Here is a 57,671-nt window from a genome sequence, read left to right on the forward strand (position 1 = left end):
CCTTAAAATAAAAATCCACTTTGGGGTCTAGGGCGATGGGGCGCAACTTTAAGGCGATCTCTTCTAAGACTTCCGCGCTCTCGATCACGCATGGACCAGCGATCAAAACACTCTTTCGCAAATACAATCCTTGTTTGGAGTGTGTTATAATAGCGTTTTGTCTTAATATTTGGCTGAAGGGGCGTTATGCAATTGTGTTTGGCCTTGGATTTAGACTCCAAACAAGCGTGTTTAAACTTGCTTGAAAGCTTAAAGGGCTTGAAGTTGCTCGTTAAAGTGGGTTTGAGGGCGTTTGTGCGCCAAGGCCCTAGCTTTGTCCAAGAAATCCAAAACATGGGTTTTAGGGTTTTCTTAGATTTAAAATTGCACGACATTCCCAACACGATGGCGACCGCTGTTTTAGAGTGCGCCCATTTGGGCGTGGAGTTGCTGACCTTGCATGCTAGTAGCGGCGCACCCGCCCTTTTAGCGGTGATGGAGCAAATACAAGGCTTAAAACAGCGCCCCAAAATCTTAGGCGTTACCCTGCTTACAAGCCTAGATGAAGCCCAAAGCCAAAGCCTGTATAACGCTCCCTTGCAAAAACACGCTTTGCATTTAGCCAAGTTGTGCTTTAACAGCGGGCTAGATGGCGTGGTTTGCTCGGTTTTTGAAAGTCTAGCCATTAAACAAGCCACCAACTCCAGCTTTTTGACCCTCACCCCGGGCATACGCCCCAACTTGCAAGAGGCGCACGATCAAAAGCGCGTGGGCTCCCTGCAAGATGCTAAGAATGCAAAAGCGGATTTTATAGTGGTGGGCCGCCCCATTTACAACCACAAAGACCCTAGAGAAATGGCCATCCAAATTTTAGAAAGTCTAGAACATGCAAATTTTTAAAACCCCGGCGGATTTAAAAGCCCTGCCCGCGCAAAACATTGGTTTTGTCCCCACAATGGGGGCACTGCACGCCGGGCATTTAAGCCTCATCAAGCGGGCAAAGGCGGAAAATGATTTTATCCTCGTGTCTATCTTTGTCAATCCCACGCAATTTGGACCCCAAGAAGACTTTAACCAATACCCCCGCCCTTTAGAAGAAGATTTAAAGCTGTGCGCCAAGGCGGGCGTGCATGCCGTTTTCACCCCCCAAGTAGAAACCCTCTACCCCTTTAAAGAGGCCATCACCCTAACCCCGCCTAAGGATTTGCTAGGGTTTGAAGCCAATTTGCGCCCCGGACATTTTAGCGGGGTGTTGCAAGTGGTCTTAAAACTCTTTAACTTAGTGCGCCCAAAAAGGGCCTACTTCGGACAAAAGGACGCACAACAGCTCTTGATGATACAGCGCATGGCAGATGATTTATTCTTGCCCGTTGAGGTGGTCGCTTGCCCCACTTTGCGCGATTTTGACGGCTTGGCTTTAAGCTCGCGCAATGTCTATTTAAGCCCAAAGCAACGCCAACAAGCGTTGAAAATCCCACAAGCCCTACAAGCCATGCAAGAGGCTTACAAGGCGGGCACAAGAGAGAGCACCAAACTTCTAGCGCTGGGGCAAGAAATTTTAAAGGGGCTTGAAGTGCAATACTTAAGCCTTTGTAACCGCCAACTTGAGCCTTTAGAGCAAGTCGTGCCCGATCAGAGTCTGATCTTAGTGGCGGTGAAGGTGGGCATTACAAGGCTTTTAGACAATTTATGGCTTTAAGTTAGACAACGCCGGCGAGCTCTTGATGAGCGTTTAACATTGTGTGGGTATTAGAAGCGAGAGTGCCGTCAAACAGCCCAAACACTTTACAAAGCAAGCAGAGCAAACCAAGCTCAAAGACATGCAAGAAGTGTAGATGTGGCCTTTTATAAACCCCAAGACCCTGAAATTTTAGTGAAACACTACAAAGAGAGCAAGGCGTTTCAAGCTCGGTTTCGCTCGCTCCAGCAGTCTAAAGCAGTAACGCAAAATTGGGGGCTTGATGCTACAAGGGCTGTATATGGACAATGTGCAGCAACGCACGCACAGAATCGCCTTGGACATTAGACGCGATCTCAACCAACAATTTTACCTTTATGTCTTGATCGTCTTGAGCTTTTTGTTGGTGGTGGTGGTTGTGCCCCCATATTACCTATTCTATCGCAAGATCACAGGGGGCATTTGGACACTCAACAAGGGGCTTAAAGACTTTTTTTCTTCGCAAATCACAAAAACCAAAAGGCCCCAGAAGCGATCGATCTGCGCTCCAAAGACGAGCTGGGAGAGATGGCACGCGCACGGGAGATTTCGCAAAATATCTAAGCCCAAGCGATCAACCCCAAACTCCAGCACTTGGGGGCTAATTTCAACGACTTTTCCCATTTTTAAATTCCATTTTCCGCAACATTCCAACACCATTGAAATCTATTTGCGCAATGACTTTAGAGCCCATATGGACACCTTCCAGTTTTAGGGCGGTTTTTACAACTGGCCAATAACATCAACACTTGGCAAAAGAGCATCGTAGGCTCGCTTCAGCATTCCCTAGATGTCGCCCACGCCCTACATCAAGAGACCAACACCCTGTGAAGAAACCGCTTCTAGCCTGCAAGATGTCTCTAAACAGCGCAAATTGGCCTGTTGGCCCTAAACGCCGCCATTGAAGCGGCCAGAGCGGGTGAGCACGGACGGGGCTTTGCGGTCGTGGCCGATGAAGTGAGAAAATTGGCCGAGCGCACCCAAAAGTCTTTGAGCGAGATTGAAAGCAACATCAATGTGTTGCTCCAAAGCATTGCCGACAACTCAACAGCCATTAAAGCCCAAGCCTCTGCGGTGCTAGACATCAATAAAGCGATGGGGGAATTTGATGCAAGCTTGACACACAACTTGGCGCGCCTGCATAGGCGATTAAAACTTGAGATTGTGGGTTTTAAAAAAGCGATCGATCAAACCAAAACGTGTTTTAAAAATTTGCCCCCAAATAGAGCGCGCTTGAGAGCAAAAGCCCCTTTAAAGTTGGCTTTCTAACTGCACGATGCGATTCCAAGTGGTGATGATGGAATCGGGATTGAGCGAGAGCGAGCTGATGCCCTCTTGGACTAAAAACTCGGCCACCTCAATGTAATCGCTGGGGGCTTGCCCGCAAATCCCGCAATACTTGCCATGCCTTTTGCACGCCTCAATCGCCCGTCTAAACATTTCTAACATCGCCGGGTTGCGCTCATCAAAAACATGGCTGACCAACTGCCCATCCCTATCTACGCCCAAGGTGAGCTGGGTCAAATCATTAGAGCCAATAGAAAAGCCATCAAAAAGGTTTAAAAACTCATCGGCCAAGATCACATTGATGGGCAATTCACACATGACATACAGCTCGAGCCCGTTTTTTCCCGACTCGAGCCCGTTTTTGCGTAAAATCTCTAAGACCTTTTTGGCCTCTTCAATGGTGCGCAAAAAGGGGATCATGATTTTCATGTTGCTTAGACCCATCTGCTCTCTGACCATAGACAACGCCTCACACTCCCAGCTAAAAGCCTCTTTATACAAATCAGAGTAATACCGACTAGCCCCTCTAAAGCCGAGCATCGGGTTTTCCTCGTGTGGCTCATACGTGCTGCCGCCGAGCATCCTTGCATATTCGTTAGATTTAAAATCGCTCGTGCGCACAATCACGGGTTTGGGGTAAAAGGCGGCACAAATCATGCCCATCCCCTCGGCGATTTTTTTGACAAAAAAATCTTTGGGGCTTTCATAGCCCGCAATCAACGCTTCCACTCTGTCTTTGTTTTCTATGGGTTTGTTGTGTTGCATATCCACTAGGGCCAGCGGATGGACCTTGATTTGATTTAACATGATGAGCTCCATGCGCGCCAGCCCCACGCCATGATTAGGCAGTTGCGCGAACTTAAAGGCCTTTTCAGGGTTGCCTATGTTTAAATAAATCCTTGTCTTGGGCTCTTGCAAGTTGTCTAGCGCGATGCGCTCCACTTCAAAAGGGTGCGCCCCGGCATAAATGTAGCCCACTTCCCCCTCAGCGCAAGAGATGGTGATCTCCATGCCGGTGTAGAGCAACTCTGTGGCCCCTAGTGCGCCCACAATGGTGGGTACGCCAATTTCTCGTGCGACAATAGCGGCGTGGCAGGTGCGCCCCCCCCGATTAGTTACAACCGCGCTCGCTTTTTTCATGATGGGCTCCCAATCGGGATCGGTGTTGTCGGTTACGAGGATTTCGCCCTCTTTAAAGATGTTCATGTGATCCAAGCTGTTGATCACGCGCACTTTACCCACGCCAATTTTGCTGCCTATGGCGCGGCCTGTCAGCAAGACCTCCCGCCCTTCGGGGTGTTTAAAGCGGTGCTTTTCATACACCCGAGCACTCTGTTTGAGGCTTTGGCTTTGCACGGTTTCAGGGCGCGCCTGCACAACAAAAATCTCCCCACTATCCCCATCTTTAGCCCATTCGATGTCCATAGGGCGGTACTGCCCGGCCTCTTGGCTGTAATGCTCTTCAATCAGCACAGCGCAACGCGCAAGGCTTAGTAAATCGGTGTCGGTTAAAGAAAAGCTGTTTTGCTCTTTAGGGGTGGTGGGCACGCTCTTGGTGGGGCTTTCGCTCCCCCGACTGGCATACACGATTTTTTTTGTTTTATCGCCCAATTGGCGTTTAATGATGGGATATTTGCCCTGCAAAAGTGTGGGTTTGAAAACATAAAACTCGTCGGGATTAACCAGCCCCCCCACCACGCTTTCTCCCAAACCCCAGCTTGAAGTGATGAAAACCGCATCTTTAAAGCCCGTTTCAGTGTCGATGGAAAACATCACCCCTGCGCTGCCTTTATCGGCCCGCACCATTTTTTGCACCCCCACACTCAAAGCGACTTTTAAATGATCAAAGCCCCTAGAAGCCCTGTAACTGATCGCCCGATCGGTAAAGAGCGAAGCCAAACAAGCCTTGATGTAGTGGATGAGCTCGGTTTTGCCCTTGACATTTAAATAAGTGTCTTGTTGTCCGGCAAAGGAAGCATCGGGTAAATCCTCAGCCGTGGCTGAAGAGCGCACCGCCACATCGGCTTCGCGCATGTGGTATTCATCGCTCAGTATTTTATAGGCTTGTAGGATTTCATCGCGCAAATCGGCCGGAAAGGGCGTGCCAAAGATGAGTTCTCTAATCTGCTTGGAGCGCATTTTGAGTACATCTAATTCGGTGGCATCCACCCCCTCCAAGAGACTAATAATCTGTTCTTTAATGCCCCCCTGTTCTAAGAGATACCAATACGCTTCGCTGGTGATCGCAAAGCCATTGGGCACTTTAATCCCACTGGGTACAAGCTCTTGAAACATTTCCCCGATGCTGGCGTTCTTGCCCCCCACTAAAGACACATCTTTATTGTTTAACTCTTTGTAAAACCGAATGTAGCGCACACTTTCCCTTTGCTTCAATCTCAAAAAGGCTCTATTATAGCATGGACATGTTAAGGCTTTTAAAAAGGCCTATTTTTTGCTACAATGCCCCGTTATGAATACGCACAGAGCACACACGCACGCATGGCTTGCCCTTAGGGCATCTGCTGGGAGCGGAAAGACCTTTGCTCTCACCCTGCGCTACATTGCCCTGCTCTTTGAAGGGGCCAAGCCGGCACACATTTTAACCTTGACTTTCACCAAGAAAGCCGCCGCTGAAATGCGCGAGCGCATCCACAAAACCCTAGCTTGTATCAGTGTGGCTGCTCGAGACTACAAACAAGACCCCACTCACCAGCCCGACTCAAAAACCCAAGAGTTTTTAGATGTCCTACAAAAAGATTACAACCTGTCCCTAGAGCGCCTAGCGCTCTTAGACGCACCTGCCATTTACGCCCATTTTTTACAAGAAAACCCGCCCATCACCACCATCGATGCTTTTTTCCAAAAGGTGCTTAGAAAATTTAGCTACTTTGTGGGCGTGGGCGCGCAATTTAGCGTGGGCGAGTGTCCTTTAGACGAGCAAATCAACGCCTTTTTAAACCGCCTAAGCCCTGAAGACATGCACAGACTCAGGCGCTTTTGTTTTTTACTGCTCGCGCACAGTGGCAGTTTTAGCGCCGCGCACGCGCTTAAAAACTTTTTGGATCTGTATTACAGCGGGCTGTGTTTTAATTCCCCCAAACCCCCAAGCACAGACTTAAAGCAACTAGAGCAAGAGATTTTTGAGGAATACAGGGCTATAAAAATCCCCCGCCAAAGGGAGATCAGAACCTTTAAAGATGTTTTGGAAGTTTTAAAAAATGTGGGGGCACAAAAGGCCATCAGTGCAAACCCGGCCCTTAAAGCCAAAATTGTAGAGTACTTCAACGCGAAAGAAGCGGCTATTTTTAACGAATTTGCGTACTTTTTAAAGCTCTACCAAGAACGTAGCCACGACCCTAACCGACTCAATTTCCCCGCAATCACGCTTAAAGTGCATCACCTACTTAGGGAAAATGTCATCGACAAGGACTTTTTTTATTTCCGCCTAGATGGGCAAATCGAGCACATTTTGATCGATGAATTCCAAGACACCAACGATTTACAATTTGGCATTTTAGAGCCCTTGATTGAGGAGATCAAAGCGGGAGTGGGGCAGAAGTGGGGAGAGCGCAGTGTGTTTTTTGTGGGCGACTCTAAGCAGAGCATCTACGGCTTTAGAGGGAGCAAAAGCGCGCTGTTTGAGAGTGTTTGTGCCAAGATTTCTAGCCAATCTTTAGAACACAATTACCGCAGCATGGGGGTGGTGCTTGGCTTTGTGAATGCCACCTTTGCGCCCAAAATCGCTGGCTATGTGGTGCAAAAATTGCCCGAACAACGCCAAGATTTAGCCAACAAGGGTTATGTGTGCGTGCAGAGTGTGGGCGTGGGTGCATATAAAGACAGCGCGCAAAAGGAAGAAGCCCTTTTAAACGCCACCTTGCAAGCCGTCCAAAAGCTTTTAGACAGCGGGGTGTCCTCTCGAGACATCACCATTTTGTGCTTTAAGAATGACGATGTCAATGATTTAAAAGAGTTTTTAACCCCCCATTTAAAGGGCGAACAGATCGTGAGCGCCGCAGATTTAAGCTTGTTGGCGCAAAAAGAGGTCAAGGCCCTACGCCACGCCCTGCTCTACGCCCTAAGCCCGGCCGAGCAACAAAGCTACCATTTAGCCCATGTGGCTAAGTTGTGTGGCCTGCCTTTAAACAAGCCGCCCAAGTTGCCCCCTTTAAACCCCCACTTGAGCGCACACATTCTAAATCTCATGCAAATTTTAGAGCTTTATAGTCCGAGTGCGTGCCATTTTTTAGAACGATCGTTGGAGTTTAACAACCCCCAAGAGTTCTTAGATTTTTTAGAGCAAGAAAACCTTCAAATTGCCCAAAGCGAGACGGTGGGTCTAAAAATCATGACGATTCACAAATCTAAGGGCATGGAGTTTGGGCATGCCATTTTAATGGACCGCCTAAGCACCAAATCCCCTCCAAACACGCAAAAACTTCTGCAAAATGAGCAAGAGGTGTTTTACAAACAAAAAAATAGAGAATATTTTGATCAAGGCTATCAAGCTGCCCTAGAAGCGCATAAACAAGCCCAAGAGCAAGAACACACCAATGTCTTGTATGTGGCTTGTACCCGCGCTAAAGAGAGTCTCATCATTTTGCAAAAAGACACAGAGAGCGCGCTCGCCTCCTTTGAGTGTCAAGAGCTGGGGCGATTGCCTCAACGCGCGCCTAAAGAAGCTATGACGGCACTTGCCAACCAAAGCCCCGCTTTGCTTGGCAACCAAAAGGCCTTTGGCGCACAGATCGATAAAATCTCGGATTTCAACACAGAGGAGAAGGGCAACCGCCCCGCCCGCTTGTTTGGGAGTGCTTTACACAAGGCTTTGGAGTTGTTTTATGGCTACAAAGTGGATTTAGTGGCCATCAGAGATTATTTAAACCACCATTACAGCTTTGAAAATGTCTCAACCAAGGCCCTTTTAAAACGCCTAGAGATTTTAGAGCAAGAGTCGTCTTTTCAAAGCTTGCTAAGGGGGCGGATTGCTACGGAAGTGTCTTTTAAATCGAGTCACCAATTAAGCAAAGATTTTTTACGCATGGACATGGTCGTTTTTAACAACCAAGGTTTGACGATCCTAGATTACAAGAGCGGGCAGGGCAATGAAGCAGCCCACCGAGCCCAAGTGAGGGGGTATTTACAAAAGGTGCGCGCGCTCTATCCACAGCAAAACGCTCAAGCTTTTCTGATTTATACCCTCAAAACGCATGTTGAGGTGCAACCGATCAAAGGATAACCATGTCCGAATTTATTAAAAAGAACATTTTTGTAGATTTTGTCAAAAGCGAATCCTTTGGAGGGATTTTCTTATTTGTGAGCGCTGTGTGGGCGATGATTTACGCCAACTCGTTTCTAGCTCCCTACTACTTTGAGTTGTGGCACACAAGACTAGGGATTGTCTTTGGCAAAACTTTTATGGGCTTTTCGGTGCATCACTGGATCGATGATGTGTTGATGGCCTTTTTCTTTTTGCTCGTGGGCTTGGAGATCAAAAGGGAGGTGATGTATGGGGAGCTGTGCGGTTTTCAAAAAGCGGCTTTCCCTGTCATTGCGGCCTTGGGCGGAATGCTAGCCCCCGGGATCATTTACTATAGTTTAAATGCCGGTACCAACAGCGCACATGGCTTTGGAATCCCTATGGCGACAGACATTGCTTTTGCTTTGGGGGTGATTTTATTACTGGGTAAGCGCGTGCCGCCTGCGCTCAAAGTTTTTTTGGTAACTTTGGCCGTGGCCGATGATTTGGGCGCGATCGTGGTGATCGCCATTTTTTACACTTCAAATTTAAAATTGGTGTGGCTAGTAGGCTCGGGGCTGATCTTTTTGGCCTTGTTGGTGCTAAACCGCTTGGGCGTGAAAAGTTTGTGGCCCTATTTACTCTTAGGCGTGGGGTTGTGGTTTACCACGCTCAATAGCGGTATCCACGCCACCATCGCCGCCGTGGCTTTGGCTTTTACAATCCCCATTAAAATTTCCCAACCCTCTAAAGTTTTGCAAGCTTTCTTAAGGGCGCTGGAGCATTTTAAAGGCTGCTTTAAAAACCCTGCCACAAAACCTTTAGAACAAGACCAAAGGGACGCTCTTTACAACCTACAAAACGCCACCATGTCGCTGCAAAGCCCTTTAGAGCGCTTAGAGCACATTTTGCACCCCTATGGGGCTTACTTCATCATGCCCTTGTTTGCACTAGCCAATGCGGGGGTGCAAATTGGCAAGGATTTAGATTTTCATGTGGATGAGATTTTATGGGGCGTGATCTTGGGGCTTGTGGTGGGCAAGCCCATAGGGATTTTAGGCATCACATTTTTAAGCGAAAAATTACACATTGCCAAGCGCCCTGATGGGGTGAGCTGGGGGCAAATCCTAGGGGCGGGCATGCTCGCAGGCATTGGCTTTACCATGTCCATGTTCATCTCCAACATTGCCTTTAACAGCACGGACGCGATGGAAGTGTCTAAAATCGCCATTTTACTAGGTTCTATCACCTCTGGAATCATCGGCACTCTGTACTTATTGGCTTTAGGGGCATTCCAAAAAGCCAAAAATTAGGAAAAATCGTTATAATGACACGTTCAGCCACAGAAGGAAGCGTATGAATCAAACCAAGGATATTTTAACCTCTCTATTGCCCTTATTGGTGCTGTTTTTGATTTTCTATTTTCTCATCATCCGTCCCCAAAGGGTGCAAGCCAAAAAGCATAAGGAAATGATTGAAGGCCTGCAAAAAGGCGATAAAATCGTAACGCAGGGCGGACTCATCTGTGAAGTGGTGAAGCCTGAAAACACCTTTTTTAAAGTCAGACTGAACGACAGCACAGAGGTCAAACTTTCTAAAAGCCATGTCGCCTATAAATTAGATGAAGAAAACACCCAAAGCAAGGAAAGCTAGCCCGTGTCCCGGGTTTTAAACGCACGGCTTTTGGCGTTTATTTTTGCTCTGATCTTTGGCGTGGGTTTTTCTCTGCCTAGCTTTTTGCAAACCAAGGGGCCTAAGATCACGCTAGGGCTAGATTTAAGGGGCGGGCTTAGTTTGCTCCTGGGTGTGGGGGTGCAGGAGGCTTTAAAGACCAAATACGCCTCCATCGCCTCCTCACTCGATTACGCGTTTAAGCAACAAAATATTTTGGTGCAGGATTTGCGCTCCTCCTTGCAGGGTGTGGATTTCACGCTCTTAGACAAGGACGATGAAAAGAGTGTGCATAAAATTTTAGAGGATTTGCGTAAGGATGGGGTGGAGATTTTCACCACAGGCAATAATTACAACTTGCGCCTCTCTTTTAGAAAAGCCGAGGCTTACAAACAACAAACCGTGGTGCAAGTCATCAGCACCATTAAAAACCGCCTCGATCAATTTGGACTAGCCGAGCCCACGGTCTTACAGCAGGGCAAAGATGCGGTTTTAGTGCAATTGCCCGGGATCGACAGCATTGAAGAAGAGCAAAGGGCAAAAGATTTGATCACCAAATCCGCCCACTTGCAAATGATGGCGGTCGATGAAGAAAAGAATGAGTATTTATACAACTTGACGGATGAAGAGATCAAAAAGCTGGGCGACGTGGTCTTGCCCTATGCAGGCAAGGGTGGGGCAGCTTACGGGCGTTTGCTCTTAAAAGCAATTCCCATTTTAGATGGGGAAATGCTTACAGACGCGCAGGTGGTCTATGATAAAGACAACCGTCCTGTGGTGAGTTTCTCTTTAAATTCTCAGGGGGCTAAGATTTTTGGCGACTTCTCTGGGGCAAATGTCGGCAAGCGCATGGCGGTGGTGCTGGATCACAAGGTCTATTCCGCGCCTTACATTAGAGAGCGCATAGGGGGGGGTAGCGGACAAATCAGCGGGGATTTCACGGTCGCGCAGGCCAGCGATTTAGCCATTGCGCTAAGAAGCGGGGTTTTAAGCGCTCCGCTTGTGGTCTTAGAAAAACGCATCATCGGGCCTAGTTTGGGGGCCGATAGCATTAAAACCTCCATCGTGGCTTTGATCGGGGGCTTTATTTTAGTGATGGTCTTTATGATCGCCTACTACGCTCTCGCCGGGGTGATCGCCAGTGTGGCTTTGGTGGTGAATTTATTTTTAATCATCGCCGTGATGGCGATCTTTGGGGCAACCTTGACCTTGCCGGGCATGGCAGGCATTGTGCTCACCGTGGGAATGGCGGTGGATGCAAACATCATCATCAATGAGCGCATTAGAGAGGGCTTAAGGGCCAATGAGAGCATCGCGCAGGCCCTGTATTTGGGCTATGCCAACGCCTCGAGGGCGATCTTTGATTCGAATTTAACTTCTTTGATCGCCTCTTTATTGCTCTACGCCTATGGCACGGGCTCGATCAAGGGCTTTGCGCTCACCACAGGCATTGGCATTTTAGCCTCGATCTTAACCGCCATTGTCGGCACGCAAGGCTTTTACCAAGCCATTTTGCCCAAACTCGCGCGCAAAAAGAATTTGGCGTTGTGGTTTGGCGTGGCTAACCAAGTTTCTAAAAGGGGGGCTTAGTGGAGCTGTTTAAGCGGGTTAAAATTTTAAATTTTATGGAGTACTCCAAGTGGGGGCTTGGGGTTTCCTCATTGCTCATCCTTGCTTGTTTGGGTTTGATTTTTTTTAAGGGCTTTAATTTGGGCGTAGATTTTGCGGGCGGGAGCGTGGCCCAGGTGCGTTTCACCCAAAAAGCCCCCATCGCCAAAATCCGACAAGCTTTCACTGAGGCCCAATTTAGCGGCGTGCAGGTGAGCGCCTTTGGCTCAGAAAAAGAAGTGGTGATTAAAATCCCTGTGGGTAAAGCGCATAAGGATTTAAGCACGGAGATCGACACCATTTTAAAGCCTCTAGGCAAATTTGAAATCCGTAAGCTTGACAGCGTGGGGCCCAAAGTGGGCGATGAGCTCAAACAAAAGGGCATTTTGTCCCTCGTTTTGGCTATCCTTGCGATGATGCTGTATGTGAGTCTGCGCTATGAGTGGCGTTTTGCGCTGGCTAGTGTAATCGCGCTCTTGCACGACAGCCTCATCACCGCCACAAGTGTAATTGTCTTTAACATTGATTTAAACCTAGAGGTCATCGCCGCTATTTTAACCCTGATTGGCTACTCCATCAACGACACGATCATCATCTTTGATCGCATCCGCGAGGGGATGCTCACCAAGCGCACGAACGATTTAAATTTTGTCATCAACGAAGCGATCTCAAGCACGCTTACAAGGACTTTACTCACCTCTTTGACCGTGTTTTTCGTGCTCTTGGTGCTCTACATCTTTGGGTCTAAAATCTTGGTGGGCTTTTCTTTGCCCATGTTGATTGGTACCATTGTGGGGACTTATAGCTCGATTTTCATCGCCCCAAGGGTGGCGATTTTGCTAGGCTTTGATTTAGAGCGCTACCACGAAAACGAGTTAAAAAAGGCCAAAAAGAAACAAGAAAAGGAACGCTTGCGCCGTCTGTATGAGCATGGGCGGGTTTAGCCACAAAGGAGAGATATGGACTGGGGTCGGGTTGTTTTCACAATCTTTAGTTTGGTGAGTACCACCTCCATTGCGGGGTTTTTGTATGAGCCTAATGTGGTGATTCTCTTTGTAGCGATGGCCTTAAACCTCATTGTAACCACGCTCAAGATCGGGGTGCAAAAACAATTCGCCTCTGAGCTGATGGGTGGTTCTCTAGTGGCCCTCTTGCACCTCATGCCCGCCTTTGTCTTTTTGCAAATCCTCAATAATTTGATCTTTGCTTATACCCTAATGATCGGGGCATTGATCAGCAATGTCTTTTGTTTGGTGCTTTTGGTGATCGACAGCATTAAAAATACAGATGTGGAATACTGATGCAAACTTATAACCCTAAAGAAATCGAAACAAAATGGCAACAAGTTTGGGCGCAAACGAACGCCTTTGAGCCAAGCCAAGACTTTAGCAAACCCAAGAAATACATTTTAAGCATGCTGCCCTACCCTAGCGGAGAGGTGCATATGGGGCATGTGAGAAACTACGCTATCGGCGATGCTTTGGCGCGCTATGCCCGCCAAATGGGCTTTAATGTGCTCCACCCGATGGGCTTTGACGCTTTTGGCATGCCCGCAGAAAACGCCGCCATCAAGCACGGGGTGCATCCTAAAAAATGGACTTATGAAAACATGGCAAAAATGCGCCAAGAGTTTGAAGCTTTAGGCTTTTCTTTTTGCCAAGAGCGCGAATTTGCCACCTGTGCGCCCGATTACACCAAGATCGAACAGCAATTTTTTATCGAAATGTATCAAAAAGGTTTGGTGTATCAAAAAAAGGCGTGGTTAAACTGGTGCCCCCACGATAAAACCATTTTAGCCAATGAGCAGGTGATCGATGGGCGATGCTGGCGCTGTGATTGTTTGGTGGAGCAAAAGGAAATGCCCCAATATTACTTAAAAATCACCGCCTATGTGGAAGAGCTTTTAGCGGGGCTAAAAGCTCTAGAGGGGCACTGGCCTAATCAAGTCTTGCGCATGCAAGAAAATTGGATGGGTAAATCTAGCGGGATGGCTTTTAGTTTTAGCCTCGATGAGAAAAGCCAAGAGTTGTTAGGACACTCTCAAGGCCTAGAGGTTTTCACTACCCGCATAGACACCCTTTATGGCGTTACCTTCATTGCTCTAGCCCCCGGCCACCCCTTTGTGCAAACCTTGCTAGACAAGGGCGTTTTAGACCCCATGGCCACTAAGGAAATCATCGCCATCCAAAACACCAACATGCGCACGAGGGCGTTAGAAAAGAGGGGGGTGGCCCTGCCCTTAAAGGCCATCCACCCGCTCACAAAAGAGCCCATCCCCGTGTTCGTGGCTAATTTTGTGCTAGAAAATTATGGGAGCGGGGCTTTAATGGGCGTGCCCGGTTGCGACCCTAGGGATTACGAGTTTGCTACACTCTTAAACATCCGCGTTGTGCCCTTGATTGTGGGGCAAGAAGTGCCTTGCAACGATGAGGGGATTTTACAAAACAGCCACGATTACAATGGCCTAAGCACCACAGAGGCTAAAGAACAATTAAGCACGCTTTTTGAAGAGCAGGGCTTGGGGCAAAAGGTCATTAACTACCGCTTGCAAGATTGGGGCATTTCAAGGCAGCGCTACTGGGGGGCACTCATCCCTATGGTGCATTGTACTAATTGTGGGCTGGTGTGTGAGAAGTTAGAAAACCTGCCTATTTTGTTGCCTGAAAATGTGGTGATCGATGGCGAGGGCAACCCCTTAGACAAGCACCCTAACTTTAGAGATTGCACCTGTCCGCAATGTGGGGGCAAGGCGCAAAGAGAAACCGACACGATGGACACCTTTTTCCAATCAAGCTGGTATTTCTTGCGCTACACCACGCCCAAAAATTTATGGGACAAACAAGCCTTTGAGCCTAAGGAGCTTGCCTATTGGATGGCTGTGGATACCTATATTGGTGGGATTGAGCACGCCATTTTGCACCTGCTCTACGCGCGCTTTTTCACACGCGCACTTAGGGATTTGGGCTATGTCAAGCTAGACGAGCCCTTTTTAACTCTAATCACGCAGGGCATGGTGCTTAAAGACGGGGCAAAAATGAGCAAGTCTAAGGGCAATGTCGTGACTCCTAGAGAGATTTTAAACAAGCACGGGGCGGACATTGCAAGGCTCTACATCCACTTTGTCGCTCCCCCGCACAAAGAGCTGGATTGGAACGACCAAGCCCTAGAGGGAGCGGCGCGCTTTTTACGCCGTTTTTATGAAAAATCCTTTTTAGCACGGCCTTGCGACGATGCGCCAAAAATGGAGTTAAGCAGCTTAAGTGCAGAGGACAAGCAAGCCCGCCAAAAGGTGCATACCGCTTTGCAAAAATGCCACGACATTTTTAATCAGGCCGTGCCTAATTATCCCTTTAACACCCTCATCGCCGCGTGCATGGAGGCTCTAAACGCCCTAGAGAAAAGCACAAACAAAGAGGTTTGGACGGAGGGCTATTACATCTTAACCCACGCCCTAGAGCCCATCATCCCCCATGTGTGCTTTGAAATTGCGCAAAGGCTTTTTAACCTAAGCAACTTCAGGCCCCTAAAAGTGGATAGCAAAGCCCTAGAGCAAGATCACATCAACATCGCCATCACCATCAATGGCAAAAAACGCGGGCTAGTGAGCGTGCTTAAAGATACCCCTAAAGAGGAATTGCTAGAGGCCGCCCGTCAAGAGGTGGAAAAGTGGCTAGAGGGGCAAAAAGTGCTTAAAGAAGTGGTCGTACCAGCCAAGTTGGTGAATTTTGTGATTGCTTGATGTGGCGGGCGTGGTTTTTAGTTTTACTGCTTGGTGGTTGTGGGTATCAGCCCATCGCCAACTTTGCAGATAAAGTCTTGGGTAAGGGGGTGTTTGTGCGCCTCGTGGTGAATTTGCCCAATCCCAAAAACTCCGTAGCGTTTAAGGACTTATTAAACCGCGTGGTGGTCCAGCGTTTCCAAAACACGCTCACCACAGAGAAACAAGCCGACTCCATCATCACCATTGAAATGAAGAGAGTGATCGACACTTCCATTAGCCAAAACCAAGAGGGTTTTACAACCTTTTACCGCGTAACGGTGTATGTTACCTACACCTATGACAATAAAATGGGTGTCACCAAGACTTTTGAGGACAATGGCTACTTCAATTACGCTGTGTCTTTGCAAGACCCGCTCATCACCTACAACAACCGCGTGTATGCCATAGGCCAAGCGCTGGATCAGACCCTCACGCAATTTGTGTCCCAAATCGCCTATGAGGGCAAGGTGAATAAATGAATTTAAGCACATTTTTAGAGACAAAGGGCGTTGAGTACGCCCCCTTTGAGCCTGAGCGTTTTAAAAAAGCCTATCGGGATTTTTGTCGCCATTTTGCCGACACCACACCCAAAATCCAAATTATCGGCACCAATGGCAAGGGCAGCACGGGGCGTTTTTTAGCCCAAAGCTTGGAGGCGAGCGGGTTTAAGGTTTTACACTTTAGCTCCCCGCATTTATTAGATTTTGCCGAGCGCTTTTACACACAAGGACAAAATGTCTCTTACAACAAATTAGAGCAAGCGCACACCTACCTACAAAGCTTGCCTTTAGAACCCAATTTAAGTTATTTTGAGTACGCCACGCTCTTAGCGGTGGTGTTGGCTCAGGGTTGCGATTATATGATCGCCGAGGCGGGGCTGGGCGGAGAGTTTGACAGCACCACGAGCTTAAACAACCGCTGTGCGCTTGTTTTCACGCCCATTAGCGTGGATCACACCGACCGCTTAGGCGCAAATTTATTAGAAATTGCCACGACTAAATTAAAAGCAGGGCTCAACTTAGAACCCCACACACCCATCATTTTTGCCAAACAAGAGTTAGAAGTGCAAGAGCTTGCCAAAAAACTTTTGCCTAAACAAAATCTCATTTTCATTGAGAAGTCAAGCCAAGAGGCCCTAAGCGAGGGGCAAAAATGGGGCTACCCGCCCTTTTTGGTGCAAAATTTACAAACCGCTTTAAGCACCCTACACGCTTTAAATCTTGAGCCTAAAACCCTCAAACGCTTAAATTTAAGGGGGCGTTTTGAGACTTTTGCGCCCAATGTTTTGCTCGATGTGGCGCACAATGTGGGGGGGGCAAAAGCTTTAGCCAGTGCTCTAAAAGGGCAACAACTAGACTTGATTTACAACAGCTACGCTAGAAAAGACGCGCGCGGAGTTTTAGAGGAGTTAAAGCCCTGCGTGCGCTGTGTGTGGGTGTTGCCCATGCAAGACCCCCAAATTGTGCCCCAAGAAATTTTACAAAGCATTTTAGAACAGTTAAAGTTGCCTTTTGCCCCCTTTAAGGGCCAGCTAGAGCCCACAAAATCCTATTTAGTGGCCGGCTCTTTTAGTGTGGTGCGCAACTTTTTACTAGGGGGGGCTTTTGGCAGATAAATTCATGCTCACCATCATCGATGAAAACGGCTCAAAGCAATGGCGCGTACCTAAGAATGCCAAAAGGCACGCCTTAGTGGCGGGGTCTGTGGTACTTACGGGGCTTGTGGTGGGGGGCTTTGTGTTGAGTTATTTGATCCACCGGGTGAGTCGGCTCACTTTGGATAAAAACATCATCCAAGCCAATTACCAAAATCTCTACAATAAGAACAGCACGCTGGCCCAAGAGATCACCCAAAAAACCCAAGAAATTGCCCTTGTAACCCGTAAAATTAAGGACTTAGAGGGCATTTTAAAAGTAGAAAAAACCCAAGTCGATAAGACCTATGACAATGTGGATTTAAACGCTTTATCCAAGGCGAACAAAACCCTAGCTCTAGCTTTAATCCCCAATGGCGAGCCGGTGCAAAGTTACAGCGCTAAAGTGAAAGCCAACACTTTGCATAAAAAATCTTTGGGGCCTTACAATGCCTATAACTTCAGCGTGCAAAAGGACACCCCCGTTTATGCGACAGCTAGCGGGGTAGTGGATCTTTTATTGCAACGCAACCTAAAAGACTATGGCAAATTGATCCGTCTAGAACACGCCTTTGGGTTTAGCTCCATTTATGCCCGTTTAAGCAACATTGTCATCAAACCCCACGCCTTTGTGCAAAAGGGAGAGCTCTTGGGCTATAGCAGTGCGAGTTTGCACTATGAAATCCGCTTTTTGGGGAGAATCGTGGATATGCCCTTGTATATGGGCTGGAATTTGGCGCACTTTGACGCGGTCTTTGCAGACGATCAAGTCAATTGGAAAAACCTTTTTTACAGCATTGAGGACATGGTGCAGGTGCAGGGCTATCAAAAAGCCCAAAGCAAGGCCCTAGGAGAATCCAGTGTGGATCAATAAGCGGCTGATCCTGATCTTCACCTACAATGATGGCAGTAAAACCCTAAACATCCCCATCATTTACAAGCAGCTTGCCTATTATTTGCTGCTATTTGTGTTGGGGGTGTTGCTCTTTTTAGCCATCGCGCTTTACACCTTAGAGGGTGAAATCCATGCCACAAAAATCCAGACCACAAGTCTAAATCGCGAATACCAAAAGACTACCAAAGCCCACGCCCAACTAAGCCAACAATTGCAGGGCTATTTAGAAGAAATCATGCTCGCTGGCGATCGCATCAACGATTTAGAGGACTTTGTGGGCGTGGATAATAGCCAAGAAAACGAGGATGCCCCCCTAGCCCAACGCCTAGATGTGGCCAGCATCACAGGGGCGCAAAAAACCTTCATCATGCGCTTTATCCCCAATGACAACCCCTTAGAATCCTTTAAAAGGGTGTCAAGCACCTTCCAAAAACGCTTCCACCCCATTTTGCACCGCATGGCCAACCACACAGGCGTGGATTTAAGCACGCCCATCAACACCCCCGTTTATGCTACTGCCAATGGGGTGGTGGGTTTTACGGGGCGGGGGTGGAATGGGGGGTATGGAAGGCTTGTTAAGCTTTACCACCCTTTTGGTTTTAAGACCTACTACGCCCACTTAAAAAAAATCGTGGTGAAAAATGGGGAGTTTGTCAAAAAAGGCCAACTCATCGCTTACAGCGGGAGCTCTGGGATGAGCACAGGTCCACACTTGCACTATGAAGTGCGCTTCATGGACAAACCCATCAATCCCATGTTTTTCATTGAGTGGAACATGAAAGACTTCGATTTTATCTTTACACAAGAAAGGAACATTGCATGGCAATCTTTGCTAACGATCATAAACAACCTACTAACGGGTCAGCCACCATCATCGCCCAAGGCACAAAGTTTAAAGGCGAAATAAATCTCGATTGCCATTTACACATCGATGGCGAATTTGAGGGCACGATCCGCTCTAAAAGCACGGTGGTGATTGGCAAAAATGGCGTGGTGATGGGCGATATTTTTGCGGTCAAGCTCGTGGTGAGCGGCAAATTCAATGGCAACACAGAGGTCGATACCATCGAGATCATGCCTTTGGGGTATGTAGATGGCAAAATTGTGAGCTCTGAATTGGTGATTGAGCGCAAGGGAATTTTAACTGGTGAAAGCCACCCTAGAAGCGATGTGATCAAAAGCCTAGAAGAGAGCAAAGCCGCCAAGCCTTCATGATCCAAGCCAGCCTTTATAGTGCTTTGGGCGGCTTTAAATCCACAATTTTAGCCACCAAAGACAGCCAAGAAGCCCTAGAAGCTTTGCAAGTGTGGCGCTTTTTTAGCCCACACACCCCCGTCTTTGTCTTGCCGGAGCTACGTGCCCACTACCTAGACGACATGCGCGCCTTTAGCACCGAGCTTAAAGAGCTGTTAAGCACTTTGGGGCGTTTTTACACTTCTTTAAAGGGCGATCCCAACACCAAGCTTTTAGCGCCCCTAAGCGCGCTTTTAAATCCCCTGCCTAGCCCCCAACTCTTGCAAAGCTTTAGCATCGCTTGTTTAGAAAGTTACTCTCTAGCAGACTTGCAAGAGAAATTAAGGCTTTATGGCTATGATTTTGTAGATCTCATCGAGCTGCCCGGGGAGGCCAGCTTTCGAGGCGACATTGTGGATATTTTTATCCCAGGGCAGAGCAAGCCTCACCGCCTCAGCTTTTTAGGCCAAGATTGCGAGGACATCCGCACCTTTGACCCACACACGCAACTTAGCGACCCCTCTTTAATCGAGCAAATAGAGATCATCCCTGCCCTCTTTAGCTTAGATAAAGCCACACACGACATTTTGCAAGGGCGCATAGAGAAATTAAACGCCTCCGTTTTTCTGCCCGATTTGGCCTCTTTGGGCTTTTGGGTGTTGGAGGATTTGGGGCGCGATTTTTTAAAACACTACGGCGTGGTTTTAAGCGCAGGGGCACACGAGCAGGCTCAAGAGTGGTTAAGTTTAGAGCCTAGCCCTAGCTTAAAGCAGGCCTTAAGCCTAGCCACTTTACCCACACCTGCCCACTGCCAAGATGTCCAAAAACCGGCAAATTTGCAAGACTTCTTAGAGCTAAACGCTGCCAAAAAAACCACGCTCATTGCCAAAAATGCGGATTTTTTGCCCCTTTTAAATGCCCCCTTTACAAGCGCCATTTCTGATTGCGTGTTGCACTTTAGCACCCCCACACAGCTTTTTTTATCTCTACACAGCTACGACCCTCCCAAGAGCCATCAGAGCTCTAAACTCATGCTAAACGAGCTCTCTTGCGGGGATTTTGTGGTGCATGAGAACTATGGCATCGGGCTTTTTAAAGGGCTAGTGCAACAAAGCGTGCTAGGCAGCGTGCGCGATTTTATCGCCATAGAATACCAAAACACGGATCGCCTCCTCTTGCCTGTGGAGAATCTACACTTGATTGAGCGCTACATCGCCAACCAAGACATGCCCCTTTTAGACAAGCTAGGCAAGGGCAGCTTTGCTAAAATCAAGGACAAGGTGCGGGCAAAGATTTTAGAAATGTCGGCGCAAATCATCGCCCTAGCCGCTAAACGCAGTTTGCTAAAAAGCCCTCTTATGCCCCTCGATGCGCAAAAAATGCAAGCCTTTAAGGAAGCCTGTGGGTTTGCTCTCACAAGCGATCAAGAGCAAAGCATTGCTGCCATTTTACAAGATTTTACCAGCGATCAGGTGATGGATCGGCTCTTAAACGGGGATGTGGGCTTTGGCAAAACAGAAGTGGCGATGCACGCCATTTATGCGATTTTTTTAAGCGGCAAGCAAAGCGCGCTCTTTGTGCCCACCACGCTGTTATGCACCCAACACTTTGCCACCTTAAAGCGGCGTTTAGAGCCCTTTGGGCTTAAAGTGGCCAGACTCGATCGCTTTAGCAAGGACAAAAAGGCCATTTTAGAGGGGTTGCAAAAGGGTTTAATCAGCGTGGTCGTGGGGACACACGCCTTGTTGGAAGCCAGTTTTAAAGAGCTTGGGCTAGTTGTGGTCGATGAAGAACATAAATTCGGAGTCAAGCAAAAGGAAGCCATTAAGGCCTTGAGCACGCAGGTACATTGTTTGAGCATGTCGGCCACACCCATTCCTAGAACCCTTAGCATGGCCTTGTCTAAACTCAAAGGGGTGAGCACCCTAAGCACCCCACCTAGCATCAGACGGCCCAGCCGCACCTTTGTTAAAGAAAAGACAGACGCGCTTTTAAAAGAGGTGATTTTAAGGGAATTGCGCCGTAGGGGGCAGGTGTTTTACATCCACAACCACATTGAGAGCATCCCAAGAGTGCAAGCCGCCCTTTTAACTCTCTTGCCTCACTTGAGGGTGCAAATTTTACACTCTAAAGTCCCCGCCCTACAAGCCGAACAAGCTTTGCTAGATTTTGCTAGGGGGGATTATGATGTGCTTTTATGCACTTCGATCGTGGAGTCGGGGCTGCACCTACCCAATGCCAACACCATCATCATCGACAACGCCGACAACTTCGGGTTGGCCGATTTGCACCAACTAAGGGGGCGGGTGGGGCGCGGACACAAAGAGGGCTTTTGCTATTTTCTTGTGCCAGACACAAAGAGCTTAAGCGTTGAGGCTAAAAAAAGATTGTGCGCCTTAGAAAAGAACGCGTATTTGGGTAGCGGGGCGAGCATTGCGATGCACGATCTGCAAATTAGAGGCGGGGGCAATTTCTTAGGAGCCGATCAGAGCGGACACATTAAAAGCATCGGCTATGGGCTTTACACCAAAATGCTAGAAGAAGCCATTTGCGGGCGTACGCAAGAGGTGGGCGTGGATTTAAATCTAAGCGTGAGTGCCTTTTTAAGCCCTAAGCTCATTGCCAGCGACAGCCTACGCTTGGAGCTTTATAGGAGGCTTAGTTTTTGCCAAGATTTAGCCAGCGTGCAAGAGATCCAAGCCGAAATGAAAGATCGCTTTGGCACGCTAGATGCCATGAGCACGCAATTTTTACAAATCATTCGGGTAAAAATCCTAGCCAACCGCTTAAATATCAGCAAAATCTCGCAATACGGGCAGAACATCACGCTGTTTATGCAAGGCGATCAAAATGTTTTGTTAAAAGCCCCCAGTAAGGACGATGAAAACATTTTACAGACTTTACTTAGCCACTTGCAACAACAGGCTGGGCTAGCCACGACTCCACAGCCTTAAGCACGCTTGCGGGCTGCAACCGCTCCATGCAGGCGTGGTTTTCGTGTTTGAGCGGGCAGGTGCGTTGTTTGCAAGGCGAGCAGGGCATGGCTTTAGAGAGCAGGGCCGCTTTGTCGTACCGCCAAGGCCCCGTTTCTCTAGGGTCTGTGGGCCCAAAAAGGGCGACGATGGGGACATCTAAAGCGGCGGCAATGTGCATGGGCCCGCTGTCGTTGCAAATAAACAAGTCTAAAGCCGCGATCGTGTCTATGAGCTCGGGGATGCTCGTTTTGCCACACAAATTGTGTAAAAGCGGGTTCTCTGGCAGCGGCTCTAGCACTTCTTGCACCACGCTTAAGTCGTCATGGGCTCCCAAGACATACACCCCATAGCCCTTCTCTAATAAGTTTGCGATCACTTCTGTAAAGTAGGCAGGCTTCCACCTTTTAGCACTCCCAAAAGCCGCCCCTGGGCTTACCCCCACTTTTTTAATGCCCGCTAGCTCTAGCGGATTGGCATGGATGAGCAGAGGGGGCAGGGGGGTTTTAGGCACAAGAGGGCTTAGTAGGTGGCAATAACTCTGTACTTGGTGCGCTTGTATCGGATCTAGGGCATGGGTGAACAAAAAAGAACGGCCCATGCGTTTATAGCCAACACGCTTGGGTGTCTTGGTCCAATAGAGCAACAAGGCGGCGTAAAAGTGGTTGTTTAAGGTGATCGCAATGTCACAAGGCCCGATGCGTTTGGCAAGCTTGTAGGTGGCAAGGGCACGCATAGGCGATTTTTTGGTGTTGTCTAGCATGATCGTGCATTTTGGAGTGCGCTCAAAGAGGGCACACACACTAGGCGGCCCCACTAAAATAAAAGACGCGTCTTTAAAATGGTTTTGCAAAATTTGCAAAAAGGGCGTGGCCATTACACTATCACCAAGCCAGTTAGGCAAGCGGACGAGAATTTTCATTTTACAGCCTTCAAAAACGATTTGTTGTAACAATTTATTATAATGTATAATAACATCTAATATAGTAACTAAAAAAGGTACATGCAGTGTTAAAGAGCATTAAAGCCAAAATGACGGCTTACATTCTGATCGCTTCTCTTCTTGTGATCGGTGCGGTGTATTTTTTCTTGCGTGCGGGCTATGAAAGACTCACCACCACCCAAAGCGTGGCCTTGATTCAAGTCATTAACCAAGCCCTCATTGAGATGGTTAAAACAGCGGCCCAGACAGGCGATCCTAACCAGCTTAGACGGGTGATTAGAGACACCCAAGGGATTCAAGGCGCGCATGTCAATTTTGTGCCCTCTAAGGAAGTCATCGCTCTTTTTGGCCTAAACATGAGTTTTACCAACAATCCTGAAATGCGCCAAATCTTTGAATACAAGAGTCATGCCCCCAAGATACACTTCATCAGTGAAAACAATAGACATTTAATTTTATTGCGCCAGCCCTTTGTGGCCGAAAAACTTTGTTTAAATTGCCATGTCAATTCCAAAGTGGGCGATGTGTTGGCGATTTTAAATGTGCGCTTTGATTTAAGCAATATTTACGGCCAAATTTTGAGCCACACTTTAAAAACTTTGGGCTATATTTTGGGCTTGTGTGTACTCATTGGACTCGCGGTGCTGTGGGCCTTTGAAAAGGATTTATTCAAACCCTTAGAGCGGTTAAAGGCGATGGCGGGCATGCTCACCCAATCTAAGCAAGCGGACTTGACGAAGCGCTTGGAGAGTAATAATCTTGATGAGGTGGGAAGCACGGCGCACTTTTTCAATCTTTTCATTGAAAAGCTCCAAAATATCGTCAAGACATCAAGAGATATTTTAAATTCTAACCTCGTCAAAAACCATGCCATCCAAGACACCACACAGACTCTAAAATCCACAGAAACCCATGAGAATTCCATCATCCAAACCATGCGGGGGTTAAGTCAAAATGTGGATGAGAGTGCCAGCCAAGCCATGCAACTCTTACAGCTAGCCACAGATAAAATCAAGCAAGCTGACGACTCCATGCTCACCTTTAGCCAAAACATCAACCAGCACATCCAGCTCTCCTTAAACTCCGCCCAAAGTCAAAGCGCCATCGCTTTGGAGGCGAAGGATTTAACCAACAGCGCGGCCGACATCAAAAGGGTCTTAGGTTTGATTAGAGACATCGCCGAGCAGACAAATTTATTAGCCCTGAATGCGGCCATTGAGGCAGCTAGAGCGGGAGAGCATGGGCGGGGCTTTGCCGTGGTGGCTAGCGAAGTGCGCAAACTTGCTGAAAAGACGCAAAAATCTTTGGCTGAGATTGCAAGCATGGTCAATATGGTGACCCAAAGCATCGAGCATATAGGCTCTAGGATCCAGCAAATGGCGGTCGAGTCTGAGAATTTGTCCGAGCAAACCTCCGGTCTATTGCCCCACATTAAAGCCGTACAGGACAACCTTTCCATCTCTAACCAAACCGCTGCACAAGTCATTTCCAGCAATGAGCAAATTGGGCACAAGATTAAAGAAATGACCACGGCCACGCAAAATTTAGTGGATATATTCACCAAGATCAAAACCCAACGGCTCAATCTAGAGAACAATATCCAAGAAATGTTGAACCACAACGAGCAACTCCATCAAGAGTTTTCAAAGTTTGAAGTGTAATGCTTGCCTATATTTTAGCCCGTCTGCAAACCACGGAGTGGTTTAGCCTGCTAGAGCCCTTGAGTCAGACTTCCGCCTTTAGTGCGCTAAATGCGAAGTACACAGAAAGCCTCAAACAAGCGCAGGCGCAAAACACGCAAATTTTCCCCTCCATGCGCCAAATCTTTAGAGCGTTTGAGGCCACCCCTTTTGAGAAGTTACACACAATCTTATTGGGCCAAGACCCCTACCCGGGGACATTTAGACATAACGACCAAGAAAGGCCCTTTGCCTGCGGCTTGAGTTTTAGCGTCCCACAAGTTGCCCCCCTGCCTAAAAGTTTGCAAAACATCTATAAAGAGTTGCACGCCAGTTTAAACATCCCCATAAGCAGGCACGGCGATTTGAGTGCGTGGGCACATCAGGGGGTGTTGTTGCTCAATGCCATTTTAAGCGTGCCTAAGGGGCAACCAAAAGGGCATGCCCATTTAGGGTGGGAAAGTTTTACAGACGGGGTTTTAAGTGCACTTTCACATCTAGATCGCCCCCTGCTTTTTATCTTCTTGGGCAAAGTGGCGCAAGAAAAGATACAAACTTTAACGCCCAACCCTAAGCACTTGATTTTATGCGCCCCGCACCCAAGCCCCCTAGCGCAAAACCACCCCCCGACTTTCTTAGGAAGTGGAGTTTTTAAAAAGGCACAAGAGTTCTTACAAGCCCAAAATATCCCTATGCAGTGGGTTTTACCCTAGGGTTGCTCTCCATTAATCGAAAACTCCCCATTCCACACTTGCAGACCGGTGGCGATCTTGATCACATCCAACACCAAAATATAATCTGTGTGCTGGCCGCTGGTGCGCTGGACGATGGAGGCATCTAAGAAAAGACTAGGTTTTCTTGTGGCGATCTGTGGGCCTTGCAACGCTCTAGCCCCGCCGATTGTGTGATCTGCGCTTTGGCCATCATCATCGAAGGTTTTTACAGCATCAAATTTGCTCCCTGCGATCTCTTGCAAAGTTTTAAGCAACATTTGCGTGAGCTGGGCAGTGTCTAGGCGTTGTTTGGTATCATTAGCCATTTCCACGACCCCAAAAACCGCCCCTTGCAACTGCTGCACTTTGGGGCTTTTAAGCATAGCGTTTAAAGCCTTCTTAGCGGTGGTGGCAATGCCCGTTGTCAGCTCTTGCTTGGCGTTAGTTGCGGGTGTGGGGGTGCTGTTGCAACCCCCAGCTCCTAAAGCCAAAAACCCAAAGACCAGCGCACTTAAAAGCCTTTTATGCAAAGAAGTGGGCCCTACCATGAAACGGACTTATTGCTCCCCAGTTTGGTGATGGGAAACTCTTGGCTCCACACATCTAACCCGCTTTTGATGCTCGCAAGGCGCAAAATAAAGATGTAATCGATGCGTTGTTTGCTCGAGCTTACGCGTGCGTTGCGCTGGATCACTTTGCCGCTTAAGCTCAAATCGGGGGCTCTTAGTGTGCCTTTTTCCTTCGTGGTTTCTTGATTATATTCATCGTTGTTGCGCAATTTGCGGGCTCTATCAATCATTTTATCTTCACCGCCCCCACTGCCCGCAATGGCCCTTGTTACATAGAATTTGCCCTGTACTTTGTCTTTTAAAGTCTGAATCACCATTTGCGTGAGTTGCTCGGTGTCGAAGTGTTGCATGGTGTCGTTAATGACATCTGAAACGGCAATGACCTGTTTGCCTTGCAAGCCTTGGACATCATGGCTTTGTAGCATAGAGGCCACGGCGGTTTTGGCTGCATCCTCCACATCTTGGTAATCTAGCCCCGCAGTGGCGTATTTTTTATCGTTTAAATCTTTTTGGGAGGCGTAGGTTACATCATTACCACAACCTGCAAGCGCCAGAGCCAAAGCCCCCGCCACGCAAGAAGCCAAAATTTTTTTATTTAACGCCGCTGTTTTCATTTTTTCCTTTCTGTTCTCTTTGTTTGGTTAAAGACTCTTGTTTTGGGTTCGCTTGCTCTTTGGGCGCGCTCGTTTGTTCTAGCGCCTTTGGTATTGCTGTTTCTTTGGGTGTTGTTGGCTTGGGTGTTGCCACGCCTTCTTTAGCCGTCTTTGAAGTGGGCTTGGCTTCTATTGCTTTTGGTGTGGGCGCTTCTGCCTTTGGTGTACCTGCTTCGCTCCCTTGGGCCTTAGTTTCTGCCTTTTCTTTAGGCTCTATTGCTTTAGCAGGGGCTTTAGGCTCTTGTGTTTGTGGCTCTGTGGGTTTTGGCGTAGGGCGAGGGGTGATCTTAGCCTTCTTAGCCTCCTTCGCGTCTGCACGCAATAAAACATAGACCTGAGAGGGACCTACCCATTGAGACTCCAAATGCACCCCCACCAACTCCACTTGCATGGGCCCTTCAGCAGCTTGCTTTTGTTGAATCAACACCCAAGCGGCCATCTTATCCTTGGCTTTTGCACTGGCGACATTGGTGGCAAAATCCACATCTTGATCCACAACGGGGGCACCCGCACAGGCGAAAAGATCGTTTTGCTGAAGGTAGGCTTTAGCGGGGCAGTTTTGCACCCAAGCGGGGCTACCCGCACAACCTAAGAAAGACAACAAAACCCCCCCCAACCAAAGTGGTTTCACCGATTTCAGGCTTATTTGGATTGCAAGCCTAAATCTGAACGGATTTTAGACACAATGCCTTGATCGAGCCCAACCAAAACCCAGACCCGATCTTTGCCGACCCACTCAGCAACCTGTTTTGTGGCGACCAACTCACGCTCAACTGCCTGATCCACTTTAGTGCTAGCCTGTTTATCTAAATCTTGTCCCATTCTTGTTTTGGCACTTTTAATCTCACCAAGCAAGGTTGATTTTAAATTTGCTGCCAACTTAGTCCTAGCTGCGGCGGTGGCTTGATCGGTTGCAAAAGACACATCTCCACTTACGATCTCGTACGACCCTCGGGCCAAGAAAAGATCGCTGTATTGTTTGTCATGCATATTGACTTTACTAAGTTCGCCAACCACCCACTTAGGAGCATCCTTCGTTTCTTTGCGGTATTCTTTGTTCTCTTTGCTGACCCCGGATTTGGGCTCACCGCACCCTACAATGATCAAAGCCCCCACAACACTCCCTAGTAACAACCATTTCTTAGCACCCATGTTGGCTCCTTGTTTTCAAAATAAAACTCGACTCTAGCACAAAAACGGCAACTAAAACCTAACGACCTGCTCTAGCTTGGGGTTCAGCGTGCAAAATAGGCAATTCTGCTTTCCACAATTCTTGCCCACTTTGGCCATTCACCAAGCGCAACACCAACATGTTTTCTACACCCTCTTTAGTGGTGTTTTGCACCAATTTTGTGCCTAAAATCAAGTTAGGGTGTTTTGCGGCCTTCGCGTTGGCTTCAAGCACAATAAATTTCTTTTGCTCTTTCAACACCGCCTCTTGGGCTTGCACAAGTTTTTTCAGGTCTATTTGCTCTTTTGTGCTGTTTGCAGGCTCAAGCATCAGGGTTTGGTGCCCTTTGATTTTTTGCACCTTTGGATCTTTGAGCATATTTTCTACGGCATTTTTAGCCACTTTAGCCACTTCTTCATCCGTGAGCGCCTCAGCTTTGGCGCTCTGCTCTGCTTTGGGGGCTTGGCTTGTGGGTTTGCCCTCCTCTTTTTGCTCCTCGGGTTTTTTCACCTCTGGTTTTTCTGCCTCTTGTTTGGGGGCTTCTTTGTGGCTCTCCTCTTTTTTAGGGCTGTGATCTTCTTTAGCTTTGTCGCACCCGGCTAGAGCTAAAGCTGTGGCTAAACCTAGAAACGCTAACTTTTTAGAAACCATGTTTTTCTCCTTGTTTTAAAATTAAGACAATCTAAAGGGGTTATCCACCACTTTTTTGCGATCCACCACATAGGGGATCAACGCCATGTGGCGCGCCCTTTTGATCGCCACTTCGACTCTCTCTTGCCACTTTTTGCTATTGCCCGTCAAGCGACGGGGCATGATTTTATAACGCTCAGACAAGGAATGTTTTAACAACTCCAAATCTTTATAGTCGATGAACTCAATCTTGGCTTCCGTGTATTTGCAGTAGCGTTTTGAGTATTTCTTTCTTTCCATTTCTTTCCTTTAGGCTAATTTAAAAAGGCATGTCGTCATCGACATTGATCTCAGGGATTTTCTCTTCTCTCTTGGGGGCTGGGGTTTTAGAGGTTTGGGGGTAACTTTGCGTATAGCCCTGTGACGCTTGCGTGTAATCTTGTGGGGCACTCTGTGCTTTGCTATCGAGCATCACTAAATTCTCCGCCACCACTACATGCTTGCTGCGTTTGTTGCCCATGCTGTCTGTCCAACTCTCAAACTTCAAACGCCCCTCAATGAGCACCTTAGACCCCTTGTGTAGGTATTGTTGTGCGATCTCGGCTGTGCGCCCAAAAAAAGTAACATCCACAAAACAAGTTTCTTGTTCTTTACTCCCGTCTTGTTTTTTGTAGGTGTGGTTTGTGGCAATGCCCCCGCTCCCCACCACAGATCCACTGGGCAAGTGGCGCACCTCTACATCTTTTGTAAAGTGTCCGACAAGGGTGATTTTATTATACACCTTGACCTTCTGCGGGAGGTTCTTTAGCTGGGGCCTCTTTATGGGGCTTTTCGGGCGCGGCGTGCAAGATTTTTTTAGAAGCCCTATCGACCAAAGTGTGCCACGCTTTTTGTTCTTTCTTGTTCTCGTATTTTAAAATGATGAAACGCAACACATCTTCATTGATGCGATATAGCCTCTCAAGCTCTAAAACCGCTTTTGGCTCGGCTTGGAAGTAAATGACAAAATAGTGGCCCCTTTTATGTTTTTGGATTTCATAGGCCAAATGGCGCGCGCCCATGTCTAGGGTGTTGGCGATCACGCCCCCTTGTCCGGTGATCACCTCTTGGTAAAAAGCGATCTTGTTTTTCAGCTCCTCTTCCACTAAAGTGGGTTTGAGGATAAACATTGTCTCGTAATGCTTCAAAAAATCTCCTTTTGGTTTGCGCCCTCTTGTTGTGCCAAAAGAGCAAGGTTAAGCCCACGATTCTAGCGGATACAATCTTGTATTTTGATTAAAAAATGCCAGCTTTTCTCCCTTTGCCCCTGCAAGTTTGCGTTGTGCCAACTTTGCAACAGACTAAATAGAGTGGCGTAGTCGGCGACTTGAAAACAACGATCTTTGAGCTCTTTGACAATGGCGGGCGGGGGGTTGTAGCCTAAAATGTCCTTGGCTTGCGCTTGTCCTTTTTGGCTGTGGGCGTAAAAACCAAAGAGTTGGTAGAAATACCGCCACAACGCCCTTAGCCACTCGCTCTCATCTAGCCCTTCGCTTTCCAAACACCCCCACAACTCCAGCACCCCCTCTTTTGCAAATAGGGCGTTTAAAAAACTTGAAATCTCCACCGCTCCCATGCCCTGCACAAAGTCCTGCACCTCTTTTAAGCCTATGTCTTGTCCTAGCAGGGCGAGTTTTTCTAAATCCCTATGGACTAAGCGCAAATCAAAGTTATGCCCCTCTAGGAGTAAATGCAAAGCCTCTTGGCTGATCTTTAGATGCAAAGCGTGGATTTTCTCTTGCGCCAACTCTAAGAGCGTACCATCAGGAGGGGTGAAGAAGCGCACTTCTAAAACAGAGTCTTTTAACCCTGCGTGCTTAAAATTTGCGCTAAATTGCCTGAAGTCTTGGGCGTATTCGCTTTGGCTTTTTGCCCCCCGATAAAACTCCACAATCAAGGCATTTTGGGGGTGTTTGGCTAAAGTGTCTAAGAGTTTTTGTGTCTCTTTGGCGGCGAGCTTTTTATCCAATTTGAGCCACGCTAAATTGCCCTTAGCAAATAAACTAGATTGCCCCAGCCACTCCAAACACTCGTTTAAATCAAACGCGCTAAAATACGCCCGATTGATTTGCGCTTGGGGGTAGAGTTTGGCGATTTTTTGCCCATAATATTCAATGTAAAACTCCCACTCCCCATAGAGCAACACCGCCCTAGGTGTGCGGGTTTTTAAATAGTTTTCTAGGTCTTTTTGGTACATATTATCACTTCCAAAATTTGTAAAATGTCGTGGTGGTGGTTAGGACTTAGGGTGGCAAAAATCTTAAAAAGTTCTAATAAAAAATCTTTGTGTCCTGCCCCTAAAATAAAGCTACCGCACTCTTTTAACCCCGCCATTCTCCCTAAAAGTGGGGTTTGCGTGTTTAGGTGGGTGATGGGGATACAGACATAGAGCATGGGTTGCGCCCCCACAGCCCTTTGCTTTTCTCTAATCACAATCTCAACCAAAATACCCAAGGAATCAAAGAAATACACCAAAAGTGGGTATTGCACCGCTAAGTGCTGAAAATTTAAGCCGAAAATTTCCTTATGTCGGCAGTAACCGCGCACAATTTTCAAGTCATCTTGCTCTGTCAAAAACATATTTTTAGGCATGTTTTGCAATGAATCTTTTAAAGCCTTGATCTCTTCTGGGAGAATCCATCCCCATTGCACAAAATAATAAAGAAATTCGCTTAACTCGTAAAGGGCTTTTGTTTTGCCATTTGCCCCTTTAAACTCTTTTTCAGGCAAGGTGCTTAGGCTTATGTCTTTATCTGTTTTATCCACATCATAGCTGATTTGCCACTCTATGTAATGTTGTGGTGAAAAAGGTTTTTTTCTTGTAGCGGTAGGCATCCCATATTCATAAGGATTTTGACGGACTTTTACCCTAATTTTGCCACTCTGTGTCGTTAAAGGGATTTGTTGTCCAATGCCAATAATATTTCCATGTGCATCACTAAAACTAATCCACATAATGCTCTCCTAATAGTTCTCGAAAATAAGCCTTGATTTTAGGGCTTACCTGCTTATTTTGGCTTGCTTCAATGAAGGCGTTTTCCAGGGTTTTAAACCTTTCAAAATTAAAGAAAATGTCGCAATTTCTTAGGTAGTAGGGGATGTGGGGGATTTGGGTTTTAAAAATGTCAATGTAGCAGTAAAGGCTGTATTTTTGCGGGTCGATTAAAATGCTGTGTGGCTTTTGGGCGGGCATAAAGGTTTTTGAGCGCGCGAGGGCGTTGATGTCTCTTAGGGGGTAAAAAAATGCCCGCGCTTCTTTAACCTTTTTGGCGTTGGGGTATTTGTCGATGTGGGGGGTGATGGGCTCTAGGTCTTTGAGCTTAAAGCTCTTGCCCTCTAGAGTGGCAAAGGAGAAATTGGCGATAAAGTCAAAATCCATGCCGACATTGTCCCTTGTATAAAGGGCGAGCACAATAGGAAAGGGGGAGAGCGATTTGGGGCAAAAGATTTGAGAGCTAAGGATGAGGGTATTTTTTAAAATGTAATTTTGCCTAAACCCTTTTAGGGCTTGTAAGTTTGTTTTTTTGATGAGATAAGATAAAGGGTGTAGGACACACACAAAATCCGCATTTAATAGGTCGTAAGAGCGCAAGAAACTTAGCCCCAAATCCCTAGTCTTTAAAGGAGGGTCTATGTCTTGAGGGGCGGTTTTTAGGGCTTGGCGCACCTGTGAAGTGGTGTCGTTGTAGGGAGGATTACCCACAATAACAAGCTTATCGCCCTCTAAAAACCCAAAACTTTCACGGCTACATCTCTTTAAGGCGTTTTTGTGGAGTAAAATAGCTTTAGGGGCGTTGGCTTTGGCTTGTTTTAAGGCGTATAAATCCCTGTCCACGCCCACCACTTTTTTAAAGCCTTGTTGTGTGAGAAACGCCCCATCTCCGCATGCGCTATCCAGCAGGCAATATTCTTTGGGGTCTAGGTGTGCGGTAAGCATCGCAAAGGCTTTTTGCACTAAAAAGGGCGGGGTGTAAAAACTGCCTAGATTGATTTTCTCAAGCGGGCTTAAATGGCTCACTTGAGTACTGCTTGCATGGTTTCTTGCACTAGGGGGCTTGGCAGTTTTGGGGCAAATTGTGCGAAACTCAGCACCGCTTGGGCAATTAACATAGCCTTGCCATCAAAGGTTTGTAGGCCACACTCTTTGGCTAGGCTTAAAAAGGGGGTTTGGCGGTAAATGAGATCGTAGGCATATTTAGCCTGCCTAAACAAGGCTTTTAATAGGCCCTCCTCATAGGGCAGGTTGTCGTCTTTAAGCCCGGCGGTGGTGGTGTTGATGATTAAATCGTAGCCACTAGACGGGCAATCTTTGGTTAAAAAACTGGGGACATTTTGGGCTTGGAAATAGGCGAGTCTATCCGCACTTCTATTACACACCGCCACTTCTACGCCCCTTGATTGTAGAGCACACACCACAGCGCGGCTGCTGCCCCCCGCCCCAAAGACCAAAGCTCTAACAATTTTTAACCCCTTTAATGGGGCTAAAAAGCCCTCTATGTCGGTGTTGTAGCCGATAATCTCCCCCTCTCTTAGCACCCAAGTATTCACGGCTTGAATCTCTTTAGCTAGCCCCTCCACTTTATCGCTTGAGTGAAACGCCGCTTCTTTAAAGGGCGTGGTGATGTTTGCCCCACACAAACCCAGCTCTAAAAAACGCTGTTTCAACTCTGCGGGATTTTCTAACAAAAGGGGGTGATAACTCGCCTTAAAGCCTAGCTCTTTCTCAAAGCGCGCAAAAACGGCGTTGTGAAGAAGAGGGGATTTGGAGTGGGCAATGGGATTGCCAAAGACAGCGTAAAGGCGCATCATTTGCTCTTTTTTAAGAGTTTTAAATACACCCAGCCCTTTTCTACCCGCCCCCAGCCGTCTTTAACCTCTAAAATATGCACCTCTTGCCCCCTTAAAATCTTGCCCACCACTTGGGCGTGGATGCTCGGCGTGGCGCGGACATTCACCACGCTAAAGCCCACATAGTAAATGGTGTCTTGCTGTATTTGGGGCGTTTCTTTAAGCTCTGTGGTTTGAGGTGTAGCCACTTTCATAACCTGTTTGTTCTCTTGCGCTTTAAGGGCTTCTTGGGTTTTAGGGGTTGCTGTTTTTTGGACTTCTTTTTCTTGGGCCGCGTTTCCTTGAGATTCTGGCTTTTCTTGCGCTTTGGGGGCTTCTTTTTCCACCTGCGCTTGCTCTTGTGCCTTTTCTTGGGTGTTGGCTTCTACTTGTGCCTGCTTGGGGTTTGCTTGGGGCTTGACCTCAGCCACAAACGCCCCCACATACACACCAAGACACAACGCCACCACCCCCAAGCCATAGCCATAGAGTTTAAAAAATTTCAACGCCATATTCACTCCACAAATGTAATTTCTTGCGCCCCACTCTGCCCCCCCGTATGGAGCGCACCTAAGTAAAACCCCCCCGCTCTCATCAAAGCCCCTAAACTCTCAAGTGGGGCAAGCGCCACCATCCCCACGCCCATATTAAACACCCGCAAGCACTCGCTAAAGTCTATATGCTCTAAGAGCCAGTTAAACACGGGCATGCGCGGCAGGGCTTTTAACTCTATTTGCGCGCTTAAGTGAGCGGGCAAGATGCGCAAAAGGTTGCCTTTTAATCCGCCCCCGGTGATGTGCGCTAGGGAGTGGATTTTGTCTTTCAGGGCGAGCAAGGGCGTGTAAAGCCTTGTAGGGGTTAAAAGAGTTGCTAGGCTCGGGGCGTTTTTAGGCTTGCTCTTTAAAATCTCTCGCACTAAAGAAAAGCCATTGCTATGCAAACCACTGCTTTTAAAGCCCACTAAAATGTCCCCCGCTTTAATCTTGTCTTTCTTGGCTAAATCGCTTTTCTCCGCCAGCCCCACACAAAAGCCCGCCAAATCAAACTCCCCCGCCTTATACACCCCCGGCATTTGCGCGCTCTCTCCGCCGATGAGCGCACAGCCCGACTCTTTGCACCCAAAAGCCATGCCCTCGATCAAGGCCAAAGTTTGGGCGGGCTCTAGCTTGCTTGTGGCAAAGTAATCCAAGAAAAATAAGGGTTTGGCAAAGGCACAGATCAAGTCGTTGACATTCATTGCCACTAAGTCTAGCCCTAAGTTATAAAGTTGGTGCGCTTCTTTGGCAAGCTTTAATTTTGTGCCTATGCCATCGGTGCAAGAGATGAGTACCGGCTCTTTGTAGCCACTAGGCAGAGCACACGCCCCAAAAAATCCGCCCACGCCCTGCAACACGCTTTCATTATAGGTTTGGCTGGCTAGAGGGGCGATGGCTTGTATCAGTGCCTGTGCCTTGTCTAAATCCACCCCGCTTTGCTGGTAAGTCCTAACCATTAGCGCCGCTCAAAGTCAATGCGTGGATCGACAAGGGCATAGGTCAAATCGCTGATGAGATTAACCAAAAGCCCCAAGAGCGTAAAGATATACAGCGAGCCAAAAACCACGGGGTAATCTCTGTTAATCAAGCTATCAAAGCTCAACAGCCCTAGCCCGTCCAAGCTAAAGATGATCTCAATCAACAAACTCCCACTAAAAAACACCCCCAAAAATGCGCTAGGAAATCCGGCAATGACTAAGAGCATAGCGTTTCTAAAAACATGCCCGTAAAAAATGCGATTCTCCCCCGCCCCCTTTGCTCTAGCCGTGATTAAATACAGCTTACCCATTTCATCTAAAAAGGAGTTTTTCACAAGCAGGGTGAGGCTGGCAAAGCCCCCGATGCTCATGCACAGCACGGGCAGGGCGATGTGCCATAAATAATCTTTGATCTTGCCAAGGGTGCTTAAGCTGTCAAAATTGTCACTGACTAGCCCCTTTAGGGGAAAAATGTGCCAATAAGTGCCCGAGGCAAACAACACGATCAGCACGAGCGCAAAGAGAAAAGAGGGGATGGCGTTAGCCACCACCACCGCCACACTGCTAGCCATGTCAAAGCCTGAATTGTTGCGCCGTGCCTTGAGAATGCCAAGCGGGATAGAGATGAGATAAATTAAAAGCGTGCTGAAAAAACCCAAAGAGATAGATACGGGCAGTTTTTCTTTAATCAAATCCACCACGCTGATTTGGCGGTAAAAACTCTGCCCGAAGTCAAAGCAAAGGTATTTCTTCAGCATGAGGACATAGCGTTGCCAAAGGGGTTTGTCAAAGCCATAGAGTTTTGTCAGCTCCTGATAAAGCGCGCTATCCATGCCCTGTGCCCCCTTGTAGCGACTCTCATTTAGTTGGCTTTCTTTCAAATTTAAAGTTTTGCTCTCTTGGTTGGTGGCGTTGGTGAGTCTTGCCATCATCTGCTCCACAGGCCCGCCCGGCGCGCCCTGTATGATGAAAAAATTTAAGGTGATGATGCCAAATAAAGTGGGGATCAAAAGCAAGAGTCGTTTTAGGGTGTAAAAAAGCATCAGGGCTTTCTCTCTAAATTTTTATCCCACCACAAATAGGGCGAAAAGCCATAGGGGGGGTTTTTGAGCATGGCGATCTTATCCCAATAAGCGATGCGCCAAAAGGGGGCATGGAAGTGGGGGATCACATAAAAGCCCCACAGCAGCACTCTGTCTAGTGCCCGCACAGCAGATATTTGACTGGGGCGGTCTTTGGCTTTAATCACCATGTCAATCAAGCCATCAATGGCTGGGTTGGCAATGCCCGAATAATTTTGACTCCCTGGTTGCGTGGCGCTGCCACTTCCCCAAAAATAGCGTTGCTCATTGCCCGGGAACAAGGATTGCCCGATGCTGCCGACCACCATGTCGTAGTCAAATTTTTTCACCCGCCCCATGTATTGGCTCAAATCCACCCTTTGGATTTGCATGGTGATTCCCAAAACCTTTAAGTTTTTGGCATAGGCTAGGGCCAATCTTTCAAAGGCTTCATTATTGAGTAACATAGTGAAAACAAAGGGTTTATGGGTTTTGGCATTGACGAGTTGGTCATGCACCACCACATAGCCCGCTTGCTTAAGCAGGGCTTGGGCGTGTTTTAAATTCTCGCGCCGATTGTAGCCCACCTTGATGGGCCCATTGGTGCTGGGCACTAAATAGGGCGTGGTGAAAATGCGCGGGTTGTATTTTTCTAACTCAGATTTAAACTTCTCTAAATCTTGCAATTCTTGCCCTTGTGGCAAACCGCTAGAGGCAAACACCGAATTACTAAAATAACTCTTGGTGCGTTTGTATTGCGAGAAGAAGAGATTTTGATTCGCCCACTCAAAGTCAAAGGCGTAAAAGAGGGCTTCGCGCACTTTTATATCTTTAAAAAGCTCTCTTCTGGTGTTCATAAAAAAGCCCTGCATGCCAGAAGGCAAGGCATGCTTGAATAAGACTTTATGGATACGCCCGCTAGATATGCCCTTGCCCACATAGCCCCTAGCCCACACCTTCGCCGTGCTTTCAAAACGCCAATCGTAAGCCCCGCTTAAAAAGGCTTGCAAAGCGACCGAGTCGTCCTTGTAGTAGTCAAAACGCACCAAGTCAAAGTTGTATGAGCCCTTTTGCACGGGCAAGTCCCTAGCCCAATAGTTTTTGTTGCGCTCATAGGTGATTTGCTTACCTAGGGCAAAGGTTTTAATGGTGTAGGGTCCGCTAGACACGGGCACTAATAGGGGGTTGTTAAAGTCGTGGGTGTCAAAGAAGTGTTTAGGCAAGATTTGCAGTTGCCCTAAGATGAGGGGCAATTCGCGGTTGTGGGTGTTTTTAAAAGTGAATTTCACATGCCACTTGTCAAGCACCACCGCCTCTTGAATGTCGTGGTAGTATTGCCTAAAAACGGGGCTGCCCTTTTGCATTAAAATGTCAAAGCTGAATTTCACATCGCTGGCTAAAATCGCCACGCCATCGCTAAATTTGGCCCTTTTGTCGATCCCAAAAATGACATAAGAATTGTCCTTCGCCACTTGGATGTCGTTGGCGATTAAAGCGTACTGGGCGTAGGGTTCATCCAGGCTTTGGGCCAAGAGTGTGTCATAAACAAGCTCTAGCCCACTTGCCTTTGTGCCCTTGAGTAAAAAGGGATTGAGGCTATCAAAAGTGCCTAAAGCGTAGTTTTTTAAAAGTCCGCCCTTGGGGGCGTTCGGGTTGGCGTAATTAAAATGCGTGAAGTTGTGCTGGTACTTTGCGCTTTCACCCAAAGCGATAAAAGGGGTGGCACCTAGCCACACCCCACACAACGCCCACGCTAAAAGTTTCACGCCAAGCCCATCAGCTCTTTGGCTTTGGCATAGGTCGCTTGGGCGATGGGGCGCACCTTAGCGCACCCCTCATCGAGCACCTGTTTGACATAGTCGGGGTTTTCTTGTAGGCGTTGGTAGTTCTCTTGTATGGGTTTTAAAGTGGTGCTTAAAAGCTCAATTAAAGCCGTTTTAAAATGCCCATAGCCCTTGCCTTGAAATTCGGCTTCTATCTGCGCTGGGCTCTGTCCGCTTAAATTCTCATAAATGCCTAGCAAGTTGTATATGCCGGGGCGCTCAGGGTCAAAGGCGACCACACCTATAGAGTCGGTGGTGGCTTTTTTAATTTTCTTAGCGATTAAATCCGGGGTGTCTAGCAAAAACAGGGCGTGCAAAGGGGCTTTGTGCGATTTACTCATCTTTATCGTGGGGTCGTCTAAGCCCATCACCCTAGCCCCACTTGCAGCGATCAAAGGCTCGGGCACTTCAAAGCACTTGCCAAAGTCGCGGTTAAACCTTTGGGCTAAGTTTCGTGCGAGCTCTAAATGTTGCTTTTGATCTTCGCCCACGGGCACGGCGTTGGTTTGGTAGAGCAAAATGTCCGCCGCCATTAACACAGGGTAGGTAAATAGCCCCGCGCTCACCTGCTCTTGCTTGGCGCTCTTGTCTTTAAATTGCGTCATGCGGTGAAGCTCGCCCATGCCCGCCACGCAATTTAACAGCCACGCCAAAGCCCCGTGTTCGTCCATTTGGCTTTGGATAAATAGACTGGACTTTTTCGGGTCAATGCCACACGCCAGTAAGAGTGTGGCCATTTCTAAGCTTTGTTGGCGCAACTCTTTAGGATCTTTGGGGATGGTGATGGCGTGCGCATTGACGACACAAAAGATGTTTTCGTAAATGTCTTGGGCTTGCACCCATTGTTTGATCGCCCCTAGGTAGTTGCCTAAATGCACGCCCCCGGTGGGCTGAATCCCTGAAAAAACTCTAGCTTTCATGTGTGCTGTCCTAAGAAAAACACCGCTTCATAGCTTAAAGCGGCGTAGGGGGCGTGTAACTTTAAAGCCTTTGCCTTATGGTAGGGCAAGCCACCCCCGCCCAAAAGTCCGCTCAATTTGAGTTGTTTTAAAAAACTCTCTCTATCTGTAAATTCTTGTTTAAATGTTTCAACCCACATGGTCTGTTTAAACCCCTTAAAACTTTGCTCTAAAATGCTACACACCTCTTTAGCCCCCCTTAAAGGCGAGCGGGTGTTTAAAAAGGCATGCAACTCGCGCAAACTGGCAGCGGTATGGATGGCTAAAGCCACCTGCTGGCAACTTTGCGCCAAACGGCCACACACCTTGGCTAAATCCTGCGCCCACTGCAAGGAAGACGCGCCTATGACTAGCGTGCTTGGCGCAAAATCCGCTTTTTCAAAGTCCGCACATTCTAAGCGCACGCTCTGGGCCACAAGGCTAGTCGTGGGGTGCATGGCAAGCATGGAGGCTGAAATGTCTAGCCCCACAAACTCCCCCACTCTGAGCCCCAAATCAGGCAGTGCTCTTAGCACATTGCCACTCCCACAGCCCAAATCCAGCACCCGAGCGTAAAACCCGGGAGCTAAAGGGGCGAGCAAGCGCTTAATGATGCAATCTTGCACGCTAGAAAAACATGCATAAGTTTTGGCACTCTTGCTAAAAGAGTGGCGCACGGCTTCACCCACAAAGCCCCCTTTAATGCTAAAGTCCTAATTTTAATAAAATTTTGCTAAAATCGCCATTTAATCCTTGCACTTTGGAGCGTGTGTTGAGTAGTCTGTTCTTGGTCTTACAGATTGTACTGGCCGTGTTGATTGTGATTGTCGTTTTGTTGCAAAAGAGCTCGAGCATCGGGCTTGGGGCTTATAGCGGGAGCAACGAGTCGCTCTTTGGAGCCAAGGGCCCTGCAAGTTTCATGGCAAAGCTCACGATGGTTTTAGGCTTTTTGTTTTTAAGCAACACCATCGCGCTAGGCTACTTCTACAATAGGGAGTACAACATCAGCTTGATCGACAGCGCGCCTAAAGTTGCCCCCCTCGTGCCCTTAGTGCCTAAAAACCCCACACAAAACAGCCCCTTAAGCAACCCTTTATTGATCCCCAAAGCCCCCGAAAACCCTCTAGCTGTGCCGCTTAAAAAAGAAAAGCACACCCCGCTCTCTTTGCCCGAGCACAAGAGCGCGCCAAAAAGTGCTCCCAAAAAAGACACAGAAACCAAACAAGACAAAAAGGACTAATCCATGTTAAACGAGATTTACAAGCACACCAAGGAGCAAATGCAAAAGAGTTTGCAAGCCTTGAGTAAAGACTTCACAACCCTAAGAAGCGGGCGGGTTTCCATTAGCCTAGTCGATCATGTCCGTGTGGAGTACTACAACACCCCCACACCCTTAAACCAAGTCGCCTCCGTCATCGCCACAGACGCTTCAACCATCACGATCACCCCTTGGGAGAGGGGGCTTTTAAAGGACATTGAGCGGGCTTTGCAAGAGGCAAATATCGGGGTCAATCCTAGCAATGATGGCGAAAATGTCAAACTCTTTTTCCCGCCCATGACCATGGAGCAACGCAAAGAGATTGCCAAAGATGCAAAGGCGATGGGCGAAAAGGCAAAGGTCGCGATCCGCAACATCCGCCAAGAGGCGAACAACCAAATCAAAAAGCTAGAAAAAGACAAAGCCATTAGCGAAGATGAGAACAAGAGGGCTTTAGCCGAAGTGCAAAAATACACCGATGAGTTCATTAAGAAGATTGACGAGCACACCAAAGCCAAAGAAGAAGAGGTCCTAAAGGTCTAGGCATGGATATTCGCAAAATTTACACCGACTGCGGGGCGCTCTTAGAAGGACATTTTCTGCTCTCTAGCGGCAACCACTCTAATTTTTACCTGCAATCGGCTAAAGTCTTAGAAGACCCCGCCACTGCGTCTAAATTGGCCCACGCTTTGGCCACAGAGATACAAAAATCTAACCTAGAGATCAACACGATTTGCGCGCCGGCTTTGGGGGGGATTTTAGCCGGCTATGAGCTGGCAAGGGCTCTTGGGGTGCGCTTTATCTTCACCGAGCGGGTGCAAGGGGCTATGTGTTTAAGGCGGGGCTTTAGCGTGCAAAAGGGGGAGAAAATTTTAGTCTGTGAGGACATCATCACCACGGGCGGATCGGCAATGGAGTCAGCAGCTTGCGTGGAAAGTCTAGGCGCGCAGGTGGTGGGCTTTGCAAGCCTAGCCAATCGGGGCATTTGCCAAAGGGGCTTAAAGCCTGCACACAAAGAAGCGTGTAAATTGCCAAACTTGCCCTTCTTTGCCCTCGCAGATTTTAACTTTGACATGTATGCGCCTGAAAACTGCCCGCTGTGCGCCCACAGCCAAGCCATCAAACCGGGCAGTCGGGGCAATTAAAGGGCGTGTGGGCGCAAAATTTTAAAGCCTTGCACGGGCTGGAGAGAATCAAAGCTTTCATTACGGACGTGTTTATGCTCTACACCCCGCTTTTGTATTTTGTTACTTATGTGATTTTAGGCTCGGCTCAAGCTTTTAGAGAAAATCAAATGGCGGTTTTTGCCTGCGTGGGCGGATTTGGCTTGCTTTCGGCTCTCTTTTTAAGCGTGAGCGGACAGACCCCGGGACTACGTTATGTTGGCTTAAAATTAGTGTGCGCTAAAACCAACAACAAAGTGGGGTTTTGGCGGGCGTTGTTGCGCTTTTTTGTGTGGCTTTTTGTGGCAAGTACACTTGTGGGCCTGCTTCTGCCCTTGTTTAGCCCAAAAAATAGGCTTTTACACGATGCGCTGTGCCAAACGGATATGCAAAAGATTTAATTCTTTTGGTTAGAATGCTCCTTTTATTGCGTGGAGAAAGCTGTGTATTTTAACCGAGAATTGTCGTGGCTTAGATTCAACACGAGGGTTTTAGACCAAGCCTGCGATGAGAGGTTGCCCTTGTTGGAGCGGTTAAAATTCTTGGCCATTTATGGGACCAATTTAGACGAGTTTTACATGATCCGTGTGGCGGGTTTAAAGCACCTAGCCGACAACAACATGGCGACCGCAAGCCTAGATGGTTTGAGCCCCAGAGAACAGCTAGAGCGCATACACGCCTATGTCTCCACAGAGCAAAAAATCGTGCAAAAGCAATTTTTAAGCCTAAAAGAGACCCTAAGCAAGCAGGGCTTGAGTCTAAAAAGCGTGGCGAGCTTGCCTGCTAGATACTTGCCAAAACTGCAAGATTACTTTCACACACACCTTTATCCCATCGTTGTACCAACTTTGCTCGATTTAAACCGCCCCTTCCCCTTTGTGCGCAATCTAAGCTTTGGTTTGGTGTTGGCCTTAGAGCGGGGGGAGGGGGAGATGGTCTATGGAGCGATTAAAATCCCCTCGTTGCTCAAGCGCTTTGTTAAGATGGATACGGGCGTGTTTGTGGCGATAGAAGAGATCGTGCAAAAATACGCCCCGCTGTTGTTTGAGGGCTACACGATTTTAGAGAGCATGGCGTTTCGCATCACCTGCGATGCGGACATGGAGATCATTGAGGACGAGGGGCATGACCTAGTCGATCGCATCAGCGAGGAGCTAAGGATTAGAGACAGGGGGGAGGCGGTGCGCTTAGAGGTGGGCGGGGGGAACGCGCATTTACGCCAAATCTTAAGCGCCCAAATGCCCGGCGTTACTTTGCACCCGAGTCGCATTTTATTGGATTTGGGGCGGCTGTGGGAGTTGGTCGGGCGCAAGGAATACGCCCATTTAAAGGCCCCTGTTTTTGTGCCCAAAATTTTGCCCCCCCTAAATGGCATTGATTTGTTAGACAGCAAGGCATTTTTTGATCTGCTCGATCAGCAAGACATTTTGCTATTCCACCCCTATGAAAGTTTTGACCCCATCGTGCGCTTTATCCAACACGCTTCAGCAGATAAAAATGTCGTGGCCATCCGCATGACCTTATATCGAGTCGGCAAAGAGTCGCCCATTGTCAAAGCCCTCACAGAGGCAGCCCCTTATAAACAAGTGAGCGTGCTTGTTGAGCTCAAAGCCCGCTTTGATGAGGAGAATAATTTACACTGGGCTAGAGCGCTAGAAAATGCCGGAGCACATGTGATTTATGGGGTGTCTCATTTAAAGGTGCATGCCAAAGTGGCATTAGTGGTGCGCCAAGTGGGCGAGAGCCTAAAAGAATATGTCCATGTCAGCACGGGCAATTACAACACGCTTTCGGCCAAGGTCTATACGGACTTGAGCCTACTTAGTGCCAACCCTAAAATCGCGCATGACACCCTAAAACTTTTCCACTCTCTAGGCACGGGTGTGAGCGCGCGGACACATTTAAGCACGCTCTTTATGGCACCTAGACAAATCAAGTCCAAGGTCTTAGATTCGATTGCCCGCGAAATGAGTTTTAAACACAAGGGGCGGATCATTTTTAAAGCCAATGCACTTGTGGATAAAGACATCATCGATTGTCTGTACCAAGCTTCGCAAGCGGGGGTGAAAATCGATCTACTGGTGCGGGGGATTTGTTGTTTGCGCCCACAGGTTAAGGGGGTGAGTGAAAATATCCGTGTTTTCTCCATTGTGGGTAAATATTTAGAGCACGCCCGCATTTATTACTTCGCCCACGACACAAGCAAGCTGTATTTTTCCAGCGCGGACATGATGCCGCGCAACTTAGAAAAACGGGTTGAATTGTTTGTACCCGCCACTTCTAAGGCGATCCAAAGAAAAATGCTGCACATTTTGCACCTACAACTTAAGGACAATGCCCAAACCTACGCCCTGCAAACGGGGGGCAATTATGTCCGCCTAACGCCCACAAACACGCCCTTAAACGCCCAAATCCTGTATGAAGAGATTGTGAGCAACATCAAATGACTCCTAAATGGCTCTTTAAATTAGAGGCTGAAAGGGCCCACGCTTTAGTGGAGTGTGGTTTAAAAGTTTGGGGCAAACTTCCCCACAGCCTAGAAGTGCCAAACCCTCTTTTGGCTCAAGAAATTTTAGGGCTTAGTCTGCCAAACCCCATAGGCCTAGCCGCTGGGTTTGACAAAAACGCCACGATGTTAGCGGGTTTAAGCCATCTGGGCTTTGGCGTAATAGAGGTGGGTACGCTCACGCCTAAACCACAGCCAGGCAACCCCAAACCTAGGTTGTTTCGCTACATTGAGGAGCAAAGCCTGCAAAACAGCATGGGCTTTAACAACGATGGGGTGTTAAAGGCAGTGCAAAGACTGGAGAATTTGCCCCCCTTATCTAGCCTCATTGGTGTGAATTTAGGCAAGAATAAAGACACCCCCCTAGAAAATGCCCTGAGCGATTATGAAAAGGCACTGAGCGCAAGTCTTGGCGTGGGGGATTACTATGTCTTCAATCTCTCCTCGCCCAACACCCCGAATTTAAGAGATTTACAAAACGAAGCTTTTGTGGGCGAGCTCTTTAGCATGGCAGTTGAGCGCACACACAAGCCCTTGTTCTTAAAGGTCGCCCCTGACATGCCCACAGATGCGCTTTTGGGGGTGTGTGAAAGGGCTTTAAAGGCGGGCGCAAAGGGGATCATTGCCACAAACACCACCATAGATTATTCTTTATTGCCCGGGGTGCGATCGAGTGGGGGACTTAGCGGACGGGTACTGCAAGACAAGGCTAGGGCAGTGTTTGCAGAGGTGGCTAGGGCGTTTTTTGGGCGGGCCATCTTGGTGGCGGTGGGGGGGATTAGCGATGGTAAAGAAGCCTATGAACGCATCAAAATGGGGGCCCATTTTGTGCAAATTTTCACGGCTTTTATCTACCAAGGCCCCGCCATTTGTTGTAAAATAAACCAAGATATAGTAAAATTATTGCAACAAGATGGGTTGAGCTCAATCCATGAGGCTGTTGGGATCGGACAAAAAAGATGAAGGGCTTGGGTCGTTTCTTTGTTTTAATTTTAATACTAGGTGGATTTCATATGCAAGCAACGGAAAAGCTGAGTGTACGTACGTACTTACCCCACTACGAGAGTACCACCCTTGAAAATGGCTTACAGGTGGTGGCTGTGCCTTTGGCGAATAAAAGTGGGGTGATTGAGGTGGATTTGCTCTACAAAGTTGGCTCGCGCAACGAACACATGGGAAAGAGCGGGATCGCCCACATGCTCGAGCACATGAGCTTTAAAAGCACCAAGCACCTTAAAGAGGGCGAGTTTGACACCATCGTCAAGGGCTTTGGAGGGATCAGCAACGCCTCTACGAGCTTTGACAACACCCGCTATTTTATCAAGGCGAGCAACGCGAATCTAGACAAATCCCTAGAATTGTTCGCCGAGATGATGGGGTCTTTGCAGCTCAAAGAGGATGAGTTTTTGCCCGAAAGACAAGTGGTCGCCGAAGAAAGATTGTGGCGCACGGACAACTCGCCTTTGGGTTATTTGTATTTTCGCTTTTTTAACACTGCCTTTGTTTATCACCCCTACCATTGGACTCCCATCGGCTTTATGCAAGACATACAGCACTGGACCATCCAAGACATTAGGGATTTTCACGCCACTTACTACCAGCCCAAAAACGCCATTTTATTAGTGGTGGGGGATTTAGACCCTAAAAAAGTCTTTGAGCAAGCCAAAAAGCACTTTGCAAATATCCCCAATGGAAACAAAGCTCCCATCCCTGAGGTCTATATGCAAGAGCCTATCCAAAACGGGCTACGCGAAACCGTGATTCACAAAAAGGATCTCTCTTTAGAGTGGCTAGCGATCGGCTGGAAAGTCCCCCCCTTTGCCCACAAAGATCAAGTCGCTTTAAACGCCCTAGCCAAGCTCTTGGCTGAGGGGGACAGCAGTTTGTTGCGCAAAACCCTCATCGATCAAAAACGCCTAGCCTCTCAAGTTTTTGCCCAAAACATGGAGCTTAAAGACGCGAGCGTGTTTTTGTTTCTTGCGGGGGCAAACCAGCATGTCGAGGCAGCCCAAATTAAAAAGGAAATCTTGGCGATCCTAGACAACATTAAGCACGGAGGGGTTACCCAACAGCAATTAGATAAGGTCAAGATCAATAATCGCGTGGATTTCATCACCGGATTAGAGGATTCTTCGGATGTCGCAGAGATGTTTGCCGAGTATTTGACACAGGGCAAGATCGAGGACATCGCCCACTACGAGGAAGAGTTTGAAGCCCTAGAGATCAAAGACATTGTGCGGGTGGCTAATGAATACTTCAGAGATGAAGCTTACAGCGTTGTCACGCTAAAGCCCTAACATGCACGCCTTAAGTGCTCTAATCACCCCCTTTAAGCCGGATTTAAAGGTCGATGAGGCAACTTTTGCTTCTCTTATAGAAAGGCAAATTAGGCTGGGCATGGACGCTTGTGTTCCCACAGGCACCACGGGCGAGTCGGCGACCTTGAGCCACGAGGAGCACATGCGTTGCATCGAGATTGCCCTAGAGGTTTGTAAGCCCAAAGGCGTGAAAGTCCTAGCCGGAGTGGGCAGCAACGCCACGAGCGAGTCGATCATGTTGGCTAAGTTTGCCCAAAAAGCAGGCGCGGATGCGCTCTTGTGCGTGAGCCCCTATTACAACCGCCCCACACAGCAGGGCTTATTCGAGCATTACAAAGCCATCGCTAACGCCGTGCAAATCCCCTTAATCTTATACGATGTCCCCGCCCGCACGGGCACACAAATTGCCGTGGAAACGGCGGTAAAACTTTTTAACGAAGTGCCTAACATTGTTGGCATTAAAGAAGCTTCAGGGCAGGCCCAAAGGCTCGTGGATTTCTCCCACTTCGCCCCTGAAATGCAAATTTACAGCGGAGAGGACAAATTAAACCACATCATCATGGCAAGCGGGGGCGTGGGGGTGATCTCGGTTACGGGCAATCTTTTGCCTGATAAAATCTCTGCTCTTGTTCGGGCAAATTTACAAGGCGATCTAGCCAGCGGGCAGAAAATCCACAACGAATTATACGCCATCAATGGCGCACTTTTTTGCGAGAGCAATCCCATCCCCATCAAGGCTTGCTTGCACATGGCAGGCTTGCTAGAACACCTAGTTTATCGCCTGCCCTTGGTGCCGCCTAGCCACGAAAATATGCGCTTTTTAGAAACGATCTTAGAAAATTATGAGGTATTGAAATGAGTATGCAGGGCAAGACTTTAGTCATCAGCGGGGCGACAAGAGGCATTGGCAAGGCCATTTTGTACCGATTCGCACAAAATGGGGTCAATGTGGCCTTCACCTACAATAAAAACGAAGAAGAAGCCGCCAAGATCGCCGCCGACATTGAGACAAACCACCGCGTCAGAGCCAAACACTACCGCCTAGACATTTTAGAACCCGAACAATACATCGAGCTTTTTAAACAGGTCGATGCCGACTTTGAGCGGGTGGATTGCTTCGTGTCTAATGCGATCATTTATGGGCGCTCTGTGGTGGGCGGGTTTGCCCCTTTTATGCGTCTTAAACCTAAAGGTCTAAACAACATCTACACCGCCACGGTCTTAGCCTTTGTGGTGGGGGCGCAAGAGGCGGCTAAACGCATGAAACTTGTGGGCGGGGGCGCGATTGTGTCCTTAAGCTCTACGGGCAACCTAGTTTATATGCCCAATTACGCCGGGCATGGCAATTCTAAAAATGCGGTCGAAACGATGGTCAAATACGCCGCTGTGGATTTGGGCGAATTTGGCATTAGGGTGAATGCCGTGAGTGGCGGGCCCATCGACACGGATGCGCTCAAAGCCTTCCCCGATTACACTGAGATCAAAGCCAAAGTGGAGGAGCAATCCCCTCTAAAACGCATGGGCAACCCCACCGACCTAGCCGGGGCGGTGTATTTCTTGTGCGACCCCGAGCAAAGCGCATGGCTTACAGGGCAGACCATTGTGGTCGATGGGGGCACCACTTTTAAATGAAGATTGATGACTATTTACATCCACGAAAATGCTGAATTGCAGGTGGCCAGAAGAGCCATTTTGTGTTCCCATATTCTCTTAGTTTTGCTCTTAGGCGCAACCGCCTTGGGAGCCATCGCTTTTTTACAAAAGAGCGTAACCCCCGATTTTAAAGCCCTAAGCCCTAGCGCCGTGGGGTTTTATTTCCTCGTATGGCTGGCCATGTTTGCGTGCCAAATTTTTGGCTACTACAAGCTTGCCAAAGTGGGGCGCAATCTGTTGATTTTTCGTTGCATCGCCTTCCCCTACATCGCCGATGCCCTGCTCTCTTTGTTCCTTTTGCTTGTGATGCCCCAAGCCAGCATCACCCAGCTTTTTAATTTTAAGATCATCACTTTTTTCCTCTATGCCTATTATTCCTACAAGCTTTTTTGTGAGTTGAGTCGCGTTACTGATGAGCGTTTTTTTAGACAGGGGATTTTGCTCTTGGGTTTTTGCTTAACTCTCTTGCTCTTCATTGTGGGGATCAGCCGTGGGGCTTTGATTCTCTTTAGCTTGTTGTTTTTGGTGGGCATGCTCGTGGGGTGGGGCATGATCTTTATGGGTTTCTTTAGGCTCAAACAAATCAACACCCCATGAAATGGACTAAACAAATCCCCAACACCCTAACGATTTTGCGTATCCTGCTCTCTGTGTGCCTGCTCTTTTTGATTTTGCACGCCAGCCAGTGGTTTAAAATCTCGTCAGTGGGGCTAAACTACACCAGCGCATGTTTATTTGCCCTCGCAGGCTGCACGGACTTTTTAGATGGCTACATCGCCCGCAACTACCATTTAAAAACCCTGTTTGGCGAAATCTTTGACCCGCTGGCCGATAAAATCCTCATCCTTGCGGCCTTTTTAGGGCTTTTAGCACTTGGGCGCATCAGTGCGTGGGTGGTGTTTGTCATTTTGGGGCGGGAATTTTTCATCGCCGGGCTTAGAATGTCTGTATCCAATCACGGGCAAAGCATCGCCGTGAGCCAGTGGGGCAAGTACAAAACCTTTTTACAAATGTGCGCGATTGTCGTTTTGTTTTTAAATGTGCGCTTAGGCGGGGTGGCGCTGGGCGATTGCTTAATGGCGGTGGCGGTGTTTACAACTCTGTATTCAGGGCTAGATTATGTGCTAAAGTATTGTAAAATGGTGCAAAATGGGGATATTTGAAGCCCTTTTAGTCTTGGGCTTTGTGGTGCTCTTTCACGAGTGTGGGCATTTTATCCTAGCTAGGGCTTGTCAGATTGGCGTAGAAGTTTTTAGCCTTGGCTTTGGGACAAAGCTGTTTAAAAGAACCCATAACAACACCGAATACGCTCTATCTCTCATTCCGCTAGGCGGGTATGTGAGTTTAAAGCAAGAGGGCAACGATGGGTATTTGTCTAAACCCCTTTGGCAAAAAAGTTTGGTGTTGCTGGGGGGTCCGCTTTTTAACTTCTTGCTCGCCTTTGTGCTGTGCGCCATTTTAGCGCTCTTGCCCCAAGAACGCCTAGAACCCATAGTCGGGCAGGTGATGCCTAACATGCCCGCTACAAGTGCGCTTAAAATAGGCGATCGCATTTTAACCCTCAACGACACCCCCATAAAGAGTTTTGAAGACTTGCAAAAGGCGGTGATAAGCTCTAAGAGTCTGTCGGTCGTGGTGCGCCTACAAAGAGGGGCGCAGATTCTAAACCTGCCCCTAACCCTTAAAGAAATGCCCACCAAAGACGCGTTTAACCAACCCATTTTAATTAAGGTTTTAGGCATTAAATCCAGCCAACAAACCTTTTACGCCCACTACAACTTGCTAGAAGCCCTGCAACACGCTTTAGCACAATGCGCCCATTTAATTGCGCTCACTTTTCAGGGCTTAATCAAACTCATCACGGGGGTTTTGCCCCTTTCAAATGTCAATTCCGTTGTGGGGATCGTGGGCTTTTTGGCGCACCAAAGCGGGCTAGAAATGTGGCTTTTGAGCGTGGGGTTTATCTCCATTAACCTGGGGCTCTTAAATTTGCTCCCCATCCCCCTGCTTGATGGCGGACAGCTCGCCTTGTTGTGGGTAGAAAAATTGAGCCGCTACACCTTTTCGGCCAAGCAAGTGCAAACCCTAAACGCTTTGGGCTTTGCCTTTTTGGGGGCTTTGATGGGGCTTGGGTTGTTTAACGATCTTGTGGCCATGTTTGCAAAGCCTGCTTAATCACCTCCATCACGCAATCAATCCCCCCGGCTAAGCTAAAGAGCCAATACTTATGGGCGTAAATCCAATCTAGTTGCTTGGCCTGCAATTCTTCCTTCGTGGGCGTGGGCTTTACCACGATTTTGGCGATGTCTAACTCTTGGTGAAAAATGTAAGATTGGATCGCATCGTTGAAGCAATAATTAAACTCGGGCTCGTCAAACAAGCCCTTAATGTCGTTGATTTTTTGACTCAGCTCCTCTAACTTGTCTAAATCTAGACTCTCCAACTGCGCTTTTTTATTCAGCTCTTCTACATGCTCTAAAAAAGGGGCAACTTCTAAAAACAGCGCTTCAATGCGCTCTTTGCACAGCTTGGAGTAATCCAGCACATCTAGGCACATTTCGTGGGCGGCTTTAAGTTTTTGGGCGCTCATTGAAGGGCTTGGAGGGGTGAGTTGCAAAGGGGTTTTAGGCGCAAGGTTACAATCAGAGCGCACCCTCTCTATTGCCTCTTTAAAGGGCAATTCTAGCGTGCCTTGGATGCGTGCCCCGCCTTCTGTGGCATTGATGACTTCTAGTGAATAGGGGGTGTGGTAAATGTCCTTTTCAAAGAAGTCTAAAAAGAGCTTCCATATCCTTGTGGTCTCTACGACCCCACGCCCCCCATAAGCAGGGGTAAAAACCTTTGAGCCCGCCTCTTTGGGCGCGATCTCATCTGCCCCATATAAAGCCCCAAGAGCGTGGCTATGCCCATTGGCCCCAAAGCTCAAATCCTGCCCGATGAAAATACAACGCGCAAAGCGCGCATGCACCACCAGCTCGTAAGCCATGTTTGCCGCACTCATGCCAATGCCTAAATAGCCATACTCGTGCAGGCCAAATAAACTGGTGTAGCCAAAGGGGCGTAGGCTAAATTGCTTGATGCCCTTTGTGATCGCTTGGTGCAGTGTGGGATGCACAATGGAAGTGATCGCAAAGATCACACCCTCTTGGGCCTCTTTGGGCGTGTCGGTGTAAAACTTCGCCGTGGCTTCTACCCGCTCTAAAGAAAAGACCAAATCGGGCTTGATGCCCTCTTTGGCTAAAATGGGAAAAGACGCGTCTATGCAAAAAAGCGTGGCAAAGGGCGCGATTTCTTTAAGTAGGGGTAATTGTTTGTTTAGACTAGGCCCCGTGGAAACGATGATCGCCGTGTTATGTGTGGCGTTGCGCTTCTTTAAGGAAGAGAGCAGGTCTAGCAAGGTGGGACTTTTGAGCACATAGGGCAAGTTAGCCACATGGTGTTTGATGCCGATGATCGCGTCCCTTGCGTCATTGCCCACGCCGATGGCGGCGTTTTCTAGGGCTTTGGTAAAGTCTGCATTGATGCGCTGGACCTCTTGCATGTAGCGTTCATAATAGGGGTAAGTGATGTGTAACTCAAAGACCTTTGCATACAAACAAGCTTTTTTATCCATGTTGAACAAAGACGCGATCATTTGATAAGAACACGCGCTTTGCAAGAGAAAGATCAATCGGTCGGTTTTGATCTCCTCGCTAAAGTCTAGGAGATTAAAGATGATGAATAAAATTTCAACCTCGGGCTCGATGATGACGATGCGCTTGATCTGATCGTAGGCGAGCAAGAGTCTAAATAAAACACCATTGCCCGCGCCATAAAAATACAAATAGGGGGTGTAAGCATAATGGCTTAGGCCTTTAAATTTTTGTAGATTTTCTTCTAGGGGTTTGTGGGCAAAAATTGGGGTGTTAGTGTCGGTGTCAATGATGTTGAAGTCGTCTTGTTGCATGAAGACTTCATATTTCGTATTGCTTTGCACCCCTAAAAGGCGCTGGGCTAAAAGGGGGTCTCTTAGCCGCAGAGCTTCTAAATTGGTCTCGTAGATCGAGGGCATGCCCACTATTGCAAGAGCCGTAGGACATTTTGTTGCACCGCATTGGCTTGTGCCATCGCAAAGCTACCAGATTGTGCCAAGATGTTGTATTTAGAGAAGCTGGCACTTTCTTCGGCAAAATCCACATCTCTAATTTGCGATTCGGCGGCTTTCACATTGACCTGTGTTACAGAGATGTTGTTGATGGTGGTTACCAACTCCATTTGCACCGAACCTAGGTCTGAGCGGATTTTGTCTAATTGCGTGCGGGCACTCTCGGCCATGTCCATCACCACCATCGCCCCGCGCAAGCTCGTTACACCTGCACCAATGCCTTTAAAGTTTAACTTGGCTTGGGCGGCATTGGCGTTGCCCCCGCTCGCACTCGCCACATTCGCATCAAAGACTCCCCGCACAGCCCGCAAATTCACGGTGTATTCGGCAATACCCTGCGCAGAGTGTAACCCGATGTGGCTGTAATTGATCCCACTGATGACGATGTCTCTAGCGTCTTGCTTGATTAAAGTCAAGCGCCCCACAATAGCATGTGCGTTGCCTGAAATGCCCGCAAAATTCCCTCCCCCAAAGACATGGCCAGAAGCACTGACAGCGTGTACGGCAATGGCCCGCCCATCGACAGATTTTAAGTTAATGCGCCCTGCAATGTCGATGTAGGCTTCTACGCCCGTGCGCTCTTTAACGGAGTTGATGGCGTTGATGAGTCGTCCATCGCGGTCGTTTTTCTTCACATCATTGATATTGCCGATGAGCACTCCATTGATGGTGAGCCCCCTTACCGTGCCCGACTGTACAGCCACCCCCCCTGTGCCAATCACTGTGGCTGTGGCGCGCACGCCCAAAGTGTTGGAGTTTTTGTTGATCACCTCTACCAGTGCCCCAAGCCCCGTGCCCGCACTAGTGGAGATTTTAACTGACTCTAATTTAAAGTCATTCACACCATTGGCCTGTTTAAAATTTAGGGTCACCTCTTGTAGATTGTGTGCGCCCGCGCTCACCTCCATGCCATCGCGATCCATCCCTGAGGTTTCAAAGCGCACATGTCCGATTTTATCCGAGCCAGTGGGCCCAATGGAGGCCTTGATTGTGGTGTTAGAGTAAGCCCCGATTTGAAACTCTTTGTTAGAGAAACTGCCCGCCAAGAGCTGTTGCCCGTTAAAGCTGGTCGTGTTGGCGATGTTGTCTAATTCTTCTAAAAGCCGCAAAATATCGCTTTGCAACGCTTTTCTGGTTTCAGTGGTCTGGCCATCTTGCGCCGCTTGCACTGCTTTGGTTTTCACTGTGTCAAGGATTTTAATCTGCTCATCCATTGCTTTATCGGCGGTTTGGACAATCCCGATCGCATCGTTTGCATTTTTGATGGCTTGTCCCAAACTCGCACTTTGGCTGCGCAAACTATCGGCGATGGCCATCCCTGAAGCGTCATCTGCTGCTTTGTTGATGCGTAGCCCTGAGCTTAACTTCTCTAAAGAGCTGGCTAAATCTCTATTGTTGCGCACCCCGATGGTGTGTGCATTTAAAGCGGCGACATTTGTATTGATCCGAAAACTCATCTTTGCATCCTTTGCTAATTGTTATGCCAGCAACTAAGCAAGGTCTGTTCCATTTTTTAAACTTTGGGTTTTAAGCAAGAAAGCGCTTAAAAATATTCTATAATGCCACCTGCAATCAGAGATTTCATTATTAGAGAGTTTTGCATGCAAAAAAAGCTCATTATTGTAGAGTCCCCCACAAAAGCCAAAACCATCGCCCACTTCTTAGACTCGAGCTACCAAGTCATCGCCTCTAAGGGGCATGTTAGAGATTTAAGCAAATACGCCATGGGCATTAGTATCCAAGAGGACAAATTCTACCCCAGATATGCCGTGTGTAAGGACCACGAGGACATTGTCGCCAAAATTTTAAGCCTTGCCAAGAGCGCGACGCAAATTTACATCGCCACCGATGAAGATAGAGAGGGCGAGGCGATCGGCTATCACATCGCCTACTTGATCAAAGAGCACCAAAACAAGGCGAAAAAATCTAGCACCACCCAAGAGATTGCCGACCTAGAGAATCAAACCAAGCAACCCACCAATAACCCCATTTTCACGCTCCCGCGCATTGTCTTTCACGAGATCACCAAGTCCGCCATTTTGCACGCCCTAGAAAACCCTAAAACCCTAGATGTCTTAAAAATCAATGCCCAATTAGCAAGACGACTCTTAGATCGCATCGTGGGCTTTAGTTTAAGCGCGCTCTTGGCGCATAAAATCTCAAGGGGGATGAGTGCGGGGCGGGTGCAAAGCGCGGCGCTTAAAATCGTGGTCGATAGAGAAAGAGAAATTAAAGCCTTTAAGCCCGTCATTTACTACAACATTGAGGGCGATTTTGAGGGTATAGAGGCTAGCTTAGACACCTACAAGGGCGCAAAAGTTAAAAAGCAAAGCATCAAAGACAAAGAGGAGGCGTTAAGCATGTGCGCCTTTCTTAAAGAGCAAAGCTTTAGCGTCCAAGAGGTGGTACAAAAAAATAAAGTTTCCCCCAGCCCGCCCCCCTTTATGACCTCCACTTTGCAACAAAGCGCATCGACAAACTTAGGCTATGGCCCCTCTAAAACAATGGGAATCGCCCAAAAACTTTATGAGGGTGTGGCAACTCCAGAGGGGGTGAGCGGGGTCATCACTTACATGCGCACAGATAGCCTACACACCGCCAAAGAGGCCAAAGAGGCAGCCAAAGAGTTCATTAAAAACACCTATGGGTCTAAGTATCTACCCAAGACCCCTAAAACCTACACTTCTAAGAATAAAGCCGCCCAAGAGGCGCACGAGGCGATCCGCCCCACAAATTTAAACTTCACCCCCGCTCTAGCTAAAGAGTATTTAAAGCCAGAGGAGCATAGACTCTACACCTTGATTTACCAGCGCTTCTTGGCTTCGCAAATGGCCGATGCCCTTTTTGAGCAACAAAGCGTGTATTTTGGCTGCGAAAACGCCGTTTTTAAAGCCAACGGGCGCAAAATGGTTTTTGAGGGCTACTTAAAAGTGTTGCAAGAAAAGAGCGAGGATAAGCTCTTGCCCCCTTTGCAAGTTAAACAAGCCATTGGCCTAAACCACATCAAAGCCCAAGAGTGCAGCACAGAGGCTCCCCCCCGCTACTCTGAGGCGTCTTTAATCAAAACCCTAGAGAGTCTAGGCATCGGCAGACCCAGCACCTACGCGCCTACCATCGCTCTTCTCATCAACCGCGACTATGTCGGCTTAGAAAAAAAGCAACTTGTCCCCACTCAAAACGCCTTTGTTGTGGTGGATATTTTAGAAAAACATTTCACTAATATTGTGGATGCCGCTTTTAGTGCCAGCTTAGAAGACAAGCTAGACGCGATCGCTAGCTCTAAGGCCTCTTGGCAGCAAATGCTCATGGAGTTTTACACCCCCTTTATGCGGCAAATTGAGGAGGGGAAGGCACAGATCGCATCGCAAAAGGTGAGCGTACCCACCGGGCTCTTTTGCCCTCAGTGTGGAGCCCAGCTGGTGGAGCGCAAAGGCCGTTTTGGGGCGTTTGCAGTGCTTACCCTAAGTGTAAAAACATCCGCCAAGAGGCCCCAAAAGTGGAGGGCATCAGCCATAAATGTCCCGAGTGTGGGGGGCAAATCGTGCAAAAAAGGGGTAAAAAAGGGGGGTTTTTTGGGTGCAACAACTACCCCAAGTGCAACTTTTTAACCAGCTACCAGCCCATTGAAAAGCCCTGCCCCAAGTGCGGGTATTTAATGGTCTATAAGCCCTACAAGAAAAAGCCCAGCGTGAATGCCTGCTTAAAGTGCAAATTCAGCGAGGAAGTGGCGCAACTTGTTTAACCCCATCTTCGGTCCGCTCAAATCCCGCCGCTTTGGGTGGTCTTTAGGCATTGATGTGTCCGGACAAGCCAAGCAGTGCAATTTTGATTGTTTGTATTGTGAGCTCACGGCGCACAAACCCACAGCGCGCATGCAAAATGTCTTGCCCCCCGATTTCCTTTTAAACGCCCTAAAGCGTGCTCTAGAGAAGATCACAACCCCCCTAAATGTACTCACCACAACTGCTAATGGCGAGCCGACCCTATACCCACATTTAAAAGAGTTAATTATAGGAATGCAAGCCTTAGTCCCTAGCGGGGTGCAAACTTTGATTTTAAGCAATGGCTCAAGGCTGGGTGTGCCTGAAGTGCAAGAGGCTTTAATGCATTACAACATGGTCAAATTCTCTTTAGATGCCGTTTGCAAGAAGGTTTTTAGCCGTGTCGATCGCCCCCACAAAGACCTCTCTTTAGAGAAAATCTTAAACGGGATTTTAGATTTTGCCCAAAAATATCGGGGGTTTTTAGTGGCGGAGGTGCTGTTAGTGGCGGGGGTGAATGACAGCGAAGTGCACATTAAGGACTTGGCAAGTTTTTTAAGGCGTGTGCCCAACTTGGCGCGCGTGGATTTAAGCACGATCGATCGCCCCCCAGCTTACAAGGCCAAACCCCTAGAGACAACTAAATTACAAGAATTGGCCGCCCATTTTCAAGATTTGCCCTTAAGTCTGCCCCAGCGGGTTTTAGAGCAAACCCAAGTACAAAGCACCAAAGAAGCCTTTTTAGAGTTGCTAAGGTGCCGCCCTTTGAGTGTAGAGGAAGCGCGTTGTTACCTAAACATAGCAGAATTGCAAGAATTGCAAAAAACGGGACTCTTGCAAATCAAGCAAGTGGGGCAAATGCATTTTTACTACTACACTTAAGGCCTTGTTTGTGTGGTATAATTTTAAAAACACATAAGGATACCCATGAAAATACGCGCCTTGTTAGCAATTGCAACCCTCATTGGTGGGCTTTACGCCTTAGAACACACAAGCCAAAAACCCGCAGAAAAAGAAGCCCTGCTTAGCGATACGCAAATTGGCTTGAGAAAAGCCCCCCTAGAAGATGAACGCGGCTTAAAGTTGCAGGATTACAACTTCCACAAAAATCCCCCGGGAGAAAGTCAGCGCTTTGAAAGGGCCTATGAAAACGCTCCGCCCATGATCCCACACGACACCACGGGCTTGTTGCCCATCACCAAAGACAGCAACCAGTGTCTAGGTTGCCACATGCCCGATGTGGCTAGCACAGTGGGGGCAACCCCTGTGCCGGCATCGCACCTATACGATTTTAGGCACAACCGCCCCACGCCCAACCACAGCGTGAGCGATGCCCGCTTTAACTGCACCCAGTGCCACGCCCCGCAAGCCAACGCTGCTCCATTGGTGAAGAACAACTTCAAACCCGTGTTTAGCAATAAAAAATTAGAGTTTCGCTCGGATTTTATGGATGTGGTGGATGTGGGGGTTAAAGATTTAACCAAGAAAGAGGCAAAAACGAAGTGAGTGCGCTTAGGGCTTTTAAATGTTTAAGCGTGGCCGCCTTTCTTGGGGGCTGTTGGGTGGGTGTGCCTAAAGATGTGGATGCCAATCTGCCCGACATAGACACGCTAAACGAGTGTGGCGAAATGAAAAACGAGTGCGTGGGCAATAAAGACGGCGACATCGCCAAAGAATCTAAGCCCGTGCGTTATGGTTCTTTCCACAATATCTTTTTAGCGGGGGTCAAACTTGCCCACGGGGGGAAGTTTGCGCTATCGTCTTTGCCCCCCACAGGGGCGGGCTACATCCCCTATAACCCTATGATGTATCCTATGGGGGGGATGTATCCTATGGGCATGAGCCCTTATGGAATGTATCCAATGGGCATGTATCCTATGGGGATGTATCCTATGGGCATGTATCCTATGATGGGGGCTATGCCCATGATGTATGGCCCTTGGTGGTGAAAGCCATAGGCTTTTTATCGAGCGCCAAACTTCAGTTAGGTCGTTTCCTAGGCTTTTATCTAACCCTAACTTTTAAATTTAAGGTTTCCATTCCCCCCTGCTACACTCCCTGTTTATTTTCAGCACAAAGGACAAACATGCAACAGGCATACAATCACCTAAGCCAAGAGTTAAAAGCCACCAAACGCACCCACAGATTGTTTTTATCGGTGTTGGAGGATATGGGGGGGTGATTTAACCCCCTTTAAAGAAGAGCTAGAGGATTTAAGCGTAAAATTCACCCAGCTTTTAGACACGCTCGGCACTTTCAGCAAAGCTTTAGAAAACGCCTACCACCAAAGCACAGAGGACGACACAGAGTTAGAA

General features: G+C 48.1%; 55 protein-coding genes and 3 pseudogenes (1 of these 58 only partly in view). 34 read left to right on the forward strand and 24 right to left on the reverse strand.

What is annotated here, in order from left to right; translation table 11 throughout:
* Window positions 1-121, reverse strand: partial view of a 3-deoxy-8-phosphooctulonate synthase gene (gene kdsA, locus HAL07_RS01125; protein ID WP_053944810.1) — the 5' end (the start) only. It extends 710 nt beyond the left edge of the window; the window shows 121 of its 831 coding nt (coding positions 1-121); it begins with the start codon at window positions 119-121; the stop codon falls past the left edge of the window.
* A 65-nt stretch (window positions 122-186) separates the two neighbouring features.
* Here kdsA and pyrF point away from each other — a divergent pair, with 65 nt between their 5' ends.
* Both pyrF and panC read left to right on the forward strand, forming a co-directional pair.
* The gene (gene pyrF / locus HAL07_RS01130) at window positions 187-879 is read left to right on the forward strand and encodes an orotidine-5'-phosphate decarboxylase (protein ID WP_053941036.1); all 693 of its coding nucleotides are present in this window, start codon (window positions 187-189) and stop codon (window positions 877-879) included.
* Window positions 866-1,678, forward strand: a complete 813-nt coding sequence (panC, locus tag HAL07_RS01135; protein ID WP_053941035.1) for a pantoate--beta-alanine ligase — start codon at window positions 866-868, stop codon at window positions 1,676-1,678. The genes pyrF and panC overlap by 14 nt, the downstream gene beginning before the upstream one ends.
* 417 nt (window positions 1,679-2,095) lie before the next feature.
* Here panC and HAL07_RS07875 read toward each other — a convergent pair whose 3' ends face one another.
* Window positions 2,096-2,320, reverse strand: coding sequence for a hypothetical protein (locus tag HAL07_RS07875; protein ID WP_156295910.1), 225 nt, complete (start codon window positions 2,318-2,320; stop codon window positions 2,096-2,098).
* 246 nt (window positions 2,321-2,566) lie between these two features.
* On the opposite strand from HAL07_RS07875, the pseudogene HAL07_RS08260 reads away from it, so the two are divergent.
* Window positions 2,567-2,965, forward strand: a pseudogene (locus tag HAL07_RS08260) (methyl-accepting chemotaxis protein); the annotation flags it as partial.
* Here the strand turns inward: HAL07_RS08260 and ppsA are convergent.
* Window positions 2,948-5,359 carry a pyruvate, water dikinase gene (gene ppsA / locus HAL07_RS01150; RefSeq protein WP_053944813.1) on the reverse strand — a complete coding sequence of 804 codons (2,412 nt, stop codon included), beginning with the start codon at window positions 5,357-5,359 and terminating at the stop codon, window positions 2,948-2,950. The pseudogene HAL07_RS08260 and the gene ppsA sit on opposite strands and share 18 nt — an antisense overlap.
* Window positions 5,360-5,453: 94 nt before the next feature.
* On the opposite strand from ppsA, the gene HAL07_RS01155 reads away from it, so the two are divergent.
* The 13 genes from HAL07_RS01155 to mfd are packed head-to-tail and all read left to right on the forward strand — an operon-like array spanning window position 5,454 to window position 21,976.
* Entirely contained in the window at window positions 5,454-8,222 is a 2,769-nt protein-coding gene (locus HAL07_RS01155; protein ID WP_053944814.1) for a UvrD-helicase domain-containing protein, read from the forward strand.
* Between the two features lie 2 nt (window positions 8,223-8,224).
* On the forward strand, window positions 8,225-9,535 hold the full coding sequence (gene nhaA / locus HAL07_RS01160; protein ID WP_053944815.1) for a sodium/proton antiporter NhaA: 1,311 nt from the start codon (window positions 8,225-8,227) through the stop codon (window positions 9,533-9,535).
* 43 nt (window positions 9,536-9,578) lie between these two features.
* Window positions 9,579-9,875 carry a preprotein translocase subunit YajC gene (yajC, locus tag HAL07_RS01165; protein WP_053941029.1) on the forward strand — a complete coding sequence of 99 codons (297 nt, stop codon included), beginning with the start codon at window positions 9,579-9,581 and terminating at the stop codon, window positions 9,873-9,875.
* Window positions 9,876-9,878: 3 nt separating this feature from the next.
* Window positions 9,879-11,483, forward strand: coding sequence for a protein translocase subunit SecD (gene secD / locus HAL07_RS01170; RefSeq protein WP_202903460.1), 1,605 nt, complete (start codon window positions 9,879-9,881; stop codon window positions 11,481-11,483).
* Window positions 11,483-12,445: a protein translocase subunit SecF gene (gene secF / locus HAL07_RS01175; RefSeq protein ID WP_053941028.1), complete on the forward strand. Its 963-nt coding sequence runs from the start codon at window positions 11,483-11,485 to the stop codon at window positions 12,443-12,445. Before secD ends, secF begins: the two co-directional genes overlap by 1 nt.
* Window positions 12,446-12,460: 15 nt before the next feature.
* The gene (locus tag HAL07_RS01180; RefSeq protein ID WP_053941027.1) at window positions 12,461-12,802 is read left to right on the forward strand and encodes a DUF6394 family protein; all 342 of its coding nucleotides are present in this window, start codon (window positions 12,461-12,463) and stop codon (window positions 12,800-12,802) included.
* Window positions 12,802-15,240 (forward strand): leucine--tRNA ligase, encoded by a 2,439-nt coding sequence (gene leuS / locus HAL07_RS01185; protein WP_053944816.1) that lies wholly within the window; start codon window positions 12,802-12,804, stop codon window positions 15,238-15,240. Before HAL07_RS01180 ends, leuS begins: the two co-directional genes overlap by 1 nt.
* Window positions 15,240-15,740: an LPS assembly lipoprotein LptE gene (lptE, locus tag HAL07_RS01190; protein WP_053944817.1), complete on the forward strand. Its 501-nt coding sequence runs from the start codon at window positions 15,240-15,242 to the stop codon at window positions 15,738-15,740. The genes leuS and lptE overlap by 1 nt, the downstream gene beginning before the upstream one ends.
* Window positions 15,737-16,876 carry a folylpolyglutamate synthase family protein gene (locus tag HAL07_RS01195; RefSeq protein ID WP_053944818.1) on the forward strand — a complete coding sequence of 380 codons (1,140 nt, stop codon included), beginning with the start codon at window positions 15,737-15,739 and terminating at the stop codon, window positions 16,874-16,876. Before lptE ends, HAL07_RS01195 begins: the two co-directional genes overlap by 4 nt.
* Window positions 16,866-17,768: a M23 family metallopeptidase gene (locus tag HAL07_RS01200; RefSeq protein WP_053941023.1), complete on the forward strand. Its 903-nt coding sequence runs from the start codon at window positions 16,866-16,868 to the stop codon at window positions 17,766-17,768. Before HAL07_RS01195 ends, HAL07_RS01200 begins: the two co-directional genes overlap by 11 nt.
* Window positions 17,755-18,696, forward strand: coding sequence for a M23 family metallopeptidase (locus tag HAL07_RS01205; RefSeq protein ID WP_053944819.1), 942 nt, complete (start codon window positions 17,755-17,757; stop codon window positions 18,694-18,696). Before HAL07_RS01200 ends, HAL07_RS01205 begins: the two co-directional genes overlap by 14 nt.
* The gene (locus HAL07_RS01210; protein ID WP_053940944.1) at window positions 18,609-19,004 is read left to right on the forward strand and encodes a bactofilin family protein; all 396 of its coding nucleotides are present in this window, start codon (window positions 18,609-18,611) and stop codon (window positions 19,002-19,004) included. Before HAL07_RS01205 ends, HAL07_RS01210 begins: the two co-directional genes overlap by 88 nt.
* The gene (mfd, locus tag HAL07_RS01215; RefSeq protein WP_202903461.1) at window positions 19,001-21,976 is read left to right on the forward strand and encodes a transcription-repair coupling factor; all 2,976 of its coding nucleotides are present in this window, start codon (window positions 19,001-19,003) and stop codon (window positions 21,974-21,976) included. The genes HAL07_RS01210 and mfd overlap by 4 nt, the downstream gene beginning before the upstream one ends.
* Here the strand turns inward: mfd and waaF are convergent.
* Window positions 21,927-22,916, reverse strand: a complete 990-nt coding sequence (gene waaF, locus HAL07_RS01220; RefSeq protein ID WP_053944820.1) for a lipopolysaccharide heptosyltransferase II — start codon at window positions 22,914-22,916, stop codon at window positions 21,927-21,929. The genes mfd and waaF overlap by 50 nt on opposite strands.
* Window positions 22,917-23,026: 110 nt before the next feature.
* Here waaF and HAL07_RS01225 point away from each other — a divergent pair, with 110 nt between their 5' ends.
* Complete coding sequence (locus HAL07_RS01225; protein ID WP_231624631.1) at window positions 23,027-24,598, forward strand: methyl-accepting chemotaxis protein; 1,572 nt, start codon at window positions 23,027-23,029, stop codon at window positions 24,596-24,598.
* On the forward strand, window positions 24,598-25,329 hold the full coding sequence (gene ung, locus HAL07_RS01230; protein WP_053944821.1) for a uracil-DNA glycosylase: 732 nt from the start codon (window positions 24,598-24,600) through the stop codon (window positions 25,327-25,329). Before HAL07_RS01225 ends, ung begins: the two co-directional genes overlap by 1 nt.
* Here the strand turns inward: ung and HAL07_RS01235 are convergent.
* The 18 genes from HAL07_RS01235 to HAL07_RS01320 all read right to left on the reverse strand — a co-directional run bounded on the left by HAL07_RS01235 (window position 25,326) and on the right by HAL07_RS01320 (window position 39,242).
* Window positions 25,326-25,877: an LpoB-related protein gene (locus HAL07_RS01235; RefSeq protein WP_053944822.1), complete on the reverse strand. Its 552-nt coding sequence runs from the start codon at window positions 25,875-25,877 to the stop codon at window positions 25,326-25,328. The genes ung and HAL07_RS01235 overlap by 4 nt on opposite strands.
* Window positions 25,871-26,512 (reverse strand): penicillin-binding protein activator LpoB, encoded by a 642-nt coding sequence (gene lpoB, locus HAL07_RS01240; protein ID WP_053942045.1) that lies wholly within the window; start codon window positions 26,510-26,512, stop codon window positions 25,871-25,873. Before lpoB ends, HAL07_RS01235 begins: the two co-directional genes overlap by 7 nt.
* Window positions 26,490-27,155, reverse strand: a complete 666-nt coding sequence (locus HAL07_RS01245) for a hypothetical protein (protein ID WP_156295911.1) — start codon at window positions 27,153-27,155, stop codon at window positions 26,490-26,492. The genes lpoB and HAL07_RS01245 overlap by 23 nt, the downstream gene beginning before the upstream one ends.
* 38 nt (window positions 27,156-27,193) lie before the next feature.
* Window positions 27,194-27,703, reverse strand: a complete 510-nt coding sequence (locus HAL07_RS01250) for an LPP20 family lipoprotein (protein WP_053941754.1) — start codon at window positions 27,701-27,703, stop codon at window positions 27,194-27,196.
* Between the two features lie 58 nt (window positions 27,704-27,761).
* A complete protein-coding gene (locus HAL07_RS01255; protein WP_053944824.1) occupies window positions 27,762-28,373 on the reverse strand; it encodes a hypothetical protein in 612 nt (203 codons plus the stop codon).
* A 21-nt stretch (window positions 28,374-28,394) separates the two neighbouring features.
* Entirely contained in the window at window positions 28,395-28,652 is a 258-nt protein-coding gene (gene rpsR, locus HAL07_RS01260; protein WP_015107151.1) for a 30S ribosomal protein S18, read from the reverse strand.
* A gap of 19 nt (window positions 28,653-28,671) precedes the next feature.
* A complete protein-coding gene (gene ssb / locus HAL07_RS01265) occupies window positions 28,672-29,133 on the reverse strand; it encodes a single-stranded DNA-binding protein (RefSeq protein ID WP_053944825.1) in 462 nt (153 codons plus the stop codon).
* The gene (gene rpsF / locus HAL07_RS01270) at window positions 29,126-29,539 is read right to left on the reverse strand and encodes a 30S ribosomal protein S6 (RefSeq protein ID WP_053944826.1); all 414 of its coding nucleotides are present in this window, start codon (window positions 29,537-29,539) and stop codon (window positions 29,126-29,128) included. The genes ssb and rpsF overlap by 8 nt, the downstream gene beginning before the upstream one ends.
* Window positions 29,540-29,601: 62 nt before the next feature.
* A complete protein-coding gene (holA, locus tag HAL07_RS01275) occupies window positions 29,602-30,588 on the reverse strand; it encodes a DNA polymerase III subunit delta (protein WP_053944827.1) in 987 nt (328 codons plus the stop codon).
* Complete coding sequence (locus HAL07_RS01280) at window positions 30,570-31,346, reverse strand: R.Pab1 family restriction endonuclease (protein WP_053944828.1); 777 nt, start codon at window positions 31,344-31,346, stop codon at window positions 30,570-30,572. Before HAL07_RS01280 ends, holA begins: the two co-directional genes overlap by 19 nt.
* Window positions 31,336-32,409: a DNA methyltransferase family protein gene (locus HAL07_RS01285; protein WP_082355774.1), complete on the reverse strand. Its 1,074-nt coding sequence runs from the start codon at window positions 32,407-32,409 to the stop codon at window positions 31,336-31,338. Before HAL07_RS01285 ends, HAL07_RS01280 begins: the two co-directional genes overlap by 11 nt.
* Entirely contained in the window at window positions 32,406-33,197 is a 792-nt protein-coding gene (locus HAL07_RS01290) for a shikimate dehydrogenase (RefSeq protein WP_053941747.1), read from the reverse strand. Before HAL07_RS01290 ends, HAL07_RS01285 begins: the two co-directional genes overlap by 4 nt.
* Window positions 33,197-33,730 (reverse strand): SH3 domain-containing protein, encoded by a 534-nt coding sequence (locus HAL07_RS01295; protein WP_053941746.1) that lies wholly within the window; start codon window positions 33,728-33,730, stop codon window positions 33,197-33,199. Before HAL07_RS01295 ends, HAL07_RS01290 begins: the two co-directional genes overlap by 1 nt.
* A gap of 2 nt (window positions 33,731-33,732) precedes the next feature.
* Window positions 33,733-34,710 carry a phosphoribosylformylglycinamidine cyclo-ligase gene (gene purM, locus HAL07_RS01300; RefSeq protein ID WP_053941745.1) on the reverse strand — a complete coding sequence of 326 codons (978 nt, stop codon included), beginning with the start codon at window positions 34,708-34,710 and terminating at the stop codon, window positions 33,733-33,735.
* The gene (locus HAL07_RS01305) at window positions 34,710-35,774 is read right to left on the reverse strand and encodes a microcin C ABC transporter permease YejB (RefSeq protein WP_053944830.1); all 1,065 of its coding nucleotides are present in this window, start codon (window positions 35,772-35,774) and stop codon (window positions 34,710-34,712) included. The genes purM and HAL07_RS01305 overlap by 1 nt, the downstream gene beginning before the upstream one ends.
* Window positions 35,774-37,558, reverse strand: a complete 1,785-nt coding sequence (locus HAL07_RS01310) for an extracellular solute-binding protein (protein WP_238374455.1) — start codon at window positions 37,556-37,558, stop codon at window positions 35,774-35,776. The genes HAL07_RS01305 and HAL07_RS01310 overlap by 1 nt, the downstream gene beginning before the upstream one ends.
* Window positions 37,555-38,535, reverse strand: coding sequence for a tryptophan--tRNA ligase (gene trpS, locus HAL07_RS01315; RefSeq protein ID WP_053944831.1), 981 nt, complete (start codon window positions 38,533-38,535; stop codon window positions 37,555-37,557). Before trpS ends, HAL07_RS01310 begins: the two co-directional genes overlap by 4 nt.
* A complete protein-coding gene (locus HAL07_RS01320) occupies window positions 38,532-39,242 on the reverse strand; it encodes a methyltransferase domain-containing protein (protein ID WP_053944832.1) in 711 nt (236 codons plus the stop codon). Before HAL07_RS01320 ends, trpS begins: the two co-directional genes overlap by 4 nt.
* 83 nt (window positions 39,243-39,325) lie before the next feature.
* On the opposite strand from HAL07_RS01320, the pseudogene secG reads away from it, so the two are divergent.
* The 12 genes and pseudogenes from secG to rseP form a co-directional block, all read left to right on the forward strand.
* Window positions 39,326-39,790 (forward strand): annotated as a pseudogene (gene secG, locus HAL07_RS01325) (preprotein translocase subunit SecG); the annotation flags it as partial.
* 6 nt (window positions 39,791-39,796) lie between these two features.
* Window positions 39,797-40,354, forward strand: coding sequence for a ribosome recycling factor (gene frr, locus HAL07_RS01330; protein ID WP_053941740.1), 558 nt, complete (start codon window positions 39,797-39,799; stop codon window positions 40,352-40,354).
* Between the two features lie 2 nt (window positions 40,355-40,356).
* Window positions 40,357-40,956 (forward strand): orotate phosphoribosyltransferase, encoded by a 600-nt coding sequence (gene pyrE / locus HAL07_RS01335; protein WP_053941739.1) that lies wholly within the window; start codon window positions 40,357-40,359, stop codon window positions 40,954-40,956.
* Window positions 40,957-40,961: 5 nt separating this feature from the next.
* The gene (locus tag HAL07_RS01340) at window positions 40,962-41,375 is read left to right on the forward strand and encodes an RDD family protein (RefSeq protein WP_053941738.1); all 414 of its coding nucleotides are present in this window, start codon (window positions 40,962-40,964) and stop codon (window positions 41,373-41,375) included.
* A 42-nt stretch (window positions 41,376-41,417) separates the two neighbouring features.
* Complete coding sequence (ppk1, locus tag HAL07_RS01345; RefSeq protein WP_156295912.1) at window positions 41,418-43,421, forward strand: polyphosphate kinase 1; 2,004 nt, start codon at window positions 41,418-41,420, stop codon at window positions 43,419-43,421.
* Window positions 43,418-44,443: a dihydroorotate dehydrogenase (quinone) gene (pyrD, locus tag HAL07_RS01350; RefSeq protein WP_053944834.1), complete on the forward strand. Its 1,026-nt coding sequence runs from the start codon at window positions 43,418-43,420 to the stop codon at window positions 44,441-44,443. Before ppk1 ends, pyrD begins: the two co-directional genes overlap by 4 nt.
* Complete coding sequence (locus HAL07_RS01355) at window positions 44,440-45,777, forward strand: M16 family metallopeptidase (RefSeq protein ID WP_053941735.1); 1,338 nt, start codon at window positions 44,440-44,442, stop codon at window positions 45,775-45,777. Before pyrD ends, HAL07_RS01355 begins: the two co-directional genes overlap by 4 nt.
* 1 nt (window position 45,778) lies before the next feature.
* Complete coding sequence (dapA, locus tag HAL07_RS01360; protein ID WP_053944835.1) at window positions 45,779-46,657, forward strand: 4-hydroxy-tetrahydrodipicolinate synthase; 879 nt, start codon at window positions 45,779-45,781, stop codon at window positions 46,655-46,657.
* A gap of 2 nt (window positions 46,658-46,659) precedes the next feature.
* On the forward strand, window positions 46,660-47,430 hold the full coding sequence (locus tag HAL07_RS01365) for an enoyl-ACP reductase (protein WP_053945030.1): 771 nt from the start codon (window positions 46,660-46,662) through the stop codon (window positions 47,428-47,430).
* Between the two features lie 6 nt (window positions 47,431-47,436).
* Window positions 47,437-48,048, forward strand: a complete 612-nt coding sequence (locus tag HAL07_RS01370; protein ID WP_053941732.1) for a hypothetical protein — start codon at window positions 47,437-47,439, stop codon at window positions 48,046-48,048.
* Window positions 48,045-48,614: a CDP-diacylglycerol--glycerol-3-phosphate 3-phosphatidyltransferase gene (pgsA, locus tag HAL07_RS01375; RefSeq protein WP_053944836.1), complete on the forward strand. Its 570-nt coding sequence runs from the start codon at window positions 48,045-48,047 to the stop codon at window positions 48,612-48,614. Before HAL07_RS01370 ends, pgsA begins: the two co-directional genes overlap by 4 nt.
* Window positions 48,601-49,626 (forward strand): RIP metalloprotease RseP, encoded by a 1,026-nt coding sequence (rseP, locus tag HAL07_RS01380; protein WP_053944837.1) that lies wholly within the window; start codon window positions 48,601-48,603, stop codon window positions 49,624-49,626. Before pgsA ends, rseP begins: the two co-directional genes overlap by 14 nt.
* On the opposite strand, the gene HAL07_RS01385 is transcribed toward rseP, so the two are convergent.
* Window positions 49,589-51,502, reverse strand: a complete 1,914-nt coding sequence (locus HAL07_RS01385) for a motility associated factor glycosyltransferase family protein (RefSeq protein ID WP_053944838.1) — start codon at window positions 51,500-51,502, stop codon at window positions 49,589-49,591. The genes rseP and HAL07_RS01385 overlap by 38 nt on opposite strands.
* Window positions 51,503-51,507: 5 nt before the next feature.
* Complete coding sequence (locus HAL07_RS01390) at window positions 51,508-53,052, reverse strand: flagellin B (RefSeq protein WP_053941728.1); 1,545 nt, start codon at window positions 53,050-53,052, stop codon at window positions 51,508-51,510.
* Between the two features lie 144 nt (window positions 53,053-53,196).
* Between HAL07_RS01390 and topA the strand changes: the two are divergent.
* From topA to HAL07_RS01410, 4 genes and pseudogenes are all read left to right on the forward strand, one after another.
* Window positions 53,197-55,337, forward strand: a pseudogene (topA, locus tag HAL07_RS01395) (type I DNA topoisomerase).
* Window positions 55,330-56,238: a radical SAM protein gene (locus HAL07_RS01400; protein WP_053944839.1), complete on the forward strand. Its 909-nt coding sequence runs from the start codon at window positions 55,330-55,332 to the stop codon at window positions 56,236-56,238. The pseudogene topA and the gene HAL07_RS01400 overlap by 8 nt, the downstream one beginning before the upstream one ends.
* Window positions 56,239-56,283: 45 nt before the next feature.
* Window positions 56,284-56,862, forward strand: a complete 579-nt coding sequence (locus HAL07_RS01405; protein WP_053941726.1) for a nitrate reductase cytochrome c-type subunit — start codon at window positions 56,284-56,286, stop codon at window positions 56,860-56,862.
* Window positions 56,863-56,891: 29 nt separating this feature from the next.
* A complete protein-coding gene (locus tag HAL07_RS01410) occupies window positions 56,892-57,305 on the forward strand; it encodes a U1 small nuclear ribonucleoprotein (RefSeq protein ID WP_231624628.1) in 414 nt (137 codons plus the stop codon).
* The last annotated feature ends 366 nt before the right edge of the window (window positions 57,306-57,671 follow it).

The organism is Helicobacter ailurogastricus (assembly GCF_001282945.1).
Lineage (GTDB): Bacteria > Campylobacterota > Campylobacteria > Campylobacterales > Helicobacteraceae > Helicobacter > Helicobacter ailurogastricus.

Excerpts from the sequence above, each read along its gene's own strand:
- ung (WP_053944821.1), top strand. The coding sequence starts at position 24,598 with ATGCTTGCCTATATTTTAGCCCGTCTGCAAACCACGGAGTGGTTTAGC.
- HAL07_RS01155 (WP_053944814.1), top strand. The coding sequence starts at position 5,454 with ATGAATACGCACAGAGCACACACGCACGCATGGCTTGCCCTTAGGGCA.
- HAL07_RS01365 (WP_053945030.1), top strand. The coding sequence starts at position 46,660 with ATGCAGGGCAAGACTTTAGTCATCAGCGGGGCGACAAGAGGCATTGGC.
- HAL07_RS07875 (WP_156295910.1), bottom strand. The coding sequence starts at position 2,320 with ATGGGAAAAGTCGTTGAAATTAGCCCCCAAGTGCTGGAGTTTGGGGTT.
- HAL07_RS01210 (WP_053940944.1), top strand. The coding sequence starts at position 18,609 with ATGGCAATCTTTGCTAACGATCATAAACAACCTACTAACGGGTCAGCC.
- leuS (WP_053944816.1), top strand. The coding sequence starts at position 12,802 with ATGCAAACTTATAACCCTAAAGAAATCGAAACAAAATGGCAACAAGTT.
- HAL07_RS01255 (WP_053944824.1), bottom strand. The coding sequence starts at position 28,373 with ATGGTTTCTAAAAAGTTAGCGTTTCTAGGTTTAGCCACAGCTTTAGCT.
- HAL07_RS01390 (WP_053941728.1), bottom strand. The coding sequence starts at position 53,052 with ATGAGTTTTCGGATCAATACAAATGTCGCCGCTTTAAATGCACACACC.
- HAL07_RS01235 (WP_053944822.1), bottom strand. The coding sequence starts at position 25,877 with ATGGTAGGGCCCACTTCTTTGCATAAAAGGCTTTTAAGTGCGCTGGTC.
- lpoB (WP_053942045.1), bottom strand. The coding sequence starts at position 26,512 with ATGAAAACAGCGGCGTTAAATAAAAAAATTTTGGCTTCTTGCGTGGCG.
- HAL07_RS01295 (WP_053941746.1), bottom strand. The coding sequence starts at position 33,730 with ATGGCGTTGAAATTTTTTAAACTCTATGGCTATGGCTTGGGGGTGGTG.
- purM (WP_053941745.1), bottom strand. The coding sequence starts at position 34,710 with ATGGTTAGGACTTACCAGCAAAGCGGGGTGGATTTAGACAAGGCACAG.
- pyrE (WP_053941739.1), top strand. The coding sequence starts at position 40,357 with ATGGATATTCGCAAAATTTACACCGACTGCGGGGCGCTCTTAGAAGGA.
- panC (WP_053941035.1), top strand. The coding sequence starts at position 866 with ATGCAAATTTTTAAAACCCCGGCGGATTTAAAAGCCCTGCCCGCGCAA.
- waaF (WP_053944820.1), bottom strand. The coding sequence starts at position 22,916 with ATGAAAATTCTCGTCCGCTTGCCTAACTGGCTTGGTGATAGTGTAATG.
- pyrD (WP_053944834.1), top strand. The coding sequence starts at position 43,418 with ATGACTCCTAAATGGCTCTTTAAATTAGAGGCTGAAAGGGCCCACGCT.
- dapA (WP_053944835.1), top strand. The coding sequence starts at position 45,779 with ATGCACGCCTTAAGTGCTCTAATCACCCCCTTTAAGCCGGATTTAAAG.
- lptE (WP_053944817.1), top strand. The coding sequence starts at position 15,240 with ATGTGGCGGGCGTGGTTTTTAGTTTTACTGCTTGGTGGTTGTGGGTAT.
- holA (WP_053944827.1), bottom strand. The coding sequence starts at position 30,588 with ATGTACCAAAAAGACCTAGAAAACTATTTAAAAACCCGCACACCTAGG.
- frr (WP_053941740.1), top strand. The coding sequence starts at position 39,797 with ATGTTAAACGAGATTTACAAGCACACCAAGGAGCAAATGCAAAAGAGT.
- rpsR (WP_015107151.1), bottom strand. The coding sequence starts at position 28,652 with ATGGAAAGAAAGAAATACTCAAAACGCTACTGCAAATACACGGAAGCC.
- pyrF (WP_053941036.1), top strand. The coding sequence starts at position 187 with ATGCAATTGTGTTTGGCCTTGGATTTAGACTCCAAACAAGCGTGTTTA.
- HAL07_RS01250 (WP_053941754.1), bottom strand. The coding sequence starts at position 27,703 with ATGGGTGCTAAGAAATGGTTGTTACTAGGGAGTGTTGTGGGGGCTTTG.
- HAL07_RS01370 (WP_053941732.1), top strand. The coding sequence starts at position 47,437 with ATGACTATTTACATCCACGAAAATGCTGAATTGCAGGTGGCCAGAAGA.
- HAL07_RS01355 (WP_053941735.1), top strand. The coding sequence starts at position 44,440 with ATGAAGGGCTTGGGTCGTTTCTTTGTTTTAATTTTAATACTAGGTGGA.
- rseP (WP_053944837.1), top strand. The coding sequence starts at position 48,601 with ATGGGGATATTTGAAGCCCTTTTAGTCTTGGGCTTTGTGGTGCTCTTT.
- yajC (WP_053941029.1), top strand. The coding sequence starts at position 9,579 with ATGAATCAAACCAAGGATATTTTAACCTCTCTATTGCCCTTATTGGTG.
- HAL07_RS01280 (WP_053944828.1), bottom strand. The coding sequence starts at position 31,346 with ATGTGGATTAGTTTTAGTGATGCACATGGAAATATTATTGGCATTGGA.
- nhaA (WP_053944815.1), top strand. The coding sequence starts at position 8,225 with ATGTCCGAATTTATTAAAAAGAACATTTTTGTAGATTTTGTCAAAAGC.
- HAL07_RS01290 (WP_053941747.1), bottom strand. The coding sequence starts at position 33,197 with ATGCGCCTTTACGCTGTCTTTGGCAATCCCATTGCCCACTCCAAATCC.
- pgsA (WP_053944836.1), top strand. The coding sequence starts at position 48,045 with ATGAAATGGACTAAACAAATCCCCAACACCCTAACGATTTTGCGTATC.
- HAL07_RS01405 (WP_053941726.1), top strand. The coding sequence starts at position 56,284 with ATGAAAATACGCGCCTTGTTAGCAATTGCAACCCTCATTGGTGGGCTT.
- HAL07_RS01385 (WP_053944838.1), bottom strand. The coding sequence starts at position 51,502 with ATGCCCTCGATCTACGAGACCAATTTAGAAGCTCTGCGGCTAAGAGAC.
- mfd (WP_202903461.1), top strand. The coding sequence starts at position 19,001 with ATGATCCAAGCCAGCCTTTATAGTGCTTTGGGCGGCTTTAAATCCACA.
- HAL07_RS01305 (WP_053944830.1), bottom strand. The coding sequence starts at position 35,774 with ATGCTTTTTTACACCCTAAAACGACTCTTGCTTTTGATCCCCACTTTA.
- HAL07_RS01180 (WP_053941027.1), top strand. The coding sequence starts at position 12,461 with ATGGACTGGGGTCGGGTTGTTTTCACAATCTTTAGTTTGGTGAGTACC.
- HAL07_RS01225 (WP_231624631.1), top strand. The coding sequence starts at position 23,027 with ATGACGGCTTACATTCTGATCGCTTCTCTTCTTGTGATCGGTGCGGTG.
- HAL07_RS01195 (WP_053944818.1), top strand. The coding sequence starts at position 15,737 with ATGAATTTAAGCACATTTTTAGAGACAAAGGGCGTTGAGTACGCCCCC.
- trpS (WP_053944831.1), bottom strand. The coding sequence starts at position 38,535 with ATGAAAGCTAGAGTTTTTTCAGGGATTCAGCCCACCGGGGGCGTGCAT.